59 protein-coding genes and 6 pseudogenes (2 of these 65 cut by a window edge) are annotated in these 54,826 nt (G+C 68.2%); 30 read left to right on the forward strand and 35 right to left on the reverse strand.

Annotated features, from left to right (window positions below; all coding sequences use genetic code 11):
* Positions 1-441, reverse strand: partial view of a sugar ABC transporter substrate-binding protein gene (locus ACGFNK_RS03185; RefSeq protein WP_393412142.1) — the 5' portion only. It extends 621 nt beyond the left edge of the window; only the first 441 of its 1,062 coding nucleotides appear in the window; its start codon is at positions 439-441; its stop codon lies beyond the left edge, outside the window.
* A 669-nt stretch (positions 442-1,110) separates the two neighbouring features.
* Here ACGFNK_RS03185 and ACGFNK_RS03190 point away from each other — a divergent pair.
* The 4 genes and pseudogenes from ACGFNK_RS03190 (at position 1,111) to ACGFNK_RS03205 (ending at position 3,912) form a co-directional block, all read left to right on the forward strand.
* On the forward strand, positions 1,111-1,476 hold the full coding sequence (locus ACGFNK_RS03190; RefSeq protein WP_393411374.1) for a zinc-binding dehydrogenase: 366 nt from the start codon (positions 1,111-1,113) through the stop codon (positions 1,474-1,476).
* A 218-nt stretch (positions 1,477-1,694) separates the two neighbouring features.
* Complete coding sequence (locus ACGFNK_RS03195) at positions 1,695-2,771, forward strand: substrate-binding domain-containing protein (RefSeq protein ID WP_393411376.1); 1,077 nt, start codon at positions 1,695-1,697, stop codon at positions 2,769-2,771.
* A gap of 206 nt (positions 2,772-2,977) precedes the next feature.
* A pseudogene (locus ACGFNK_RS03200) lies at positions 2,978-3,253 on the forward strand (transposase); the annotation flags it as partial.
* Positions 3,254-3,378: 125 nt separating this feature from the next.
* Entirely contained in the window at positions 3,379-3,912 is a 534-nt protein-coding gene (locus tag ACGFNK_RS03205) for a hypothetical protein (RefSeq protein ID WP_393411378.1), read from the forward strand.
* On the opposite strand, the gene ACGFNK_RS03210 is transcribed toward ACGFNK_RS03205, so the two are convergent.
* Complete coding sequence (locus ACGFNK_RS03210; RefSeq protein WP_393411380.1) at positions 3,860-4,654, reverse strand: IS5 family transposase; 795 nt, start codon at positions 4,652-4,654, stop codon at positions 3,860-3,862. The genes ACGFNK_RS03205 and ACGFNK_RS03210 overlap by 53 nt on opposite strands.
* A gap of 332 nt (positions 4,655-4,986) precedes the next feature.
* Positions 4,987-6,189 carry an FAD-dependent oxidoreductase gene (locus tag ACGFNK_RS03215; protein ID WP_393411382.1) on the reverse strand — a complete coding sequence of 401 codons (1,203 nt, stop codon included), beginning with the start codon at positions 6,187-6,189 and terminating at the stop codon, positions 4,987-4,989.
* Between the two features lie 123 nt (positions 6,190-6,312).
* Between ACGFNK_RS03215 and ACGFNK_RS03220 the strand changes: the two genes are divergently transcribed.
* A complete protein-coding gene (locus ACGFNK_RS03220) occupies positions 6,313-6,969 on the forward strand; it encodes a TetR/AcrR family transcriptional regulator (RefSeq protein ID WP_393411384.1) in 657 nt (218 codons plus the stop codon).
* Positions 6,970-7,189: 220 nt separating this feature from the next.
* Positions 7,190-7,537 carry a hypothetical protein gene (locus tag ACGFNK_RS03225; protein ID WP_393411386.1) on the forward strand — a complete coding sequence of 116 codons (348 nt, stop codon included), beginning with the start codon at positions 7,190-7,192 and terminating at the stop codon, positions 7,535-7,537.
* Positions 7,538-8,207: 670 nt separating this feature from the next.
* Here the strand turns inward: ACGFNK_RS03225 and ACGFNK_RS03230 are convergent.
* The 4 genes from ACGFNK_RS03230 to ACGFNK_RS03245 form a co-directional block, all read right to left on the reverse strand.
* Positions 8,208-8,510 carry a hypothetical protein gene (locus ACGFNK_RS03230; protein ID WP_393411388.1) on the reverse strand — a complete coding sequence of 101 codons (303 nt, stop codon included), beginning with the start codon at positions 8,508-8,510 and terminating at the stop codon, positions 8,208-8,210.
* Complete coding sequence (locus ACGFNK_RS03235) at positions 8,507-9,247, reverse strand: GntR family transcriptional regulator (protein ID WP_393411390.1); 741 nt, start codon at positions 9,245-9,247, stop codon at positions 8,507-8,509. The genes ACGFNK_RS03230 and ACGFNK_RS03235 overlap by 4 nt, the downstream gene beginning before the upstream one ends.
* The gene (locus tag ACGFNK_RS03240; RefSeq protein ID WP_393411392.1) at positions 9,247-9,471 is read right to left on the reverse strand and encodes a hypothetical protein; all 225 of its coding nucleotides are present in this window, start codon (positions 9,469-9,471) and stop codon (positions 9,247-9,249) included. The genes ACGFNK_RS03235 and ACGFNK_RS03240 overlap by 1 nt, the downstream gene beginning before the upstream one ends.
* Positions 9,472-9,987: 516 nt before the next feature.
* Complete coding sequence (locus ACGFNK_RS03245) at positions 9,988-10,266, reverse strand: hypothetical protein (RefSeq protein ID WP_386338816.1); 279 nt, start codon at positions 10,264-10,266, stop codon at positions 9,988-9,990.
* Positions 10,267-10,344: 78 nt separating this feature from the next.
* Between ACGFNK_RS03245 and ACGFNK_RS03250 the strand changes: the two genes are divergently transcribed.
* Positions 10,345-11,100 carry a GntR family transcriptional regulator gene (locus ACGFNK_RS03250; RefSeq protein WP_393411394.1) on the forward strand — a complete coding sequence of 252 codons (756 nt, stop codon included), beginning with the start codon at positions 10,345-10,347 and terminating at the stop codon, positions 11,098-11,100.
* 10 nt (positions 11,101-11,110) lie between these two features.
* Here ACGFNK_RS03250 and ACGFNK_RS03255 read toward each other — a convergent pair whose 3' ends face one another.
* On the reverse strand, positions 11,111-12,076 hold the full coding sequence (locus tag ACGFNK_RS03255; protein WP_393411396.1) for a helix-turn-helix transcriptional regulator: 966 nt from the start codon (positions 12,074-12,076) through the stop codon (positions 11,111-11,113).
* Positions 12,077-12,168: 92 nt separating this feature from the next.
* Between ACGFNK_RS03255 and ACGFNK_RS03260 the strand changes: the two genes are divergently transcribed.
* Together ACGFNK_RS03260 and ACGFNK_RS03265 are read left to right on the forward strand one after the other, a co-directional pair.
* The gene (locus ACGFNK_RS03260) at positions 12,169-12,537 is read left to right on the forward strand and encodes a VOC family protein (protein WP_393411398.1); all 369 of its coding nucleotides are present in this window, start codon (positions 12,169-12,171) and stop codon (positions 12,535-12,537) included.
* 140 nt (positions 12,538-12,677) lie between these two features.
* Positions 12,678-12,944, forward strand: a complete 267-nt coding sequence (locus ACGFNK_RS03265) for a hypothetical protein (protein ID WP_393411400.1) — start codon at positions 12,678-12,680, stop codon at positions 12,942-12,944.
* 264 nt (positions 12,945-13,208) lie between these two features.
* Here ACGFNK_RS03265 and ACGFNK_RS03270 read toward each other — a convergent pair whose 3' ends face one another.
* From ACGFNK_RS03270 to ACGFNK_RS03310, 9 genes and pseudogenes are all read right to left on the reverse strand, one after another.
* Positions 13,209-13,568: a tyrosine-type recombinase/integrase gene (locus ACGFNK_RS03270; protein ID WP_393412144.1), complete on the reverse strand. Its 360-nt coding sequence runs from the start codon at positions 13,566-13,568 to the stop codon at positions 13,209-13,211.
* A gap of 84 nt (positions 13,569-13,652) precedes the next feature.
* Positions 13,653-13,829 (reverse strand): annotated as a pseudogene (locus ACGFNK_RS03275) (helix-turn-helix domain-containing protein); the annotation flags it as partial.
* Positions 13,826-14,852, reverse strand: a pseudogene (locus ACGFNK_RS03280) (replication initiator); the annotation flags it as partial. The pseudogenes ACGFNK_RS03280 and ACGFNK_RS03275, both read right to left, overlap by 4 nt.
* Positions 14,853-15,373: 521 nt before the next feature.
* On the reverse strand, positions 15,374-15,625 hold the full coding sequence (locus ACGFNK_RS03285) for a hypothetical protein (protein WP_393411402.1): 252 nt from the start codon (positions 15,623-15,625) through the stop codon (positions 15,374-15,376).
* A gap of 27 nt (positions 15,626-15,652) precedes the next feature.
* Positions 15,653-16,708 (reverse strand): hypothetical protein, encoded by a 1,056-nt coding sequence (locus tag ACGFNK_RS03290; protein WP_393411404.1) that lies wholly within the window; start codon positions 16,706-16,708, stop codon positions 15,653-15,655.
* Between the two features lie 1,700 nt (positions 16,709-18,408).
* Positions 18,409-18,864, reverse strand: a complete 456-nt coding sequence (locus ACGFNK_RS03295; RefSeq protein ID WP_393411406.1) for a MarR family transcriptional regulator — start codon at positions 18,862-18,864, stop codon at positions 18,409-18,411.
* A 244-nt stretch (positions 18,865-19,108) separates the two neighbouring features.
* Entirely contained in the window at positions 19,109-19,756 is a 648-nt protein-coding gene (locus ACGFNK_RS03300) for a GNAT family N-acetyltransferase (protein WP_393411409.1), read from the reverse strand.
* 258 nt (positions 19,757-20,014) lie between these two features.
* Positions 20,015-20,425, reverse strand: coding sequence for a tyrosine-type recombinase/integrase (locus ACGFNK_RS03305; RefSeq protein ID WP_393412146.1), 411 nt, complete (start codon positions 20,423-20,425; stop codon positions 20,015-20,017).
* A 30-nt stretch (positions 20,426-20,455) separates the two neighbouring features.
* Positions 20,456-20,665 (reverse strand): annotated as a pseudogene (locus tag ACGFNK_RS03310) (ISKra4 family transposase); the annotation flags it as partial.
* Positions 20,666-21,103: 438 nt separating this feature from the next.
* On the opposite strand from ACGFNK_RS03310, the gene ACGFNK_RS03315 reads away from it, so the two are divergent.
* Positions 21,104-21,370 carry a hypothetical protein gene (locus ACGFNK_RS03315; RefSeq protein WP_393411411.1) on the forward strand — a complete coding sequence of 89 codons (267 nt, stop codon included), beginning with the start codon at positions 21,104-21,106 and terminating at the stop codon, positions 21,368-21,370.
* An 83-nt stretch (positions 21,371-21,453) separates the two neighbouring features.
* Here the strand turns inward: ACGFNK_RS03315 and ACGFNK_RS03320 are convergent, their stop codons facing one another.
* The gene (locus tag ACGFNK_RS03320) at positions 21,454-22,557 is read right to left on the reverse strand and encodes a trypsin-like serine peptidase (RefSeq protein ID WP_393411412.1); all 1,104 of its coding nucleotides are present in this window, start codon (positions 22,555-22,557) and stop codon (positions 21,454-21,456) included.
* Between the two features lie 59 nt (positions 22,558-22,616).
* On the reverse strand, positions 22,617-22,880 hold the full coding sequence (locus ACGFNK_RS03325) for a DUF397 domain-containing protein (RefSeq protein ID WP_393411413.1): 264 nt from the start codon (positions 22,878-22,880) through the stop codon (positions 22,617-22,619).
* 311 nt (positions 22,881-23,191) lie between these two features.
* Here ACGFNK_RS03325 and ACGFNK_RS03330 point away from each other — a divergent pair, with 311 nt between their 5' ends.
* Both ACGFNK_RS03330 and ACGFNK_RS03335 read left to right on the forward strand, forming a co-directional pair.
* A complete protein-coding gene (locus tag ACGFNK_RS03330; RefSeq protein WP_328360327.1) occupies positions 23,192-23,380 on the forward strand; it encodes a hypothetical protein in 189 nt (62 codons plus the stop codon).
* A 52-nt stretch (positions 23,381-23,432) separates the two neighbouring features.
* Positions 23,433-23,720, forward strand: a pseudogene (locus tag ACGFNK_RS03335) (UTRA domain-containing protein); the annotation flags it as partial.
* Positions 23,721-23,842: 122 nt separating this feature from the next.
* Here the strand turns inward: ACGFNK_RS03335 and ACGFNK_RS03340 are convergent.
* The 6 genes from ACGFNK_RS03340 to ACGFNK_RS03365 all read right to left on the reverse strand — a co-directional run bounded on the left by ACGFNK_RS03340 (position 23,843) and on the right by ACGFNK_RS03365 (position 28,462).
* On the reverse strand, positions 23,843-24,379 hold the full coding sequence (locus ACGFNK_RS03340; RefSeq protein WP_393411414.1) for a hypothetical protein: 537 nt from the start codon (positions 24,377-24,379) through the stop codon (positions 23,843-23,845).
* Between the two features lie 473 nt (positions 24,380-24,852).
* The gene (locus ACGFNK_RS03345; RefSeq protein ID WP_393411416.1) at positions 24,853-25,074 is read right to left on the reverse strand and encodes a hypothetical protein; all 222 of its coding nucleotides are present in this window, start codon (positions 25,072-25,074) and stop codon (positions 24,853-24,855) included.
* An 11-nt stretch (positions 25,075-25,085) separates the two neighbouring features.
* Entirely contained in the window at positions 25,086-25,856 is a 771-nt protein-coding gene (locus ACGFNK_RS03350; protein WP_393411418.1) for a hypothetical protein, read from the reverse strand.
* A 698-nt stretch (positions 25,857-26,554) separates the two neighbouring features.
* On the reverse strand, positions 26,555-26,929 hold the full coding sequence (locus tag ACGFNK_RS03355) for a hypothetical protein (protein ID WP_393411420.1): 375 nt from the start codon (positions 26,927-26,929) through the stop codon (positions 26,555-26,557).
* A gap of 142 nt (positions 26,930-27,071) precedes the next feature.
* The gene (locus ACGFNK_RS03360) at positions 27,072-28,115 is read right to left on the reverse strand and encodes a DUF6745 domain-containing protein (protein ID WP_393411422.1); all 1,044 of its coding nucleotides are present in this window, start codon (positions 28,113-28,115) and stop codon (positions 27,072-27,074) included.
* Between the two features lie 20 nt (positions 28,116-28,135).
* Positions 28,136-28,462, reverse strand: coding sequence for a hypothetical protein (locus tag ACGFNK_RS03365; RefSeq protein WP_386352806.1), 327 nt, complete (start codon positions 28,460-28,462; stop codon positions 28,136-28,138).
* A gap of 174 nt (positions 28,463-28,636) precedes the next feature.
* On the opposite strand from ACGFNK_RS03365, the gene ACGFNK_RS03370 reads away from it, so the two are divergent.
* The 7 genes from ACGFNK_RS03370 (at position 28,637) to ACGFNK_RS03400 (ending at position 35,395) form a co-directional block, all read left to right on the forward strand.
* Positions 28,637-29,593, forward strand: a complete 957-nt coding sequence (locus ACGFNK_RS03370) for an STM4015 family protein (RefSeq protein ID WP_393411424.1) — start codon at positions 28,637-28,639, stop codon at positions 29,591-29,593.
* A gap of 7 nt (positions 29,594-29,600) precedes the next feature.
* Complete coding sequence (locus tag ACGFNK_RS03375; RefSeq protein ID WP_393411426.1) at positions 29,601-30,575, forward strand: STM4015 family protein; 975 nt, start codon at positions 29,601-29,603, stop codon at positions 30,573-30,575.
* A complete protein-coding gene (locus ACGFNK_RS03380) occupies positions 30,556-31,728 on the forward strand; it encodes an STM4014 family protein (RefSeq protein WP_393411428.1) in 1,173 nt (390 codons plus the stop codon). The genes ACGFNK_RS03375 and ACGFNK_RS03380 overlap by 20 nt, the downstream gene beginning before the upstream one ends.
* Position 31,729: 1 nt before the next feature.
* Positions 31,730-32,548, forward strand: coding sequence for an STM4013/SEN3800 family hydrolase (locus ACGFNK_RS03385; protein WP_393412148.1), 819 nt, complete (start codon positions 31,730-31,732; stop codon positions 32,546-32,548).
* A complete protein-coding gene (locus ACGFNK_RS03390; RefSeq protein ID WP_393411430.1) occupies positions 32,545-33,903 on the forward strand; it encodes an STM4012 family radical SAM protein in 1,359 nt (452 codons plus the stop codon). Before ACGFNK_RS03385 ends, ACGFNK_RS03390 begins: the two co-directional genes overlap by 4 nt.
* Before the next feature lie 9 nt (positions 33,904-33,912).
* Entirely contained in the window at positions 33,913-34,776 is an 864-nt protein-coding gene (locus ACGFNK_RS03395; RefSeq protein ID WP_393411432.1) for an STM4011 family radical SAM protein, read from the forward strand.
* Positions 34,777-34,939: 163 nt separating this feature from the next.
* On the forward strand, positions 34,940-35,395 hold the full coding sequence (locus ACGFNK_RS03400) for a MarR family winged helix-turn-helix transcriptional regulator (RefSeq protein WP_393411435.1): 456 nt from the start codon (positions 34,940-34,942) through the stop codon (positions 35,393-35,395).
* A gap of 71 nt (positions 35,396-35,466) precedes the next feature.
* Here the strand turns inward: ACGFNK_RS03400 and ACGFNK_RS03405 are convergent, their stop codons facing one another.
* From ACGFNK_RS03405 to ACGFNK_RS03420, 4 genes are all read right to left on the reverse strand, one after another.
* A complete protein-coding gene (locus ACGFNK_RS03405) occupies positions 35,467-35,607 on the reverse strand; it encodes a hypothetical protein (RefSeq protein WP_393411437.1) in 141 nt (46 codons plus the stop codon).
* A gap of 195 nt (positions 35,608-35,802) precedes the next feature.
* Positions 35,803-36,171 carry a hypothetical protein gene (locus ACGFNK_RS03410; protein WP_393411439.1) on the reverse strand — a complete coding sequence of 123 codons (369 nt, stop codon included), beginning with the start codon at positions 36,169-36,171 and terminating at the stop codon, positions 35,803-35,805.
* Between the two features lie 501 nt (positions 36,172-36,672).
* The gene (locus ACGFNK_RS03415; protein ID WP_393411441.1) at positions 36,673-37,497 is read right to left on the reverse strand and encodes a glutaminyl-peptide cyclotransferase; all 825 of its coding nucleotides are present in this window, start codon (positions 37,495-37,497) and stop codon (positions 36,673-36,675) included.
* Entirely contained in the window at positions 37,479-39,044 is a 1,566-nt protein-coding gene (locus ACGFNK_RS03420) for a polysaccharide biosynthesis tyrosine autokinase (RefSeq protein WP_393411443.1), read from the reverse strand. The genes ACGFNK_RS03415 and ACGFNK_RS03420 overlap by 19 nt, the downstream gene beginning before the upstream one ends.
* Positions 39,045-39,310: 266 nt before the next feature.
* Here ACGFNK_RS03420 and ACGFNK_RS03425 point away from each other — a divergent pair, with 266 nt between their 5' ends.
* Positions 39,311-39,817, forward strand: coding sequence for an LPXTG cell wall anchor domain-containing protein (locus ACGFNK_RS03425; RefSeq protein ID WP_393411445.1), 507 nt, complete (start codon positions 39,311-39,313; stop codon positions 39,815-39,817).
* A gap of 217 nt (positions 39,818-40,034) precedes the next feature.
* Here the strand turns inward: ACGFNK_RS03425 and ACGFNK_RS03430 are convergent, their stop codons facing one another.
* The 3 genes from ACGFNK_RS03430 to ACGFNK_RS03440 all read right to left on the reverse strand — a co-directional run bounded on the left by ACGFNK_RS03430 (position 40,035) and on the right by ACGFNK_RS03440 (position 43,254).
* Positions 40,035-40,661, reverse strand: a complete 627-nt coding sequence (locus ACGFNK_RS03430) for a low molecular weight phosphatase family protein (RefSeq protein WP_393411448.1) — start codon at positions 40,659-40,661, stop codon at positions 40,035-40,037.
* Positions 40,662-40,668: 7 nt separating this feature from the next.
* Entirely contained in the window at positions 40,669-42,534 is a 1,866-nt protein-coding gene (locus ACGFNK_RS03435) for a DUF4012 domain-containing protein (RefSeq protein ID WP_393411451.1), read from the reverse strand.
* Positions 42,535-42,666: 132 nt separating this feature from the next.
* Positions 42,667-43,254 carry a sugar transferase gene (locus tag ACGFNK_RS03440; RefSeq protein ID WP_393411453.1) on the reverse strand — a complete coding sequence of 196 codons (588 nt, stop codon included), beginning with the start codon at positions 43,252-43,254 and terminating at the stop codon, positions 42,667-42,669.
* A 265-nt stretch (positions 43,255-43,519) separates the two neighbouring features.
* Here ACGFNK_RS03440 and ACGFNK_RS03445 point away from each other — a divergent pair, with 265 nt between their 5' ends.
* The 6 genes from ACGFNK_RS03445 (at position 43,520) to ACGFNK_RS03470 (ending at position 49,474) form a co-directional block, all read left to right on the forward strand.
* Complete coding sequence (locus tag ACGFNK_RS03445) at positions 43,520-44,521, forward strand: UDP-glucuronic acid decarboxylase family protein (protein WP_393411455.1); 1,002 nt, start codon at positions 43,520-43,522, stop codon at positions 44,519-44,521.
* Positions 44,518-45,453, forward strand: coding sequence for a WecB/TagA/CpsF family glycosyltransferase (locus ACGFNK_RS03450; protein WP_393411457.1), 936 nt, complete (start codon positions 44,518-44,520; stop codon positions 45,451-45,453). The genes ACGFNK_RS03445 and ACGFNK_RS03450 overlap by 4 nt, the downstream gene beginning before the upstream one ends.
* 61 nt (positions 45,454-45,514) lie before the next feature.
* Positions 45,515-46,327: a class I SAM-dependent methyltransferase gene (locus ACGFNK_RS03455; protein ID WP_393411459.1), complete on the forward strand. Its 813-nt coding sequence runs from the start codon at positions 45,515-45,517 to the stop codon at positions 46,325-46,327.
* Positions 46,328-46,332: 5 nt separating this feature from the next.
* A complete protein-coding gene (locus ACGFNK_RS03460; protein ID WP_393412150.1) occupies positions 46,333-47,007 on the forward strand; it encodes an FkbM family methyltransferase in 675 nt (224 codons plus the stop codon).
* Positions 47,007-48,266 (forward strand): glycosyltransferase family 4 protein, encoded by a 1,260-nt coding sequence (locus tag ACGFNK_RS03465; RefSeq protein WP_393411461.1) that lies wholly within the window; start codon positions 47,007-47,009, stop codon positions 48,264-48,266. The genes ACGFNK_RS03460 and ACGFNK_RS03465 overlap by 1 nt, the downstream gene beginning before the upstream one ends.
* Complete coding sequence (locus tag ACGFNK_RS03470) at positions 48,260-49,474, forward strand: glycosyltransferase family 4 protein (RefSeq protein WP_393411463.1); 1,215 nt, start codon at positions 48,260-48,262, stop codon at positions 49,472-49,474. The genes ACGFNK_RS03465 and ACGFNK_RS03470 overlap by 7 nt, the downstream gene beginning before the upstream one ends.
* A gap of 24 nt (positions 49,475-49,498) precedes the next feature.
* Here ACGFNK_RS03470 and ACGFNK_RS03475 read toward each other — a convergent pair.
* Both ACGFNK_RS03475 and ACGFNK_RS03480 read right to left on the reverse strand, forming a co-directional pair.
* Positions 49,499-50,000, reverse strand: a pseudogene (locus tag ACGFNK_RS03475) (transposase); the annotation flags it as partial.
* Positions 49,952-50,080 (reverse strand): hypothetical protein, encoded by a 129-nt coding sequence (locus ACGFNK_RS03480; RefSeq protein ID WP_393412180.1) that lies wholly within the window; start codon positions 50,078-50,080, stop codon positions 49,952-49,954. The pseudogene ACGFNK_RS03475 and the gene ACGFNK_RS03480, both read right to left, overlap by 49 nt.
* 424 nt (positions 50,081-50,504) lie before the next feature.
* Between ACGFNK_RS03480 and ACGFNK_RS03485 the strand changes: the two genes are divergently transcribed.
* From ACGFNK_RS03485 to ACGFNK_RS03500, 4 genes are all read left to right on the forward strand, one after another.
* On the forward strand, positions 50,505-51,146 hold the full coding sequence (locus ACGFNK_RS03485) for a class I SAM-dependent methyltransferase (RefSeq protein WP_393411465.1): 642 nt from the start codon (positions 50,505-50,507) through the stop codon (positions 51,144-51,146).
* Between the two features lie 408 nt (positions 51,147-51,554).
* On the forward strand, positions 51,555-52,346 hold the full coding sequence (locus ACGFNK_RS03490) for a class I SAM-dependent methyltransferase (protein WP_393411467.1): 792 nt from the start codon (positions 51,555-51,557) through the stop codon (positions 52,344-52,346).
* 89 nt (positions 52,347-52,435) lie between these two features.
* Positions 52,436-53,071: a hypothetical protein gene (locus tag ACGFNK_RS03495; RefSeq protein ID WP_393411469.1), complete on the forward strand. Its 636-nt coding sequence runs from the start codon at positions 52,436-52,438 to the stop codon at positions 53,069-53,071.
* 79 nt (positions 53,072-53,150) lie between these two features.
* Complete coding sequence (locus tag ACGFNK_RS03500; RefSeq protein ID WP_393411471.1) at positions 53,151-54,626, forward strand: oligosaccharide flippase family protein; 1,476 nt, start codon at positions 53,151-53,153, stop codon at positions 54,624-54,626.
* On the opposite strand, the gene ACGFNK_RS03505 is transcribed toward ACGFNK_RS03500, so the two are convergent.
* A protein-coding gene (locus ACGFNK_RS03505) for an FkbM family methyltransferase (RefSeq protein ID WP_393411473.1) crosses the window boundary here: on the reverse strand, positions 54,627-54,826 show its final stretch. It continues 577 nt past the right edge of the window; the window shows 200 of its 777 coding nt (coding positions 578-777); its start codon lies off the right edge, out of view — the gene reads right to left on this strand; the stop codon is at positions 54,627-54,629.

A 54,826-nucleotide genomic window follows, 5' to 3' on the forward strand; every position in this document is an offset into this window, starting at 1 on the left:
CCTCAGGAGCGCTTCGCCCTGAGCCCTGCCGACCTGCGCACCGTCGAAGGTGACGTAACCCGAGACCGGGCCTTCGGCGAGCCGGTCGTAGGCGACGACCGGGACGCCCTGCTCGTGCGCAGCCGCGACCGAGGAGCGCTGCGCCTTGGGGTCGACGGCCATGAGTATCAGTACATCGACCCCCTTGGTGAGCATGGAGTCGATCTGCTGCTGCTGGACCGTGACATCGTCCTTGGCGTCGGTGGACTGCACCCGGCAGTCCGGGCACAGCTCCTTCAGCTTCTTCTCGATCAAGGGCTTGTCGAACTGCCCGGTGCGAGAGGCCGCCCCAGCCGCCGGGAGCAGTACGCCGACAGTGACGCTGCCCCTCTCGGATCTGACGTCGCTGCCTCCGCAGCCACCCAGGGCCAATGCCAGCACCAAGCTCACGGCGATGGTCATGTTCCGCACACGGGTCTTCGCATCGCTCTTCACGTCACAGACCTCTCCCGGCCACCACGGGCTCGGCCGCAGAACGATCGGCTCGCGCGGTGGCACGACGATTGCGCTGCACACCTTCTCGCCGCCGCCGTCCGGCGCGATCCCGACGCCGCCGACATCGCCGCGATGAGAAGGACGCCCCGGCAGCCGTTACCTCGCAGACCACGATCTGCGGCTCGCCGATGCATAAGGTGGCCGACTGCTCACGCCTACCGCGAGCGGTCGGGTCAGGTAGAGGCGCAGGGGACTGCGGCTCCCACAGGCGATCACGCCGTCGGGGTGTGATCCCGTTCGTCCTCGGCCTTGACGACTGCTTCCTGGACATGTCCGGTGCTGCTCCATGACGCTGCGTTCAGCGGTCAGTCGCCCTTACCCGCGGCATGCGACGAGAGCGGCGAGTACCGCCAGGTTCGTACTGCATGCCTCTGGACTGCCTGACGGGCCTCCTCGCTGGTTAATGCCCATGCTCCACCCTCACCCGTGGAAGGGCGAGACAGACGGCACAGTGCTGCGCACTGGGGGATGGCTTACCTGGATCAGGATGCCTTCTTAGGGCGACGTCATGCGTTCCGCCTGGTGTGGACGTCAGGACTGGCAGGATGGGGGAGATTTCCGGTTGTCGGTTGTCGGGTGTCGGGTGGAGGGCTCTGGCTACGCGGAGATGCGGCGCGCCTGGGCCTGGCGCTCGAGCTGGGTGCCACGCGTGTCCTCAATCCCGCCGAGACCAAGGACGTCGTATGGGACGTCCTTGAACTCACCGCCGGGGGACTGCACTACACGGTCGACGCCGTCGGTCTGGGCAGTGTGATCGAGCAGGCGCTGGGGGTGCTGCGTTCGCCCGGTACCTGCGCGACCGTGGGTCTGCAGGGGCTGGAGAACGAGATCACCGTGGACCAGGGGCACCTTCTCCTTGGCCGGACGCTGAAGGGCGTCATCGAGCGAGACGCCGATCCGCACGTGTTCATCCCTGGGCCCGCTCCCGACTGCTCGGCATGAGGTGCGCGTACACCTTCAGAGTCAGGTAGTCCTGAGCTGCTGGTTCCGCGCTGTAGCGGTTCTGTATCTCGGCGCACTTGCGGCTCCGGAACGTCCGCCCCTTGCTGCAGTCTGGTCAGCCCTCCGCACCCTGTGCCTGCGCATAGAACCCTGTGCCTGCCCATACTGGGACGGGGATCTGATCGGCGTCCGGTCGACGGGTAAGGAGGTGCCCGCACGTGAAGCTCTACCTGCGCCGTGCCGCCGTCTCTGTGGCCGCGGTGTCCCTGGCCGTCGTCCTGGCCTCCTGCGGCAACGCCGGGAACACCTCCGGCGTGACGATCGGCTTGCTGCTACCGGGAGCCGGGACCCCTCGCGCCGAGCAGTTCGACAGGCCCCTGATCGAGAAGAAGATCAAGGACCTGTGCGGCGACTGCACGGTGGAGTACGCCAACGCCAAGGAGGATGTGGCCACCCAACACCAGCAGATTCACTCCATGGTCACCAAGGGGGTCGAGGTCCTGATCCTCGACCCGGTCGACGCCAAGGTGGCCCGATCCTCGGTCGAGACGGCCGATCGCGCGGGCATCCCGGTCGTCGCCTACGACCGCCTCGCCACGGGCCCGATCTCGGGCTACGTCTCCTTCGACGGCGAGAAGGTCGGCGAGATCCAGGGCCGGGCGCTCCTCAAGGCCATGGGCGACAAGGCGGACGGCGGGCAGATCGTCATGATGAATGGCTCCTCGGCCGACCCGAACTCGGCCGCCTTCAAGAGGGGCGCCCTGTCCGTCCTCCAGGGGAAGGTGAAGATCGGCAAGGCGTACGACACCGTCGAGTGGAATCCGGACAACGCCCACATCAACATGTCCGGCGCCATCTCCGCTCTGGGCGCCGACAACATCGACGGCGTCTACTCCGCCAACGACGGCCTCGCTGGCGGCGTCATCTCCGCCCTCAGGGCCGCCAAGGTCTCACCGCTCCCCCCGGTCACCGGCCAGGACGCCGACATCACGGCCGTACAGCGCATCGTGAGCGGCGAGCAGTACATGACCGTCTACAAGCCCTTCAAGCTTGAGGCCGAGGCCGCCGCCGAAATGGCCGTCGCCCTGGCCCAGGGTGAACAACTCGGCGACATCGCCACAGACATGGTCGACAGCCCCACCACCGACGACATCCCGGCCGTCCTGCTCACGCCGATCTCCCTGACCGCCGACAACATCAAGGACACGGTCGTCAAGGACGGCATGTACACGATCGATCAGATCTGCACGCCCAAGTACAAAGCCGCTTGTGAAAGGGCGGGACTCACCGCGTAAACGCGATCTACGCGTTCACCTCAAGACCTCTAGCGGTAGAGGGTCTGACCTCTAGCGCTAGAGGTCCCGACGCGCCCCAGGTTGGGGCCCTCTCTGGGACCTCCGTGGGACCTCCGACGACGACCGGCAACGACCGACGACGACCACCAACAACCGCTCAGCCGCAGGTCAGTTGGGCCTGCACCTTTCTGGCCAGGGCCGAACACCGACCCGACGCGCTCCTCGCCGACCGCGGCTACGACCACGACAAGTACCGCCGCCTGCTCCGGGCCCGTGGGATCCGTCCGGTCATCGCCGAGTGCGGCGAGGAACACGGCAGCGGCCTGGGCATCTTCCGTTATGTGGTCGAGCGCACGATCGCCTGGTTGCACGGCTTCCGCCGCCTGCGGATCCGCTGGGAACGACGCGACGACATCCACGAAGCCTTCCTCGGCCTCGCCACCTGCCTCATCACCCACCGACTCGTCCAGCGCCTTTGTTAGGACCTCTTAGAACCCGTGTCTCAACCGAACATGATCGCTTGATCTCTGCTGGTCAGGCATGGTTTCGCTCGTAGTGAGGGAGGCATGCGGCGTCTTGTTTCCGCTCCATGAGCAAGGGGTGCGCGATGGCGTCGGTGCTGGGAATGCTGGAGGGGCGGGAGACAGCGGCCCGTGTGCGGGTGGAAGGGCTACGGGAGGAAGTCGCCCGGTTGGCTGGGGTGTTGGAGGCCGCCGAGATCGAGCTGGACCGGCGGGTGATCGCGCGGGAAGAGCTGGTCGAGGCCCTGGCAGCCTCGGCTGCCGAGACCACCGCCGTGACCGAGGCCGAGGCGGAACAGGAAACCGTGCCCTCGCCCGCGCCGGTGCCGGGCTCGATCGTGCCACCTTGGCGCGAAGGATTGCTGGTGACGGTGCTGGCGCCGCACTACCAGCGGATCCTGGGCGTGCTCGACGAGCGGCAGCGGGCGGGCCAGGGACCGCTGAAGGCCAGGGAGATCACGGTGGAGCTGGGCCTTGGGACGACGTCGGCGAAGGTCGAGGGCGTGCGCTCGAAGGCCAGGCGGCTGGCGGAGCGCGGGTGGCTCGTGCAGGAGACGTCGGGGATGTTCAGCGCCGGCCGCCGGCCCGTGGCCTTGCCAGGCGCCGGCTCATCCGCGTGACCATCGACCACCGGATCATTGCCTCGCTGCTGGCCGGCAACGTCTCGTAGTCCCGGGCCAGCCGGCGCGAATGCATCAGCCACGCGAACGTGCGCTCTGCCACCCAGCGCCTGGGCAGCACCACGAACCCCTCCATGTCGTCCGTGCGCTTGACGACCTGAAGGGTGAGCGCGAGTTTCTGCCGGCACCAGTCGACCAGGCCGCCGGTGTAGCCGCCGTCGGCCCAGACGAGGGTGATGTCGCGGTGCAGGCGGCGCAGCCGGGTTAGCAGGCCCGTCGCGGCGTCGCGGTCGCCGATGTTCGCGGCGGTGACCGCGATGACAAGGAGCAGGCCGAGGCAGTCGGTCACGATGTGCCGCTTGCGGCCTCCCACTTTCTTCCCGCCGTCCCAGCCGCGTGAGACGGACGGCACCGAGGCCGCGGCCTTTACCGACTGTGCATCGATGATCCCGGCCGTCGGCTCGGCCTCACGGCCCTCCCGCTCACGCACCCGTCCGCGCAGCCGGTCGTGGAATTCTGTGAGCAGCCCGTGCTCGCGCCAGCGGCGGAAGAAGGCGTAGACCCGGCCCCAGTCGGGGAAGTCCGCGGGCATCGCCCGCCAGGAGATCCCGCCCGCGACCAGGTAGCGGATCGCGTCCAGCAGCTGGCGGTGGCAGTAGCCCTCGGGCTGCCCGCCTCTGCCCTGGAGCCAGGCCGGGACTGGCAGCAAAGGCCGGATGGCCGCCCATTCCGCGTCCGACATGTCGGAGGGATACCGGCGTTCCCGGTCTGGATGGTCGGCCGCGTTGCCGTACACGTGCGCGAGGCAATCACACGATGGAGCAGCCGAGTTGAACTGAACGGGCTCGGACGCGTACAACAACGACACCAGGGCCTCCCGGCACTGCTCGGTCAGATTCGCATCCCCGAGCTACCGAGAGGCCCTGTCTTCATGCGCGTACCGCCAGAAGATCACCCGACCAGGAACCCTGTTCGACCCGCACGTTCCATGATCCGTTGAGCGGCTTCTCAGTGAAGGCGACGTTGACCAGGACCCCTCGTCGTAGGATCGACCAGATCCCCTCCAGCGGTACGTCAGTCCTGGATGAGGGCCAGTTGCTTCTGGATTTCGCGGGGGTTGGTGTCGCCTGCGACCTTCTGCAGAAGCGGGGTGTGGTCGAGGATGAAGTCCCGGACCGGCCGCAGTAGTGCCGGCGCGTGGTGGAAGACCTTGCCGAGAATCCATGCTTGCTGGACCTGCCGGGCGGTGTGGGGCTTGCGCGGGTCCTCGTAGCTTTGCAATGCACGCTGTACGGCGGTGGGGTCGGTGAGGTCGACGCCGCGCAGGGCCCGGCCGAGGAAGTAGCCGTCCTCGATGGACATGCCCGCGCCGTAGGCGGCGTAGGGCGAGGTCGGGTGTGCGGCGTCGCCCACGAGGGTGGACCGTCCCTTGGACCACTGCTTCAGGCGGGGCCGGTCGCGCAGCACCCAGCGTTGCACGTTGTCCGGCTCTGTCTGGGCGATCAGCCCGGGCAGGGGCGCGGGGAACGCCGCGGCCAACGCGGTGGCCGCGGCCTTGAGGTCGGACGGTGCCGGGGCGTCGGGGTCGGTGGCGGTGAGTACCCACCACTGGAAGCCGTCGCGGCCCTTGTGCCGGATCGATGTCCAGCTTCCCTGCACTGTCCTGCTGTGCGTCAGGACGGACATGTTCGGTTCGCTGCCGGGGACGTTGGTGAAGGTGAATCCGCCGAAGATGTGCAGTCGGTGCTCGCGCTTGGGCGTATCCCCCCACAGCGTGCGCCGTACCAGCGAGTCGATGCCGTCGGCGCCGACCAGTACGTCGTGCTCCGCTGTGCTGCCGTCGGCGAAGTGCAGAGTGACCGCCTGTTCGTTCTGCTCGATCCGGGTCACCTGCTGGTTGAACCGGAGCGTGCCCGGCGGGATGGCGGCGAGCATCCGCTCGTACAGTTCGGGCCGTAGCAGTCCGATGAACCCGCCGCCGTATGCGCGCTTGGTCTCCGGGTCCTGCCTGACGTGCACGCGCACGTGGCCACGGAGGTTGCGGAACTCGGAATCCGTGGGGGAGCCGAGGTCTTCGGTGTCCACTCCGAGTACGCGGAGCGCCTTCAGGGGCGGCGGCCACAGGTTGAGGATGTTGCCGGCCGGCCGCGCCTCGCGGTAACGCTCGTAGACGGTGACCTCGTGACCGGCCTGGGCTATGGACAGTGCCGCAGCCATACCGGCCGGACCGGCGCCGAGGACGGCGACGCGGCCGCCGGGGTTGTTCGGAACAGGCATGGGGATACCTCGCGTCATCGAGAGGAAAACAGTAGCGAGCACTACTGTTAGCCGCAGACTGTAGTGTGAACTACGGTTCAGTCAAGACCTGTGCATGCACCTGGGGAATGAGAGGCTGAGGTCATGGGCGAGGCCCAAGCGGCGCAGACGGCCGACCTGGAGATCCGGCCGCCCAAGCAGCGCCGCAGTCGCGAAGCATGGAACCGGGTGCTCGATGCCGGGGTGTCCATCCTGGAGGACGGCGGGTACGAGGCGTTCACCATCGCCGCCGTATGCGAGCGGGCCGAAGTCGCGCCGCCGGCCATCTACGCCCGCACCACCAGCAAGGACGCTCTCTTCCTCGCCGTCTACGAACACGGCATCCAGCGCCTGCGCGCGGAGCAGCAGGTCTTCTCCGACAACAGCCGATGGGCAGACCTACCTCCGGCCGAACTCGTCCGCGCCGCAGTGGCCGAAACGGTCGGCATGTCCCTGCGCCACGAACGGTTCCTACGGGCCGTCGTCCTGACCTCCGCGTCGCATCCGGAAGTCCGGCGCCGAGGTTCCCGCTACGGCCAGGAGCTCGGCAACGGATTCGCCAAGGTGGTCCTTCGGGCGGCGGACGCCATCACGCTCCCCGACGTCGAGACCGCGGTCCACTCCTGCTTCAGCACCGTCTTCGCCGCGTCGGTCATCCGTATCGCCTACGGTCCGGGATTCGCCAGGCCAGCACCTGTCGAGGACGACGCGTTCATCGCCAATCTGGCACAGACAGCGGTGCGCTACCTGCTGTCTGCCTGACAGCGTTTGGCCCGAACCTCTGCCATCTACGGCACCGCTGTCCCCCAGCTTCACCACACAGTGGGGGGATCGCGCGCTCACACACCCGACCGAAGCACCCGGTTCAGCAACAGGCACTTAGCCTCCCAAGCTCAAGGCTCTGGCCCGAGGCAGCTTGGGCCAGCCATCTGAGCGCTGCTGAAACCGCAGCGCAGACCGCCTACGAGCGAGATGATGAGCCATGGTGACTCGCCGGCCATCAGCGGAACCCAGCCTGCTCGTTGCTGTGTGGTGGCTGTTCCTCGCCGTCTTGGCCTTCGTGATGTTCCTCGGCGGCATCTCGTTCGTCCTTGGCCTTCGGGACGGTGAGCCCCGTCCCACACCAACCGTCACGGTCACGGAGACACACATAGACCAGCCTGATGTCTCCAACACCGTCCCAGACAGCGTCATCGAGGACGGCCTGTCGAAACTGCCCACGCCAAGCGCCTGTATCGAAGCCGACGCCCGGGGCGTTAGCCCGCGGGACCACTGGACACCGTGTGGCCAAGTCCTTGGCTACTTCGACGACGCGACGCCAAGTCCGTGAGCAGGACCGCAGCGCGCCTGTCCGTCTCAGTTTCCGTCTCATTCAGCGCCGTTCACGGACGTTCAGACGGGACCGAAGGTTGAAGTCGATCCCAGGACTGGCCCCGCATGAACGCAGGTGAACGACTCTGCACGCAGCTCACCACCCCACCATCACAGTTGGAAAGCGTGGTGGTTGTGAGGTACTGCGCCAGCTGGGCAAGAGTGTGGGTCAATGCAGCCCTGGTGCAAGACGCCAAGGGGCAGAAAGGGGGGCTGTCCCTGACGGTTGGAGTGGCGGCTTCGATGCATCGGCCCTGAGCACGGGGGAACACCCAGGGCGTCGGTTGGGGGGACACTGGCGTCACCCCTCGAAGCGGCTACTGAACAGCTTCTCGACCAACGCCCAGAGAGCACGAGCCCCCAACGCGATCGTGAGCCGACCAGCAACCTCGCGAATCTTCCCCCTGGTCTCCGGGGAAGGGTTCGACTTTTCCATCACTCCACCTCATCTCTGGGGCTGCGTCTCGGCACCGTGCGCGACGAGGCGCCCCCCTCTCAGAGATAAGGCCCAGTAAGGCTAGCCCCGGCTTGCGATTGATCACCACCCCAGGCAACTCGCTGAAACCCAAGGTGAGTGCGCTACCGCGAAGCGAAGGTCGGCGCTACCAGCCGCGGCTTCTGATTACCCTTCAGGAGCGGTCAGGTTCACTCACCGCCAAGAGGTGCCCGCGGCTGGTCGCGACACGGAGCACGTCCTGCAAGGCTTCGGTCAGCTTCGTTGCCAGGGGGCGCAGTTCCCCCAGCTCCGCATCCTCGTCGCCGAGTACTTCTAGTGCTTGCTCCAGTAGTTCGGCCGCCATCCCGAGTTGGACCGCTTCAATGTTGTCCGCCAGGCGGGACATGTAGCCTTCGCGGTCGTCGGTGCTGAGATAGCAGGGCTTGCCTTCCGGCCCCGACCACGGGAGAAGCCTTAGCTCGTTTCGGGCTGTCATCCTTGTGTCTGCCTCTCCTCGATCACGTGGTGGGTGGTGAAGACCGCGTCGACGCGGTCCCCTGGGAACACCAGAAGCGCGGCCTCAACGACCCGCCCAGCGCTGTCGGCGGCGACGCGTGTGATCGCGAGAACCGCCACGGCGGAGCTGATCCGGAGGGTCGAGGCTTCGTCCGGTGTCGGGAGGCGGGCGCATACCGTCTCCCGGAATTCGGCCGGCGGGGGGCTCAGCATGGCGAACCTCGTGACTGTCCCCTCGTTTGCGGTTCCGTCGCCGAGTACTGAGGTCGGCGTCAGGTCACGCGGGACGTAGAGGCGGGCCAGGCTGTGCGGCGACTTTCCCTCGTGGCTGATGTAGAGGAACTCGGTCAGTGGCGTACCGTTCGGCACCCTCAACAGGGCTGTCAGATGCCCGCACGCCCGGACCGCGGTGCTGCGGACAGTGACGCGCAGAGCCGCGTCAGCAGCGGTCCACGGGTCCAACGTGCCCCATCCGCCGACGTATGTGATCTTGCGGAGGGGACGACGAACGAAGTTCCCCTTGCCGTGGATCTTCTCGACGAGGCCTTCCCCCTGAAGCACTGCGAGAGCATTCCGCAGCGTCGGCGTGCTGACCCTGTATTGACCTGCTAGCTGGGTCTCAGAGGGAAGGCGTTCGCCAGCCTTGATCCGGCCGGTCGTGATCTGGTGCCGGAGGTCATCGGCAATGCTGTGATGGCGAGAAGGCACGGACTCCATCACCGCCTTCTCAGCATCCGCACGGCGACGAGCCGGGTCCGCGTGTGCATGGTCAGCAACTCACCCGACTCGAACAGGAGTTGCTTGGCCCCGTGGGGCAATTGGAAGAGGTTGCTCACCCGGCACGCCCGGCCGCCGACCTGTATGACGTCGCCGCACTGCACGGTGGTCGAGGTGACCTCAACGGTGGATGCCAGCGCGCCGCTGGGTGCCCGTTCCCTCACCGCTTCACCTCCACAAGCGTGGACTGGTCGAATGCCGAGTGGCAGGGGCAGTCGCATGCCTCGTAGATCACCGGAATGTCCATCGGGGCCGCGGCCGGGGAGGACTCCGCACAGGCATGGTGCGTGCCGATCCGGCATGAGGACGATCGGTAGGAAGCGGCCTCAGCGTGCGTGATGCGAGGCCGCTGGCGAGGAGGCATCAGCGGACCCCCGCGAGGGCGGACCAGGCTTCAGCCGGCAGATGGCGAGCTACCACAATCGAGCGCTGCCGTACGCGCTTCTCCCAGGCCAGCATGTACGGACGGACGAGCGCAATGTCCTCACCCGCGAGCAAGTCCGCGCGGTCCGGGTGCCGTCCCTGGGCGGTCGTCGACCTGCCGGTGAGCGCAGGGTGTGCCAAGGCGGCTGTCGGCCCAGAGGATGTTAAGGGGCGGCGGTGCCTGCCCTTGGGGCGGTGCCGCTCCCTGGTGAGCGAGACGGCACGACGGATACGGTTGAGCAACGCTGCTCAGCTCCTTATCGCTGATGGCTCGGTCCCCCGACATCGCCCGTCGTGGGGACCGCTTTGCGTACGACCGCCCATAGGGTGCGGCCGTTCAAGCTGGTGGCGAGAAGCCCGAATTGATCGGCCTCGGCCACCGCTTCCAGGGCCTCCCGCCATGACTCGGCGGAGAGTGATTCCGGCACCTCCGCTTCGACCGTCGTGTGTCGGGCGTGCTCCTCCACGCGCGTGGGGAGCCCGACGGCCGATAACCGGGCGGCGATGGCCGCCGCGCTAACTCCCGAAGCGGGCACAGGGCAGCCTCCGTCACCGGCGATCACTTTGAGTGAAGCTAGTTAACTAGATTAGAGCTAGTGGACTAGATTTTCCATATGCCTGAGCAGCCGCCCTATCTCCGCATCGCCGACGAACTCCGGCGGCGGATCGCGGGGCACGTGTGGGAGCCGGGGGACCGTCTTCCCTCCCGTGCCCAGATCGGCCAGGAGTGCGGCGTGGGTGAGAACGTGGTGCGCCGGGCACAGGAGCTGCTGATCTCCCAGGGCGTGCTGGAGGGCCGCGCCGGTTCCGGTACGTATGTCGCCGAGCCCCGACAGCGGGTGCGAGTTGTCCGTTCAGCGGCGCGCGAGCAGCCCGACGGGTCCCCGTTCCGCGCGGACATGAAGGCTGTGGGCAGGCAGGGGGACTGGGAGAGCCGGACCGACGCCAAGGTCCCGGCGCCGACGGAGATCGCGGCGCGTCTCGGTATCGCCGAGGGTGACCCATGCGTCCGTACCGCGTACGAGTTCCTCGCCGACAGCAGGCCGGTGCAGTTGTCGACGAGTTGGGAGCCGTACGACCTCACCGCCGGCACCCTCGTCGTCCTGCCCGAGGGAGGGCCGCACGCCGGGGCGGGCGTCGTGAACCGCATGGCCGAGATCGGCATCACCGTCAGCCACGCCGTGGAGCAGCGCGAGCCACGGCAAGCGACCGCCGAGGAGGCGTCACTTCTCGGCATCCAGAAGGCCGCTCTGGTCACGCACATCCGCCGGACGTACTACAGCGACCAGGGGCGGCCCGTGGAGACGGCGGACATCGTGGTGCCCGCCGCTCACTGCGAGATCGTCTACGAGATCCCAATCAACCGTTAGATGTTGCGGGTCAGGACGTTGGTGACGGCGCATAGTGGTGGGCAAGATTGGTGGCGAGGTCGCGAAGGTGAGCCCTGGCTTCGGTGGGGCCGTGCACAGTGATGGCGCTCCCGAACGGCAGTAGTGCTCGCACGTCCTCCAGATGCAGGAAGCGGATTGTTACCTTGCGGCCGGTGGCGGATTCTTCATGGTCGTCCCAGACGAGTCGTAGGCCAAAGATCCGTTGCGCTCGCTCGATCTGGGTCTGGTCGATGGTGGCGCTGACATCTATCGCGTGGTTGTGTTCCCACTGAGCAATGAGCGCTGCAGCGACGGTGGCCAGGGTCTGGCTCTCGCGGATCCGTCGTGGCTGGTCGACTTCTTTCCACGTCGTGATCCGTTCGAGTCGGTACATCCGTGGCACTCGGGCACAGTCTGCGACGAGGTACCAGATGCCGGCCTTGGCGAACAGCCCGTAGGGATCCACGACCAGGTCGCGTGGGCATGACTCGCGTGGGCTGTCGTACTCGATCCGTAGCCGGCGACCTCGCCGCACTGCGCCGATCAGCGAAGCCGGAGTCGTGCCGAAAGCTCGTGCCTGACGCCAGGGACGGCTGTCCACGTGCACTACGTCGGTGAGCGGCAGGAGCTCATGAACTCGACGTGGCTGTGTAGCGGCGATCTTGGAGAGCGCGCGCTGGCTTTCGACCGATGCGTTGAGCTCCGCACGTTGCTTCTCATCCAGCCCAGTGAGCGACAGATGATCACGCTCGCCCGGTGTGAGTCGCGTGAGGTCGAGTCCGGATCCGGGCAGCATGGTCACGCCTCCGAGGCGGCCCCGGTGTGCGGTCACCGGCAGACCGGCGTCGCGGAGCCAGTTCAGATCTCGGGTGATGGTTCGAAGGGACACCCCGAGCGCTGAGGCGAGTTCCTGTGTGGTCACGGCATCCCTCGATTTGAGGAGCAGCATCAGGGTGAAGAAGCGGTCTGGGGTCACACACCAATTTTTTCAGGAATTGCGACACGATGCGGCGCATATCCCGGTCAGGCTGGTGGATGCGCACCTACCACCTGTGAGAAGGAACAACCATGACCACATCCGTCGTGTCCATCGTCTACGTGAACGACGCTCCCACCGCAGCTCGTTTCTACGGCGATCTCCTCGGCATGAGCCCCTCGTTCGAGACTCCGGGATACATCACCTTCGACCTCGGGCCAGGCGCTGACCTCGGTCTGTGGTCTGGCCAGTTCGAGGATCTGTCACCGGACGTCCCGCGCACCAGTGAGGTTTGCCTGGCCATTGACGGTGGACGACCCGACGAGCTCAACGCGATCTTTGAGCAGTGGAAGTCCAACGGGGTCACGATCCTGCGCGAGCCTCATGATGCGGGGTTCGGGCTGACCTTCCTCGCAGCCGATCCTGACGGGAACCGTATCCGCGTCGCACCGAAGGGCTGAAAGGCCGCAATGCGGCAGGCGCGCACGATAGGTGTCGCGCCTGCCGTCGTCTTTATGACGAGTGGGATCCGGAGCGGGACTACGGACCTCGGTGGCACCCGCAGTGGATTCCGATCGCGTGGAACGGATGCGGCGATTCGATGGTCATCGACCAACGTGACTGCACCAAGCAGGGGCGGATCGGCATCGCCTGGCACGACGACGTCAGCCACTTCGAGCCGGTGGCGAGGATGTCGTCTCTACCCGCCCTGCTGGCCTCCGTTGCGAACAGCCTGGAAGAGGGGGAATGCATCGGCAGCTACACACCACGCGTCACGGAGGAAGACGAACTGGAGTGGCGGCAACGGGATGAGGAGGAGATCGCGTCGAAGCGGTACGGCAAGTTCGGCAGACCGATCGACGAATAGTGCCGCCGACCTCAACCTCGTGACCCACCATCGTGGCGCCTGTCGAATACGTGTCGGCGTCGACCACCGAGGCGCCAGAGGTGACCGAAACTATGCAGGTCAGAACGCTGGTTACCCCAGAGCGCACCAGCCTCTTCTAAGCGCTTGGCCGCAGGTTCGAGTCCTGCCGGGGGCGCCCACTCCTACCAGCAAAAACGCCCCAGAGGGGTCATCCCCTCCAGGGCGTTCGCGTCTCTGACGGCAACCCTGACGGCAACGGTCACGTCATTCGACGGTCAGCAGCGTGCCCAGCTTGTCCAAAGCGGCCCGCTTCTCGGTCATGTCGGCGTGCGCGTATATGTCCATGGTCACGTCCTGCGCGCTGTGCCCGACGATGTCGCGGACGATGTGCGGCGGGATGCCGAGGCCGAGCAGCAGGGTGACGCAGGTGTGCCGGAGGTCGTGGAAGCGGACCTCGAGGCCCAGCCGTTCGCGGATCGGGTAGAAGTGCCGGTTCGGGTTCCGGGGCTCGATCGGAGTCCCCCGCCTGGTGGTGAAGACCAGGCCGGTTTCCTGCCAGTGCTCCCCGCCGCCTCTCGCTCCTCGGCCTGGCACTCGCGGTGCCGGCGGAGAGCGTCCACGCACACGGCCGGGAGCGGTACGGGCCGCTCCGAGCGACGCGTCTTGGGTGCGGTCAGCGTCAGCTCCCCATTGAGGCGCTGGAGGGCCGTCGATCTCGCGGGCGATGAAGTCGCGCAGGGCGTCGGCGGGAATGCGGCGAGAACGGCCGACGGTGATGGAGGTCAGTCGGCGGGAGCGGATCAGGTCATACACCGTGGAGCGGCCGAGCCTGAGCCGCGCCATGACTTCGGGCACGGTCAGCAGCTCGGGGGTGGCGGTGGTCATGCTGCGGCTCCTTCCTGGGCGAGTTGGTCGCGTAGGGCTTCGCGGGCGGTTTCGCGGTTGAGCTGTAGGTCGCGGGCGATGGTGGCGGCGAGGGCGGATTCGCCGGGGGTGTGGCCGTGTCCGGCGTACTGCCAGTCGGCGAGGACGAGGACGGTGTCCGGCTCGCGGTCGTCCAGGCCGAGGGCTTCGCGCTCTTGCGCGGCGCGGAAGTCGGCGCGGGCCTGGCGCAGTTCGCCGAGTGTGGTCGAGTAGCGGCGGGACTTGGAGGAGAAGTGGCCGCGGAAGCCGAGCATGTGAGCCCAGGCCCACAGGCGCCGATTCGGGTAGAGCGGGTCGAGTTCCTTGCAGGCCTTGATGAGTCGTCGGGTGTGGTCGGGGACCTGGTGGCGGTCGAGTTCGGAGAGTTCGCCGATGCGGCGGTCGAGGGTGCCGGTGTTCTCAGCGGTTTTGGTGGCGTACTTGGCGACGTAGGAGGCCACGGCCTGTTCGGTGATGTCGGAGCCGTCACCGAAGGCCTTGACCGGGCGGACGTCGAGCTGTGTGCCCCAGCGGAAGGTTCGGGCGGGCTGGTCACCAGCGGCGGGCACAGAGACCGAGGGTCTCAGGTCCCTCGGGGCCGTCGATGCGGATCACGGCGTGGAAGTGCACAGCGCCGCGCTTTTGGAACTCGGCGACCTTGCCGTACGACAGCCGGGCGGACTCCTTCAACTCCCGCTGGGTCAGGCCCGCACGGGCGGCGATCTCGCGGCGGAGCCGGTTGGTGAAGCGTTGCCACAACTGCCCGGCGTGGTTGTTGAACAGGACGGCGCCCGCGTAGTCGTACGTGGCTGGTTCGAGTGCGGTGCCGAGGGCCGGGTCATCCGGGGCGTGGCGGGTGCCGCAGCGGCAGGTGCCACGGTCGGGCCGGTTGTGGACGGGGCCGAAGGACGGGGCGGTGAGGGTGGCGAAGACGCGGGGGTGGTCGCGGACCGTGGCGGGGATGTCGCGGCGGTCGTCTCCGGCCAGGCCTGCGCGGATGAGGTGAACCCCCAGGTCGAGCACCCGGGGGTTCTTTGTTGTCTAGACCGGTGCGAAGGGCGCGCACAACCGCACCATTAGCTCTCGTCAGCCTCCTCGTGTTGGGCGCGGGTCGGCGTGGAGGGTCGTCGTTGTGGTGCTTCGCACGCTGCGCGCGCAAGGTCGTCGAGACCGGCGGCGACCTCCCGTTGCCGTTCGTCGTCGGAGTGCTGATAGATCAGCGCGGACTTCTCGCACCGACGAGAGCGAGGCCGCCGGCTGATCCCCGGCCAGCTCTTGCGGCCCTCGGTCCACACCATCCGGCACTGTTTGGCCGCCACTCGCCTCAATGCCCGCCGCCGTGTGGAGAACCGTCCTGATCTACGAGTTATGGCGTCGGCTCTACCAGACCCGCGCCCTGGCCAGTCATCACCGACGCCGCGGAGACCCGCTCCCGGACCTCCTCCGACTCTGGTCCCACCACTGGCCGGTCCCGCCCGAAGCGGAAATCACCATGTTGCCGACTCCGTGACCGTTGGCACTGCGAATCACCCGTCCATGTCGTCGTCACCGCTCCGCCCGGCCTCCGGTTCCCTGGTGAGCCGGGTCGCAAGGTGGTAGGCGACGGTGACGTCCTGGTATTCCTGACCGGGGATGACCGGGTCCGGTAGGTGGGTCCGGTCGCTGTGGCTCGTCGACTCTCGCTTCCCGGTGCCGGGGAAGCGAACGACTGTCTGGGGTTCCTGCGTGAAGCGGAGCCGTTCGGCGTGGACCGTCGACCGGAACAAGATGTCCCCCACCGGGCTCCCGGCTCCCGCCCCTCGCGTTCAGGGCGGCTCCTCCGGCTCCCTGGCGGTACGTGGGCGACTGGATCGTGGCGGCAGCTTCCCGTCCTCTCCGCGCACCCGGCGCGTGCGGGTGCCGCCTTGACTCCGGCCGGCCCGGCCCCGCTCTCCCTCCGCGCCCTTGCGCGCCGCACGCGGCTCGGCCGGCTCGGTCCGTTCAGCGGTGGCGTTCGCCGTCTCAGCAGCGTCCGCAACGGCGTGGCCGCCGCCCTGTACCGTGTCGCCTGCCGCTTCCGTCACACCTGCGGCCTGTCCGGCCACGCTCCCGGCGGTGCTGCCCACCGCCTCGCCGGCGCTTCCGACGGTCCGGCTCGTCTCATGGCCGACATCCTGCACCGCGCGCCCGGCACCACCGCCCACGTCCTGAACGGCCCTCCCGGCTCCCTGACCGACATCCTGCGCCACGGAGCCGACGCCCCGGCCCACGTCCTGGACAGCAGCCCTGGCGCCCTGCCCCACGTCCTGAACGGCCCTCCCGGCTCCCTGACCGACATCCTGTACGGCCCTTCCGGCACCCGTACCCAGCTCTCCCACGGCCTGACGGGCTCCGCCGCCGACATCTTGTACGGCGGACCCGATTCCACGCGCCAGCTCGTGCAGGATCTCCGGGTTGCGGTCGAGAGTGGTGAGCACTCTGTCGATGATCTTCGCGACGTGGTGGAGACGCACCTTGAGCTGGGCCTGTGCCTCGACACCCGAGATGCCCAGGTGCACCCGGCCGAGCGTGACGTCGGCGCCCACATTCAGTTTGAGCAGATCCAGCACCTCGGCCTGCAGCGAGACATGCGCCCGCAGATCCTCGACGTCCAGGTCGATCTCGTCGACCTTCAGGATCGGAACGTCGAGGAAGACGTCAGGGCTCGCACCGGCTGCGTCCTCCTCGTCGTAGGACGCCGGCTCCTCTTCGAACGATGCCGACTCCTCGTCGTAAGCCTCGGGATTGGCGTACTCGTCACTGTCCTCAGCGTCGAGTTCGTCACCGTGTTCGTCGTCGTAGTCCTCGACGGAGCCCTCGTCGTTCTCGGCGTTGCCGCGCATCGCCACGCCTCCGCGGTTTTGGCATATGTTTCGACCATTTTCATCCATTGTGGTCATTGATGCGCGGTAGGTACCGTCCGCCCAAGCGAGGGCGATGGCCGCCAGGCGTGCTTGGATGGGTTCGTCGGACTCAGCAGAGTTGGGCTGACGCGCAGGTCAGATGGGTTAAAGGACTGGGCTGGCAGGCACGCGGAGCGGCAAACGGGCGCTCCGAACGGGACGTGATGATTTCGCCGGACAGCTGACCGGACAGGACGCGGAGTCCCGGCTGCGCAGGCGCACCACATCGCCACGTTGAGCGTCGGCACGAAGGTCCTCGCCAACCGGTGTCCGGCGAACCCTCCCTCGACTGGAACATCCTTACCGTCGGCACTGAGGCTGTGGGGACAGACCGCGTGCCAGATCGCGCGGGGAACCGCGGGAAGCGCAGTCAGAGGGTGTGCTGTACAGCGCCTTCCACGCGCCCGACCATGGCCGAGGCAACTCACGAGCCCAGGGAGGAGAGAGCACGGCGGAAAGGGAGGCGGCAATCCGCGCTGTGGCGCGCCGCGCTGTCCACGTGCACTGGGTACGGGAGCGGCCTGACAAGCCGACCTGGCGGGACCGGCTTCACTCCCAGGTCCGTGACCAGGGAACCCGTGATGGCCGCCCGTCTCAGTTTCCGTCTCATTCAGCGCCGTTCGCGGCCGTTTCAGACGAGACCGGAGGCTCCAGCCGTTCAGACGACCGGCCGCCCGTGAACGCAGGTGAACGGTCCCGTCCGAAGCCCTCGGGGCTACCACCACAGTTGGAAAGCGTGCGTCTTGGATGGCATCTGCGACACGCCGAAACTCTCCAAAGCTGCTCGTTCTTCGCTGCCGAGCCCAAATCGCGTTGAGTCCAGATCATGCCTGACCTGCACTTTGCTCATCGGGCAGCAGGTGGAGCAGTTAGCGGCGATGCTCCGTCGAGGACGTCAGGAGCCAGCCTGATCTGCTGTTTCGTCGCTGTAGGGCACCTGGGAGGGCAATTCCATCGGTTTGGGCGGCGTTGGCTGACGGCTTGAGTATGTTGCGCAGGCAAGAGGCCTGCCGCAGCGACCCGTTGGGCTGCAAACCATGAGCGTTGCGGCAGGCCTGGACACCCCAGTGGAGAGGTATCCGTATGAGTGTCGCACTCTGCCGTTGCTTCGGCTCAGACCCGAGACCCCTGAGTTCCCGACCGTGGAACGTTACCGTGATCGTCGTCGTCGTTCTCCTGTCAGCGCAGTGTGGGGAAGTCGTCGGTGCGTTCGCCGATGCCGCTGCCTTCCTCACCTTGCTGGTCAGTAGCGGTACAGCAACGGAGTACCGCAACCCCAGCAACCTGCTACGCCCTGTAGCGTCCTCGTAGGGCCATAGCGCAACCGCCATGACCGCCACCGGCCGATCCACATAGAGCTACGGATCAGAAGGTCGGCACGCAGCACGATGCCGGTCAGGCCCGTGCCACAGCCGTGCCAGATGCAGGGGTCAGCCGCGGTGAACAAGGGTGGCTGGCGGGCGCATTCGTGCCCGCCAGCTCGACCAACAAAGCCGCAGGTCACTGGCAAGGCACCCCAGCCTCGCTCCTAAAGCGGGTGTCGCAGGTTCGAATCCTGCCGGAGGCACCAGGCAAAAGGCCACCTACGGATCTCCGTAGGTGGGGTTGCGCAGCTACGGATGGGCACAACCGATCAGCAGCTACGGAAGCTCGCTATTGCCTCCGAGGTTGGCGATCATCCGCCGGAGCACGTTCAGGGTGGTGACATAGTCGGCGGTCTCCACGCCGTTGTGCATCTGCTCGTGGACCTTGAGGGTGCGGGCCCTCGCGCGCTGACGTCCCTCTTCGCCAGCGTCGGTGAGTGTGAGGCGGCCGTTGAGCTCCGAAGTCCAGCCCCGGGAGGCGAGGTCGGCGTAGACGGCCTCGAAGTCGGTGTCTTGGCGGTCAAAGGGGGAGAGCTTGGCAGTGAGGGAGACGCGGGTCCACTGCTCGGGGGCGCCGGCGACGTGGTTGAGGATCCACCAGTGCGGCTGTGTGAGCCCTTCCTCCGCGAGGGCGGCACGGATGCTGCCAACTACGATCTCGTTTGCGACCCCGCTCCAGTAGCCGAGGGGCTGGGCGGCAAGCTGGTCCCGCGAGTACTCCGTGATCGTCATGCCTGGACCGTAAAACGTGAAGCGCAGTTGAGGTCAATAGGTGACATCCATGACCGAGACGTGGAGGACACCTCCCCCTGGTCGACGGGGCCGTTGCTCGGAGAGACAAGCGGACCCCATTTACTTCCCGATGCGGTGGAGCATGGCTGAGGAGGCCTCCACCCATGCGGCGGCCCTCGCAGACTCCATGGGGCTGGTCTGCTTCCACCCTCAACAGAACCGGCTCAGGCCTTGCACTTGTGGTTTATCGTCCGGCGTCGGATGACGTGAGGAAGACGCTGGTGACTGGCGCGTGCATGGTCCAGCCAAGCGACGCGTAAAGGCCCTGCCCCTCAATCGTTGCGGCGAGCACCCCAGCCCGGGCGCCCGCCGCGATCGCTGCGTTGGCCAAGGTGTGCATGACCGCCCGTCCCAGGCCTTGGCGACGGTGATCAGGTGCGGTCTCTATCTGGTCAAACACGACTGAGCTGGTGCGGGAAGAGCTGGCGACCTGGCCGTGAGCGGCAAAGGCGCCGTCCATGTCGCGGATGAGGGCGCGGGTGACATCGCCTCGGCTCCACGTGCGCAGTTGGTAGCCGACAGGGAGGTCCGTCGCGGACGGGTGCAGGGTTGTCGACATCAGGAAGCCGGGGGCGTCAAAAGTCCATGCTGGTGTGAGCCAGGGGGAAATGGTCTTCGAGGTCGTGAGTACCTTGAGCCAGGTGCCAGGCGCTGTGGTCGTCTTCACGAGCCTGCGGATGAGCGTCTCGTCGGCGTTGGGTAAGACGTGTCGGGTTACCTGCTTGGGTAGTCCGACGTCGACTGTGAATCCCCAGGGCTCTTCCACTGGAGGGGCGGCCCCGCGCGAGGTGGCCCAGCCTTCGACCCAGGCCCGCACGATCTCGGTATCCATACGCCCTCCACATGTAATAGGTGCTAATAGTTAAGGCACATTACGTGCTAGGAGATGCCAGCCGATCGTGGGGCTACTTGAGCTCGCGCTGTCGCACCAGTCGACGGCAGCAGCCAGAGCGGACTCGGATCGAACTCCTGAAGGCGGGTGTCGCAGGTTCGAATCCTGCCGGGGGCACAGCAACAAGGGCCAGCTCAGGAGGGGTTTCCTCCCAATCTGGCCGTTCGTCGTGTTCGACGCCGTGCCACACGCGTGCCACTACGTCCCGTCGGCGCCCTCTCCGGAGGAGCCGGAGGCCCCTCCCCCACCGCCACGGATCAATGCGCCGAGCCGGTCGGCGATGGCCTGGTCACGGTCGCTGGTCATGTGCTGATAGATCGGGGCCGCGCGCGAGCTGCTGTGACCCATGCGGGTCATCAGCTCACGGGTGCTGGCCCCAGCCGTGGCGGCCAGCGTGTTGCCCGTATGCCGAAGGTCGTGGAAGTGCAGCTCGGCCGTGACACCAGCAGCGTTTCGAGCCTTGACCCAGTCGTCCCGGAAGTTGCTCCGCCGGAGCTGTCCGCCCTGCGGCCTGACGAAGACGTGACCGTCACGACCAGGAGCGGCGAACTGCTCCAGGTGGTGCGTGACCTCGTCGAGCAGCTCGGCCGGGAAGGAGACAGTGCGCACTCCAGCAGCAGACTTCGGCGCCTTGTCGGTGCGCTGGTGCTCTCGGGTGTGGTGGTAGGCCAGGTAGGCGTCGAGGTCGTCGCCGGCGTGGACGGCGCGGAGTTCGAGGACGGCTTCGGCGCTGTCGAGGCCCCAGCGGGCGCCGGTGATGTCCCTGCGGTTGCCCACGAGGTGTCGGCAGGTGACGCCCTCGGGCGAGCCGGTCGCGATCGGCCACCCCTGCTGCACCGGGGTGTCGTAGCGGACCTGGTGAACGCTCACTGCGGCTCGCTCGCCGCAGCCGCAAGCGATACTCGCGCTACGAGTTCATGGTGATCTGCCACACCCGCGACCAGCCAGCCATCCGCATCTGCCAACTCGACCTCGGTTCAGGCAGGTCGAAGGAGCAGGCGAATGAGTACCACTACCAGGATGTAGTGGCCGTCCGCACGTCTACCGTGCCTCTGAACATTTGGAGGCGCCACTCTCAACCCGCGCCCCTCCCGGCACGCGTACTCCACCCGCCTCGACACAGCCCGCCACATGCAGATCAGAGGAGGAGACACGGAGGTTGATCGCGGTGCGGTCGCCGCTGGAGCCACGTTGTCCACGCTTGGGCTCAGTGGATTCGGAGGGGGTTGCGTGGGAGGGTGGAGAAGGCGGACCGTCCGGGTCCGGTCAGGTCGATAGCCTGCCCGAGTGACGAAGAAGACCCTGATGACAGGCGTGCTGCTGGCCGCCGTGTGCGCGGGAGCCGGCGCCGCCGCGTACGCCGCCTTCGCCGAGGACACGTCCGTTTCCGTGCACACGCAACAGCCGAAGAGCCGTGCGGACTACATCGAGATGTGGAAGGCGGACCTGGCGAAGTCCGGCAAGCAACTGCCCGAGGACGTGGACTCGATGACGACGCAGGAGATCCTTGACGAGTGGGGCAAGGAGCTGGGCAAGCACGCCGAGCCGGAGTGACATGACAAAGGGCCCGCACCGACGCGGGCCCCTCCGCCCGTCCCGGGTCAGCTGGTTCTACTGACTCGGCGGGTCCAGTTGGTTCAGCTGATGCCGTTCGCGGTGCTCATCGTGTTGCCGGCCTTCGAGTCGTGCTCCGAGGAATACTGGTTGTCGTTGAGGCGGTTGCCGGAGCCGTCGGCTTCGTGGTGGCTGATGGCGCCGATGATGCGCGGGTCGCTGGTGTTCTTGTTCTCGACCCACGGGCCGCCGGACGACCCCTCACCCATGTCGCAGTCCATCTCCATGCGGTCGTCGAACGGGTCCCAGGGACTGCCGTCCACGGTGTTGCCGACGCAGTACATCATCCGCTCGCCGGTGAGGTCGGTGCGGTTGTAGCCCTTGCCGGGGTAGCCCGCCGCGTACACCTCGGCGTGGTCGGTGAGGTTCTCGGTGAAGGTGTAGCCGAAGGCGCCCACGTTGTCCTGGAGCTTGCCCCAGGTGGGGTGGTCGTTGAGGACCAAGGCGGCGTAGTCGGCGTCCTCGAGGTCGCCGCTGTCCATCCACTCGTCGTTGACGACCTTGGACTTGATGGTCCAGGCCCCGTAGGGGCCGCTGCCGTCGCGGTAGCCGGGGATGAACGCCGTCATGTCGTTGAACCCGGCGGTGCCGGTGCCGTCGCCCATGTGGACGCAGTGGCCTGCCGTCCACAGCGTGTTCCGGTTGTTGGAGACGATGACCGCTGCCGAGCAGGAGTGGGCTGAGCCGTCGGGCTGGTTGAAGAACAGTCGGCCCACCAGGGAGTACTGGGGCGCCGTGGTGTACGGGACCTCCTGCGAGACGGCTATCTCGGTGGCCGCCGTGGTGGAGGTGCTGCTGGTGGCGAACGTGCCGTTCACCGGCTTGACCGCGGGGGCAGAGAGGCCGGCCGAGTCCGCCACGGGCCTGGTGTCCTCGGCCGTGGTGTCCGCGGCGGCGGGGGGCCGCTTCTTCAAGTCGGGCAACTTCACCGGGTTGGCCGCGGCGGCCCGCAGGCGCTCCGGGGTCCAGTAGGCGCGGATCTCCCGGTCGGTGTGCTTCTCGGCGGCCACGGTGACTCCCGCCGGGACGTCCTGGCCGGCCGCGGGCGCGGCCTGGGCCGTGAGGGGGGTAAGGGAGAGCGCGGCCGTGACGGCGGCGAAGGGGACGGCGATGCGGTGCAGACGCACGAAGGCCTCGTTTCAGAAGCTCGATGATCTTGGACCAGCATGCAATCACCTCGTTGGGGTCATGACACGGTCACGCCGTGAACCGTCTGTGCAGAGAGGGCGATGGTTACGGGGAGGCGGCCGACCCGCCTTTCAGGTGCGGCGCAGGGAGTTGGCAAAGTGGGTCCAGCTGGCCGGGGAAAGGCGGAGTATGGGGCCGTGGCCCGGGTCGGGGCGGTCTCGGAGTCGCGGACGGCGACAACTCCCCTGATGTTGCGGGCGACCTCGACACACTCACCGCTGCCGGTACTGCAACTGGACTTCACGAAGTCGAAGCCGTTCATAACACCATGTCCCCTCGCTGCAGCTCCTGGGTGGTCGACTCACTCACTCCCTGGTGATCGGTTGGCCCGAGTCGGTGGGATTCCCAGGACGACCCAGCTCGGATCACCGCGCTAATGAAGCGCTACCGAGCGCAGAAGCTCTACGAGTTGAGCCCTGACGACCTCTTGGCCGAGCTCAATAGTCAGGCGGAGCTGGAAAGCGTGCTGGCCGACTGTCGCATATTGCCTCGCCGGACGGCCCCCGCCTCCGTATGGTCTGCGCTGGGGACGAGGTTGAACAACGGCGCGAGCTGTGCGGGGAGCAGGGGATGGTGAGCAGGAGACGCTATGTGGCCAGAGGGGTGCCGGGCGGCTACCGCATCTGGGACAACCGAGGCCGTCGATGGTGGGGCGATCTCTACGAGTTGTGCCCTGACGATCTCTTGGCCGAGCTCAATGGTCAGGCGGACCCAGCTCGGATCACCGCGCTAATGAAGCGCTACCGAGCGCAGAAGCGATAGGCACCACCGAGTAATGGACGACGACGGCGCGCACCACAAGCGCACCAGATCGACCGCCGGCACCCTCGTCGTCCTGCCCGAAGGAGCGCCGCACGCCGGAGCGGGCGTCGTGAACCGGATGGCCGCAATCGGCATCACCGTCAGCCACGCCGTGGAGCAGCCCGAGCCACGGCAAGCGACCGCCGAGGAGGCGTCACTTCTCGGCATCCAGAAGGCCGCTCTGGTCACGCACATCCGCCGGACGTACTACAGCGACCAGGGACGGCCCGTGGAGACGGCGGACATCGTGGTGCCCGCCGCTCACTGCGAGATCGTCTACGAGATCCCAATCAACCGTTAGAGGTCATTTCATTGGTGAGGCTGGGTGACTGATGAGCATGACGGCGAGGCCGGCCGAGCCACGTGATACTCAGGCTCGAATCCCTGAGCGCGACAGCTCCAGACCGTCATATCAGTCCCTGATCAGGGATTCTGCGTCGGCGCGAGCCGCCATTGCCCGGAATGGCCGGGTGGGAGCGCCAGGTCGCGCCGGACGGCCGCGTAATACCCTTCACGCGCGGCGCGCTGGCGCTCAAGCATGGCTGACCACGTTTCTGGGCTATGGGTCCCGTCGCGCAGGAATCCCTCCATGTCCATGACCGTGACAACCCATTCGCGGGCTTTCTCCACCACGTCCGGACTGCCGAGCATCAACAGTGCTTCCCCTGCCGGATCCCGGTCATCAGTGGCATCGGCCAAATGAGGCGCTGCCTCCTCAGGTGACAAGGGGTGCGGGTGAGGGTCGTTGCCGAGGTGCGCCGCGATCCGGTAGGTCAGAGTGACAGTCTTCTTCAGCGACCGGGCGTAGTTGGCGTAGGCCGTCAGCCGCCTTTCCTCCCATCGGGCCGCCTGCTCGCGACGGAAGCGGGCTTGATCACCGCGCATAACCACCAAGTACGATCCGAGGGCGCCGATTACCACGCCCATCAAGGCGGGGAGCTGTTGTATGAACGCGGACATAGCCACACGCTATAGCGAGGAGACAGAAGCCACTTGACGTCAGAGGGCTTGACCCGCGGGCCGCGGACGTACAGCCGACGGCAGCGCTGACGGCAACGAGCACGGACGACGACGGCATTCGGCAGCCTGTCGCGGAAGTGGCACGGCCCGCCGGGCCAGGCTGCGGGGGTGTGCCCGCATCTTCTAAGCGCTTGGCCGCAGGTTCGAGTCCTGCCGGGGGCGCTCACATCACTTGACCAGCGGAAACGCTGGTCTCTTTCTTTTCCCGACCTATGCACATCGCTATCAGGCCAAGCGCCTTGACTGTCCACGAGCGTGGACACACACCCCGACATCGGAGTTGCGGTTCGAGCCGACGGATGCCTGACTATCGCTCCTCGTCCAGCACCTGGGCAGCCGTGCGTGGGTCCATGAGGTTGGACCACTCCTGTTCGGGCCGGGAGCAGGTCCCGCTCAGCCAGGGCGTACTCCGGCTACCAGCCCTCAGTCTCGCAGCCGGGGACGTTGCGCAGGATCAGCACGGTCAGGTTCGGCGGTACGGAGCCGGTGATCCGGACGGCGAGGTAGGTCTCGTGACCGTCGTCCGCCCACACCTGCAGACCAAGGGTGAAGGTGTCGAACTCGCGTGTGTGCTCACGGCCGTCGCGCGGCGTGGCGTGCGCCAGGTCCAGCAGAGTCGCCCTCAGGCGGCGCACGGCCGCGTGTCTCAGCCGCGCAGCGTCACACCGTAGCGGTGGCGCAGGCGCCGGATCTCCCACCATGCCACCGCCGTCACCGAGGCCGGGCCGCCGAGCACGGCGCCGAACTGGACCGTCGGCGGACCGGGCGGCAGCCCTCCCGCGGCCACGCTGATGACCGCGAACTCCCACACAAGGACGCCGGTGAGCAGCGCGGGGAGCGCCGCATGCACGTCCGCCGTGTTGAAGGCGCTGCGAACGGCGGGGCCGGTGGCGAACACCACGAAGAACAGCAGCCAGAGCGCCGGCAGGAGCAGCCCGAACTGGACCCAGGCCAGCGCGGGAGGCTGTACGACGTCCTCGGCGAAGTTGAAGGCCAGGAAGAACAGTGGCAGCGCCGAGAAGGCACCGAAATACATCAGGGCCGACCGCCCGGCAGTACGCACGTAGGGCCGCATGGTTCGTCTCCTGTCCGCCGACGCCCAGCAGTAGAGCAGCCAGACGACCAGGGGCGCACTGAGGAGCAGCAGCCAGGGGGTGAACGCCAGGCGCATGATGAACAGCTCCTGCGCCTGATCCATGTCCCCGGGCTTGCCGTACACGACGAGGATCCCAGCGGAGATGGCAGTCGCGATCCAGGCCCGCGTCTTCTGCACGCGCAGCACGCCGGGGTCCGGGATCCGGCGGTGACCCTGCGAAGGGAAGACCGTGCGCGCCCTCTTGCGGGCCCAGCGGGCCAGCGGATAGCACACCATGAACCCCACCGTCATGGGCCACAGGCAGAACAGGAGCAGTCCCAAGCAGCCGCCCCTCCGCCGTCGCATCACCTCCCTCAGGGTCGGCCATTCGTCGTCATGCAGCTGTCGCCACAGGGAGGGGGGCAGATGAGGGCAGCCGGGCGGATGAGGACTGTTGGGCGGATGAGAGCAATTGGGCTGATGCGACCGCTGGTGCGGATTCTGTCCCCCGTAACTCAAGCTGCTGGCCTTTCTGTTGTTCGTGACGCTGCGACCGGTGCCCTTGGCGGTATCCGTGCTTCCACATAAAAGAGCGGAGCGATTCACTCAGGTCAACCCGCAAAGCCCCATCAGGACTTGACGCTGACTCACAAAGCCCGGTAAGCGCCCCGGAAACGCTTCGTCCGCCCCCGTCTGCCCCCTTCCGCCCAGCAAAGAATCCCCTCATGTGGACCATCAGCGTGTTCCAACCCGCTTGGGTTGAGAAAGGTTGGTGGGGAGACCAAGCGTGAAGCTCCTGCGGCTTTCGCGCCCACCTGCTTCGCCCCGCGCCCGCGCGCACCCTCGTCGAACGTGCCGACCAGCAAGGCCACCCGTTGGCGCGGCAGTCGCCGCCGGGGCTTCGACCGGCAGATCGACCGACCCCACAACTACATCCCGCGGCTTCCAACGGGCTGAAGAACTACCGGCGGTATCACGGCCCGCTACAGCAAGACGGGCCACCTCCTACGAGGCGACCCGGGGGCGTGACGTCACTCTGATCAGTTGGCGTGCAACCTCCGCCAGAACGCACCGAACTCGGGACCACCCTCTGTGACCAGGTGCCGGAACCGCTTGAGGAACCGCAGTTCCGCCTCGGTCTGGCCGAGGCGGTACTCGTGCTCGATGAGCCACAGCGGGTCGATGTCCGTCTTCGAGAGGCGGCCTTGCAACTCCACGACCTGCTTCTCCAGGTCCCCCCGACGTTGGTCGAGCAGGGCGGTGACCTCGTCCGGTGGCAGCACCGCGATGAGCGCGAGCGCCGCCGCGAAGCGGGGGTACTCCTTGGCGGGGACGGCCACCAACTCCCGCATCCGCTCTCGGTCAGCGCTCCGCCCGCTCCAGTGATCGACCCCGCCGGTGCGGGTGACGCCCATGCACGTCTCGGCCTCGCCGACTGCGCCTGCCTCGGCGCCGCCCCGATGCCACCCCGGCGCCGCCCCGATGCCGCCCGGGTGCCCGCGCCTGCACAGCCGAGGGCGGCCGCGCTCTCATCGACGCGGGCACGCTGGACTCGGCTCAGGTCTCCCTTTCCGGTGTGTAGTCGGCCTCATCCAGTCCGAAGGTCCAGGCGACACCCTCCCGGGCGGTCCTGGTCCGTGGCGGCACTCGTAGCCAGTACGTGCGGTGGGTGCCGTCGGGCTCCGGGGTGGAGTTGAGCACTTCGACCATCACCAGTGGCTCGTCCCCCGCCAGTGCGATACGCCACAGCACACCTGCGTCGTCCCGCTGCACGGGCTCGGCTCCGGACTCCTCCAGGTAGCACTCGTAGCCGTAGTGCTCCAGCATGACGCGGCGCAGCTCGGCGTTCTCCTCCTCACGGATCCGCTGCGGGGTCAGCCCCGCGAGTCCGTCGAGGAATTCGGCGGGGACCGGCATGCCGCGCCAGGCGTGCATCGCGAATCCGTCGGGGAAGGCGAGCGCCGGTCCGTCCCCGCGGTCGAGCCGGCCCGCCTCGTCCCGGTGCAGCTCCACGGGGCGTTCGCAGACGACCGCGGTCTTCTCGTACGGCCACCACCAGCCTGCGGCGCGGGCGACCGTGGCGATGCCGTCGAGCTCCTCCCCGCCGTCCTGGCCGTCGAAGGCTGCCAGCCACGCCGCGTCATGCTGCCCCAGGACCGCGTCGAGCAGCACCAGCCGGACAGCCTGCTCATCTCCCGGCACACCGGCCAAGGCCTCGACCACGCCGGTCCGTATGCGCTCGGTCAGCATGACCGTGCTGTCCCACAGCTGAGCGCCCGTCAGGGCCCAGCGCTCGGCCCAGCCGATCGGCCCGAGCCGGTCGAGGACGCGCTCCCGCGCGGCGGCCCACGGCCGGGTGCGCACCGCGTCGCGGACGCTTCGGCCGGCCGTGCCCTCCGCCGAGAGCCGTACGGCCAGTGCCGCGCCCTCGCGGGGCGAGCCCGCCCAGACGATGCGCTCCGGCTCGGGCAGGCCCGCCAGCCGGTAGGCCAGGCGCACGCCGCCCTCGGCAGCCGCGCGGTCCGCCGGGCCGGTCGCCGCAACCACCCCGCGCCACAGCACCATCGTGTCCACCTGCGCCGGCTGCATCTGCGTCGTCATCGTGCCGCTCCCCCGTTTCCTCAGTCCGCCACGACGCGCACCGCGCCAGGCACGTACTCACGCTGCCGCACCACCCGGTACCAGCCCTTGGCCAGCGGTATCGCCGCGTGCTCCTCGTGCACCACCCGCCCACCGTCCGGGAGATGGAGGTAGGAGGCGCCGAACGGCCCGGACTCCCGGACCAAAGTCCCTGGCCCGACCACCGCGTGGGCGTGCCCGGTGACCTCACCCAGCGCCAGCACGAGCCTCCCCCGCGCGTCCCGCGGCTGTCGCGGCAGCCGGTCCGTGCCCGGCGGCACGGCCCCCTCCGCGATGGGCACGATCAGGACATCCCCCTGCCGGTACATGCATGTCTCCCTCCGCCGTCGGCGCCTCGCCGACCGATGACCACGACGCTACGCCGGGGGTCTGACAACGCCCCTCGGACCGGGGCCCGCACGGCCCGTCGACGGTGTTGTCAGAGCGACTTGGTAGAACTCTCCGCACGAGCAGCGCCCGTCCACCTCAGGAGACCCGCGACCATGTCCCACGTCGAGCATCTGCAGGAACTTCACGGCCTCCCGGCCTTCGACTTCCCCGAGCCCGGCGCGGGCCGGGAGCTGCCGGAGGCGGGCGCCGTGGCCTGGCGGCTGGCCGTCGAACCGTACGGGGACTCCTCGGAGGAGGGGTTCGGTGACCTGTGGGACCGCTTTCTCGACTCCGTGGACCCCACGGGTGTCCGCGCGATCGTCGTGGGTCAATGGGGCGAGCCGTACGACAACGACTCCAGCGGCATCGTGCAGCGCCTCGTGGACGCGCGGGACCGGCTGACCGCACTTCGGGCCGTGTTCATCGGGGACCTGGAGATGGAAGAGGCGGAGATCTCCTGGATCGAGCAGTCCGATGTCACGCCGGTTCTCGATGCCTATCCGCTGCTGGAGGAGTTCGGGATCCGTGGCGGCACCGGACTGCGCTTCCCGGCGGTCCGGCACAAGCACCTGCGCACGCTCTGCTTCGAGGCCGGCGGCCTGCCCGGCGAAGTCGTGCGCGGTGTCGCCGCCAGCGAGCTCCCCGCGCTTGAGTACCTCGAAATGTGGCTCGGTGTCGAGGAGTACGGCGGCGACACGACGGTCGCCGACCTCGCGCCGCTCCTGGCCGGCGGACGCTTCCCGGCGCTGCGCCATCTCGGCCTGCGCAACAGCGAGATCCAGGACGAGATAGCCGCCGCCGTCGCCGGGGCCCCGGTCGTCGCCCAGCTGAAGTCGCTCGACCTGTCCCTCGGCGTGCTCACCGACGAAGGCGTGACGGCGCTGCTCGGCGGCCAGCCGCTCACCCACCTGACCTGGCTGGACCTCCACCACAACTTCGTCACCGAGCCCGTGACCCAGCAGGTCCGGGCGGCACTGGAACCGTCCGGCGTCGAGGTCGACCTGTCCGAGCCCGGCGACACCTGGGAGGACGACGGCGTCGTCCACCGCTTCACCGCCGTCGCGGAATGAGGCCGTCATGACCTTCGCCGATCACTTCGAGACCTTCCACGCGCTGCCCGTCTTCACCCTGCCCGAAATGCGCGAACCAGGTGAGGAGAAGCTTCCGGACGCGGACGCCGTGGCCTGGCGACTGGACTGCTACGAGGCCGGGGAGCTGCCGTTCGACGAGCTGTGGCGGAGCTTCACCGACCGGGTGCCGAGCACCGACGTGCGAGCCCTGGTCATCGGACCCTGGTGGGACGACGAGTACAGCGACCTGCGTCCGGCACTGGAGCTGATGGTGGCCGACGCGGAGCGCTTCCCCGCGCTGCGCGCGCTGTTCCTCGCCGACGTCACCGGCGAGGAGTGCGAGATCTCCTGGCTGCAGCTCACTGATGTCACCCCCGTCCTGGAGGCCTTCCCACAACTGGAGGAGTTCGGCGTCCGCGGCGGCGACTCACAGGGGCTGGGCGAGGAGCCCCTGTCGCTGCGCCCGGTGCGCCACGAGGCGCTGCGTGTGCTGCGGTTCGAGTCGGGTGGCCTGCCCGGGCAGGTGGTGCGGGCGGTCGGCGCGTGCGAACTGCCCGCGCTGGAGCATCTGGAGCTGTGGCTCGGAGTGTCGCAGTACGGCGGAGACACGACGGTCGCCGACCTCGCGCCGCTCCTGGCCGGCGGACGCTTCCCGGCGCTGCGCCATCTCGGCCTGCAGGACAGCGAGTTGCAGGACGAGATCGCGGCGGCTGTTGCCTCGGCACCGGTCGTGGCACAGCTGGAATCCCTGAGTCTGTCCATGGGCGCCCTCACCGACACCGGCGCCGAGGCCCTGCTCGAGGGCCAGCCCTTGACCCATCTCAAGCGGCTGGACCTGCACCACCACTTCCTGAGCGAGGCCGTGGCCGACCGGGTCCATGCGGCCTTCGACTCCGCCGGGACCGAGGTGGACCTGTCGGAACATCAGACACCGCACCGCTGGCGGGACGAGGAGTGGCGCTATGTCGCTGTCTCCGAGTAGTTCCCGGGTGCGGCGCTCCGTCCCCGGTACCGGCCTTCGGTTCGCCGTCGTCGGCAATCCCGAGAACCGGCGGACGACGATGTTCGCAGACGCCGTCCGCGCGGCGGGCCACACGGCACCACGCGTGCTCGCGTGGCGGGACGTACTGCGCGGGCGGTACGCGTTCACGCCGGGCGAGTTCGTACGGATCGACTCCCCCGGCGAGAACGCCGAGGTCGACCGGCTGCTGCGGGGCACCGACGATCCCGCCCGGGTCGAAGGAACGGCTCTGTGGCACCGCCGGTTCACCGCTGCGGTCCGGGAGGTGACGGGCGCGGCGCACCATGCGGGCGCGGTGCCTTCCGCCGACCCGGAAGATGTCGCGGTGATGTTCGACAAGCGGCGCTGCCATGCCCGGCTCGCCGCCGCGGGCGTCCGGGTGCCCCCGGCCCTGACGGGTCCGGTCGGCGGCTGGGAGGAGCTCAGGGAGCAGCTGAAGGCCGCCCGTATCTCGCGGGCGTTCGTGAAGCCGGCACACGGTTCGTCGGCCTCCGGTGTCGTGGCACTCGCCATGGCGGGCCCCGGCCGGGTGAAGGCGACGACCTCCGTGGAGACCGCTCCCGACGGCCGCCTGTACAACTCGCTCCGGGTGCGTCACTACACCTCGGAGCCCGAGGTCGCGGCCCTCGTCGACGCGCTGGTCCCCGACGGGATCCACGTCGAGCGGTGGCTGCCCAAGGCATCGCAGGGCGGCCGGGCCGCCGATCTGCGGGTGGTCGTGGTCGCCGGACGCGCCACGCACGCCGTCGTACGGACCAGTCGGCACCCCATGACGAATCTGCACCTCGGCGGCACCCGAGGTGACCTCGACACGGCACGCGAGGCAATCCGGACGGCGGGTGGCAGCTTCGACGACGCGCTGGAGGTGGCCGAGCGGTCGGCCGCGTGCTTCCCGGGCACGCTGTGTGTCGGCGTGGACATCCTGCCGGCCACCGGGTGGCGCCGCTTCACCGTCGGCGAGGTGAACGCGTTCGGGGATCTGCTGCCCCGGCTCACCGGCCTGCCCGGCAGCGGCGCCGAGGGCCTGGACACCTACGCCGCGCAGGTGGCCGCCGTACCGGCCGCCGTACGGCGCACAGAACGCGAGGAACACGACCATGACGCCACCGCTTGACATGAACGAGGTCGTGGGCAGCCACGACCTCCTGCTGGTCACCCTCGACACGCTCCGCTACGACGTGGCTCAGGAACTGGCGGCGGCCGGCCGTATCCCGAACCTGGCCCTGCATCTGCCCGGCGGCGTCTGGGAGCGCCGGCACGCCCCCGGCAGCTTCACCTACGCCTCCCACCAGGCGATGTTCGCGGGCTTCCTGCCGACACCGGCCACACCCGGTCCGCATCCGCGGCTCTTCGCCGCCCAGTTCGCGGGCAGCGAGACCACCGCGAACGGCACCTTCGTCTACGACACTCCCGATCTGGTGTCGGGTCTGGCCGACGTCGGCTACCGCACCGTCTGTATCGGCGGCGTGGGCTTCTTCAACCAGCGGGGGCCGCTGGGCTGCGTCCTGCCCGCCATGTTCCAGGAAAGCCACTGGGAGCCGGAGTTCGGGGTCCCCTCCCCGACGTCCTTCGAGGCACAGGTTGCCTGCGCCGAGAAGGTGATCGCCGGACTCCCCCAGGAGCAGCGTCTGTTCCTCTTCGTGAACGTGTCGGCCCTGCACCAGCCCAACTGGTTCCATCTGCCCGGTGCCACCCGCGAGGCGGGCGACAGCCGGGCCACCCACGCCGCAGCCCTTGAGTACGTGGACCGGCACATGGGACGACTCTTCGCGGCCGCCTGCAGCCGTCGTCCGTGCTTCGCCATCGTCTGCTCCGATCACGGCACCGCCTACGGCGAGGACGGCTACACCGGCCACCGCATCGGCCATGACGTCGTCTGGACCGTGCCCTACGCCCACTTCTTCCTGGACTTCCCCGACAAGGCTGCCCGATGACCCTCACCGAAATGGCGGCCCCGCCCGCCGTCCGCCCGTACCAGCACTACGTCTACGCGTATCCGCACAAGACGGCGTACCGCCCGCTGAGCCGGGAGCATGCGTCCTTGCGTGAGCTGTGGGCGGACGAGCCGAAGGACGCCCTGTCGCTCTACTTCCACATCCCCTTCTGCGAGGTGCGCTGCGGCTTCTGCAACCTCTTCACCCGGATCGGGGCGCCCGACGGCCTGACCGCTGCCTACCTGGACGCGCTGGAACGTCAGGCGGCCGCGGTGCGCGAGGCGCTGGGCGACGGGGCGCGGTTCGCCAACGCGGCCTTCGGCGGCGGCACTCCGACGTTCCTCGAGGCCGCGGAGCTGGAGCGGCTGTGCGATCTCGCCGAGCGTGGCCTCGGCGCCGATCTGACCGCGATCCCGCTGTCCGTGGAGGCCTCGCCGGCCACGGCGACCGCCGACCGGCTCGCCGTGCTGGCCGAGCGAGGCACCACGCGGCTGAGCCTGGGCGTGCAGAGCTTCGTCGACGCCGAGGCGCGAACCGCCGTACGCCCTCAGCGCCGGGCGGACGTCGAGGCGGCCCTCACCCGGATCCGCGACGCCGGCATCCCCGTCCTCAACATCGACCTGATCTACGGCATCGCAGGCCAGACCAAGGAGTCCTGGCGCCACTCCCTGGACGCCGCCCTCGCCTGGCAGCCGGAAGAGCTGTATCTCTACCCCCTCTACGTGCGCCCGCTCACTGGTCTTGGCCGGCATCACGGCCCGGCGCTCGGCGACGCGGAGTGGGACCAGCAGCGGCTGGGGCTGTACCGCCACGGCCGCGACCATCTGCTCGCGCGGGGCTACGAGCAGGTGTCGATGCGCATGTTCCGCCGCGCGAACGCCCCCAACACCGGCGGGGAGGACTACGCGTGCCAGACCGACGGCATGGTCGGCCTCGGCTGCGGCGCCCGTTCGTACACCTCCACGCTGCACTACTCCTTCGACTACGCCGTGGACATGCACCGCATTCGCGGGATCATCGACGACTACACCGGCCGCGCGACCGACGACTTCCGCCACGCAGACTTCGGCTGGCAGATGGGCGCGGAGGAGGCCCGGCGCCGCCATCTGCTGCAGTCACTGCTGCAGGCCGAGGGCATGCCCGTCGCGGACTACCGGACCCGCTTCGGCACCGCGCCCGGTGACGACTTCGCCGTCGAGCTGGCCCGGTTCCGAGACCGGGACTGGCTGGACGACTCGGCCGGTCCGGACCTCTTGCGGCTCTCCTCCGAGGGCCTGGCCCACTCCGACGCGCTGGGCCCCGAGTTGTTCTCCGCCGCCGTGCGGAAGCGCATGGCCACGTACGAAGCGAAGTGACGCAGCCGCATGGACCTCACGATCCTCTACCGTGGCCCGCTGGCGTCGTGCGACTACGACTGCCCGTACTGCCCCTTCGCCAAGCGCCGGGACACCCGCGCCCAACTGGCAGCGGACCGAGCCGCTCTTGAGCGCTTCGCCACCTGGGCGGCCGCACAGCGGGAGGACCGGCTCTCCCTGCTGTTCACGCCGTGGGGTGAGGGCCTGGTGCGCTCCTGGTACCGGCGTACGCTCGCGGAGCTGAGCCGACTGCCGCACATCAGCCGAGTGGCGATCCAGACCAATCTCAGCTGCCGCACGGACTGGCTGGACACCGCCGACCTGGACACCCTCGCCCTGTGGTGCACCTTCCACCCCGCCCAGACGCCGTACGACCGCTTCCTGGCCAAATGCCACGACCTGGCCACCCGCGGCGTCCGCCACAGCGTCGGCGTCGTCGGCCTTCCCGAGCACCTGGAGCAGGCACGTCGCCTCCGCGCCGACCTTCCCGTCCACGTATACCTGTGGGTCAACGCCGCCGAGGGTCACACGTACACGGACGCCGAGGCCGAGCAGTGGTCCGCCCTCGACCCGCTCTTCCCGTACAGCCGCCACCCGCACCGCAGCGCGGGCCTGCCCTGCCGGACGGGCGAGTCCGTCATATCCGTGAACGGCGAGGGCACGGTGCACCGCTGCCACTTCGTCCGGTCGGAGCTGGGCAACCTGTACGACGGCTCCTACCGGCGTGCACTGCGTCCCCGCGCCTGCCCACTGGCCGCCTGCGACTGCCACATCGGCTACGTCCACCTGGAAACCCTGCCGCTGTACGACGTGTTCGCGGGCGGCGTCCTGGAGCGAATCCCGGCAACGCTTCCTGAGCAATTCCCGGCGTAGGGCCCGCGCCTCCCCCCAGCGGAGAAATGCTGCCGAGAGTTGGGGAGGGCGATGAGGGCGAGGCGGAGGTGCGCCGGCTCCAGGCCGACCTGGTCATGGGTACTCAAACGCTTGTCTAGAATCAAGCAAATTGACACTAGCCCACATGTCGTATTCTCGCGGCGTGAGAGTGGATGGCGAGGAACCGGTCGCTGCCGACGCACTGGACCGGGTGACGTGGGCGCTGCGGCGGGCGGAATGGGCCGTGCAGGCTCGCAAAGACCAGCGACTACGTCCGCTGGGCATGGCAGCCGCGCAGTACTCCCTGCTGATCTGCATCCATACCGATCCCGGCCTGACCGGCGCGGAGCTGGCCCGCCGCCTGAACGTCACTCCACAGGCAGTGGCCTCCCAGGTGGCTCGCATGGAGGAGCGGGGCCACCTGGAACGCCGGCCGCACCCGCGCCACCGCCACGTGCAGGAACTCCATCTCACCGACGCCGGCCGCGACGCCCTGCGCCAGTCCGATGCCGTGATCGTTGAGATCGAGCAGCAGATCGCCGAGAAACTGGGTCCCGAGAAAGCCGCACAGTTGAGGGCACTGCTCGATCAGGTGGCTGACGTCGTCCGGGAGGCATGACCGGTCCCGCCCGCCTTCGGCCTGACTCCGGGCGGTGGACTGCCTGAAACATCGCCGACCTTCTCGACGGTCTAATTCCGTGTGGACCGCTCATCGTGGCCGGGGGGATGTCGACGGGGCTTGGCAGGGCGGAACAGGAAGTCCTCGAAGGCCTCCAGCGCGAGCATCAACAGCATCATGAAGACCGGTAGGAGCAGGGCTATCAAGATCACGGAGCCTCCCGAGGGAAGTGTGATCGGGCTCTGCGGCTGGTTGGTTCTCGCTCGATGTGCTCGCGAGAACGCCGCCCCTCAAGCCGCGCGTCTGAGGGTCACCGCACAGTCACCTCCTGTGTGAAACAGCCGGGTCCCCCTCAGTGTGGGGCTGAACGGAGTAACACGCATGCCGAGGTCCCGTGTAGAGAGCACTCATCCCGGGTGACCTCGGGGGACATGGGGCTGCAGGGCGCGGAGGACACCCTCGGGATCGGGGACCGAGAGGGCCAAGCGGCGAAACGGCGCACTGCGGCTCAGTTCGACGCAGAGCACCGCTCCCCCCTCTCGGACCAGCGCGAAGTCCTTGCCGTGCGGCAACTGCCGGACCCCCGCGTACAGCTTTTCGGGAATCCAGACACCGCTGCCGTGTACGCCGCGAAGAGCGCGCCACCAGTCGGCCTCGACATACACGCCACGCAGCGCGGCAACGGGTACGCGAAGACCCCGGCGGCGTGCTGCCAGCTTCTCCCACCAGGCGAGGCGTACGACGATGTCGGTGCCCTCGACCACTACGCGGGCCATAGCCTTCCTCCGGCCATCCGAGCTCACCGTCCCGAGCATGGCCGTATGGCCACAGCGTCGACGGTCCGGCCTGCGACGCTGGTCCGCTCTCGCTCGGGCTGTCCACGTTGCCCGAGGTCAGCCGGTGATCTCGAAGCGGCGTCGCTTCGACTTGGGGAGGTATGCGGGCGCCAACGTGCAGGGCAGGCTCGTTCCCCCCGTGACAGGTCTGCCCTGCCCGCGCAGGAACGCGGCCTGGCCACCCCACCGTGGTACGGCGCCCGGGCTGCGTTCACGAGCGCACGCTTCCGGGTCCCTCTGTGGGCCGCCTGACCCCTCATCTCTCGTCCAAAGCGCCGCCCGCAGCGTCGAGCGGCCTCCGGGTCAACTCTCGGCCCATCGGACTGTGCCGTGGTCCACATCGCGGTCAGGATCACGCCCACCACCACACCGACCCTCACCGCTTGCGCCAATGGGCCAACGAATACCCGGCCTTTGTCCTCTGTCATCCGGCAATGAATGTCATCCAGCGACGAATACGACGCGGAACATCTTGGGCCACCACTTGCCGGTGAGCAGGAACTGGTCGGTGCCGGACACGGCGGCGATCCCGTTGAGCACGTGTGCGTGACGCTCCTCCTCCTCACTCAGCAAGGGCGGCACCGAGATCTCGCCGGTCACCCTGCCGGTGTCGGCGTCGATGCGTACGATCCGGTGAGACGGCCACACATTCGCGTACACGGTGTCGCCGACGCACTCCAACTCGTTCAGCCGTGGCACGGCGCGCCCGTGGGAGGTGACGGCCACCTCACCCGTTTTGGTCAGCGTCTTCGGATCCCGGAAGGCGAGCCGGGAGGAGCCGTCGCTCGTCACCAGCCTCCCGCGGTCCCGCTGGTGGCACACCCCCCAGCCCTCGCCTTCGTAGCGGACGCGGCGCACCTCGGCCAGCGTCCGGGCATCCCGTTCGATCGCGATGCCGTTCCGCCACGTGAGCTGCCACAGCTTCCGGCCCACGACGGTGACGCCCTCCCCGAACAACGGGGCCGGCAACTCGACGCGGACGGCAGGGGCCTTGCCGAGCGGCCCAGCGCGGAGGGACGACTGTCCCGGCAAGCCCGTGCTCTCGTAGAGCATGCCGTCGGCAGTCTCCAAGCCCTGAGTGAAGGCCTTGGGGTCGTGAGGGAGGGTTTCGAGGACCTGCGCCCGCAACCGCTCGGGTCCTCCCGCAGCCTGCCGGCGCCCGTCCACGACGGGGAGCACCGCCCCACTCCTCGCCTGCCAGAAGTGGGCCAGCACGCTGCCGGCCAGCAAGACGGCTGCAACAGAGATCACGAGCCGGAGTCGCATGCCCTGGACCCTGAGCGTGGGTGTTCGTCCTGCAGTGTCGCCGGACCGGGCCGGCCGTTGGATGCGCCGGCCACGGTGACCGGACGCGCGTGGACAGGGGGTGCTGCCGGCCTGGACGGTCCGGGCAAGCCACCGATCGGCGCAGGCCGATAGCGGTCCCAGAACCGGCCCCAACGTCGTGAGGCGTTCGCTGGGCGGTACGAGTACTCGTACGAGTAGTGCTCCTTGTCACCCTTCGTGGAGGCCATGTTGAGGATGCCGCCGAGCATGGTGGCACCGACTCGGTGCAGGGTGCGAACCGCGTCGGCAACCTGACTGCGGCTGGTCTTCGCGAATCGCGCCACCAACAGGTAGCCGTCCACCGCCGCGGCCATCGCGGTCGTGTCCGCCACGGGCAGCACCGGCGCGGTGTCGACGACGACATGGTCGAACTTGTCCGCGAGCGAGCGAAGCACCTCCCGGAACTGCTCCGAGCCGAGCATCTCCACGGGGTTGGGAGGAAGGGCTCCGCTGGTCAGTACCGAGAAGGCGCCCGTCGACTGCATCACCTGCTCGGGCGCCGCCTGGCCGATCATGACGGTGGTGAGCCCCGCGTCCTGGACCAGGCTCAGGGTGCGCGCCACGTTGGGGCGCCGCAGGTCGGCGTCCACCAGGCACACCGAGGAACCGGCGTCGGCGAGCATGGCGGCCAGGTTCACCGAAATGCTGGTCTTGCCTTCACCGGGCAGGGCACTGGTGACCCCGATGATCTTGGGCGGGTGATCGATGTCCACGAACTGGAGACTGGTGCGCAGCCGTCGGAAGTCCTCCGCGCGCCGCCCGAAGGCATCGTCGTCGGTGGCCACCGGGCACTGGGAGGCGCGCGCGTCGTACGCAACGCTTCCCAGCAGGGCAGGCCCACCAGCCTGGGCAAGGCACTGCGTCAGGTCGTCGCGGCCGCGCACCGAAGTGTCAAGCGCCTCCCGTGCGAACGCCAGGCCGGTGCCCAGTACCAGTCCTGCCGCCAGTCCCAGCGCGACATTGACCGGGAGGTTCGGGGAGGAGGGCGCGGACGGCTTGACTGCCGGCTTGGTAATACTCAACCGCACTGGTGACGACGCAGCCTTGTCGGGCCGTTCGATGTCAGCGATGACGTGGGCGAAGCGGTCGGCGAGCGCGTTGCTGAGACGAGCGGCCTGAGACGGCTTGGTATCCGTGACGGTGATTTTGAGCAGGACGGTCTCGAGGGGGATTTCGGTGGTGATTTTCTCGGCGAGTTGAGAGGGCGTCATCTTCAGGCGCAGGCCCCGCACGACCGGCTCGGTCACCTTGGGGCTCACCACCACTTCCGCGTAGGAGCGAACGCGTGCCTGGGCGAAGCTGTTGCCTTGGTTGAGTTGGACCGTGTCGCTCCAGTCCTGCAGCGACACGAAGAGGGTTGAAGTGGCCCGGTACTGCGGAGTGGCGGCGAGGGCGGCAAGCACTCCGATCACCGTTCCCAGCAGCCCCAACACCACGACGGCGCGCCAGCGGCGGGCGAGGACGCGAAGGTAGTCGGGCAGGTCCAAGTTATCCGTCCCAGTTGAGGCATTCAGTCGGAGATGCGGCAGTTCACGAAGGCAAAGGGAGCGTACAGTCCCAAACCCGTTAATTCGCGCATCCTGACCCTGCCCCCGGGCCACCTGACACCGGTCCGGTGACCGGCATGCGCCATATGGCGCCTTATCAGGTCGCAAGGGTTACCAGACCCTATTTAGCGTCATAGATGCACATACCGTACTCGCGGGTCGCACCATGCCGTCGGCCTGATCTCATCTTGAGGAGCGTGAATGCGATGACGGCGTCATCGAAATGGCGTGCCGCCCTCGTGGCCACGGCAGCCTCTGCTGCCCTGGCTGCTGTACCAGTCGTGGGTGCACAGCCCGCCCATGCCCAGCCCTATCCGCCACCAGCCCCGGGCCTGACCCTCACTTCCGCCGTCGCCGCTCCAGGAGACCCGCTCGGCTTCACAGGAACAGGATTCGAAGAAGGTCAGGACGTAGAAGCGGCACTCTTCTCCAGCAAGGTCGTCCTGGGCCACTTCACGGCCGACGAGGCCGGCATTGTGGAGGGGACCGTCACCATCCCTGAGGACACCGAGCCGGGCAAGCACCTCTTCCGGCTCAAGGCCGAGGATCCGGACCGTGTTCTCAAGGCCGAGATCAAGGTGCTCCCGGACAAGCCCCACCTCGCCCGCACCGGTGAGGACAACAACTCCTCCGTCCTGCTGGGCGGGGCGGCCGGACTTGTTCTGTTGGGAGGCGGGGCGGTCATCGCTGCCCGGCGGCTGAAGCGTCACTGACTGCCGTTCCCGTCCGGCCCTCGTCACAGGCTGCTCGCCCGCACCGAACTACCGGACGTCCCATAGGAGTTGGAAGCACTCCGTCAATCCACCACGGGCCCGCCGGGTCCTGCCGCTCGGCGGGCCCCGGCTACTTCCGGACCTGCAACTGCCCGCAGCGCGCCCCGTGGAGCCCTCCCCCACCTCCGCCGGATACCGCGGCTGACCGAGACGTGCCTCACCCGGTCCGTACGACTGCGGTGATCCGCTCCACCAACTCCTCGATCCGCACAAGGCATTCCTGCATCTCCAGCGGATCCGCACCGAGAGGGTCGTTGACGTCGTCATCCCCCGGGTGCGCCCGCGCGGCGCCACGGCGAGCCGCCGCGCCCTGGACGAGAGCCGCAAACCGCGCGGCCGGATCCGCCACGCCCGCGGCGTCGTCGTCCCGCACCAGCCGGGCGAACTCGCGCAGGGTGAAAGCGCGGGACAACGCCCATACGGGAGACAGCCGCACGGCGGCCTCGCGATGCTCCGTCGCGGCCCCCAGCACCAGATCCGCGCTTTCGACCATCTCGGTGGTCAGTCGGCGGGAGACCGTCCCGGAGAGATCCACGCCACGCCGGAAGAGGAAGGACGCGACTGTGTCCGCCACCGGCATACCCGGGACGGCTTCGGTACCCGCACTGGTCAGCCGGATCGCCCACCGAGCCTCGGGCAGTTGTTGCCGGAGAAGGCACTCTGCAAGAGGTGAGCGGCAGAGGTTCGCGGTGCATACGACGAGTACGCCAAACCCGCGCACGCGCATGCCGGATACCGGGGAGGGAAACGATCCGCAACTATGGGACATGGCGCCAGCATTCATCTCACACTCAGGCGTCACACACACCGTACGGCAGCACCGTGGCTCGCAGTGGACGTACCAGCGGCTGGCGCAGCACGGTCGGGGCGCGGTCAGTGGGCCGCTCCAACAAGTGCAGTACCAGAGTGCGCGTGGTGCGCGCGGGCAGCTCCAGATCGAGGGTGTACACCGGATGGCCGCGCTCGGCGGCCTGATTCAACTGCGTCGGGCGACCGTCCAGGGCGGCCTTGGTCAGTGAGGTCCCCTCACTTGCGAAGTATGAGACCAGCAGCCGGTTGTCGCCGGGCTGGGTGCGGTAGGGCGGCTTGTCCACCCGCTGGGTGACATAGGAGGGAAGCCCGGAGTCCGGTGCTCGGTTGGTCAGGCGTACGGTCACGGCGACCTCCCGGCCGGCATCCGTGCACCGGCCCGGTGACCAGACCAGGCGACGGTCGAGGTAGTAGTCCAGCTTGGTGCCCGCCGCGTTGTTCACCACCAGCCCGGCCAACGGTGCGGGTCCTTCCGGCAGCGCGCCACCGAACGGATGCTTCCGCAGTTCACGCTGCTCGCCGGGGTGGGCGCTCCACACCTTGACCCGCCCTTCCTTCAACTGCCGCTGCAACGCCGCGAACAGCGCCTGGCGGCGCTCCGGGCGGTCCGCGGCATCCAGGAGCCGCTCAGCGACAGCACGTGCTACGTCGAGGAAGAACGCCTTGCGCTGCGGGACGTCCTCGTAGGTCGCATAACTGGCGCGCTGGGTGAGATCCACGACGTTGGCCGCAGTGACGGCGGTCCCGTCGGCCAGCCGGGCGGAACCGGACGCGGCTAGCAGCCCGGACAGCGCGCCGGGATCGAGCGAGAACACGCCGTCCACTTCCTCACCGGTGTGCCCGTGCCAGGCGGCGGACCAGATACGGCCCGCGTACGGGAAGTGCGGGCTGAGGTTGGTGTTGACCCAGGTACTGGTCGGGGCGCTGGGGCCGTAGAGCGCCTCGTACTCGGCTCCCAGGTCGACCTCCCCATTGATGTCGGACAGTTCCGTGTCATTGCCGAAATCCTCGAAGTGCAGTCGGCCCCGCTCCGCCGTGACCACCGCGAACGCCCCGGGCAGCCCGCCGGTCCCGCGCGCCTCGGCGGTGTTCTCGAACACGGCCAGATACCGCCTCGGCCCCTCCGCTCCAAGCATCGGCGGCAGTACGCGGGCCGCCATGGCTGCATCGTCCGCGACACCGCCGATCTCGCCGAGTTGTTCGGCGAGCCGGGCCCGTGCCTGATCCGCGGCAGGCAGCCATGTACCGCGCGGCAGTTCGTCAACTTCCGTACGTACTCCCGAGGCGCTGTGCGCGGCCCGCTCCAGCTGGGGAGCCACGCGGCGCAGCGCAGCGAGGTCGAGGTGCCCGCCGTCGTCTCCCGCGGCGGCACCCAGGCCGGCGGCGGTGCGCGCCAGCGGGGCCACCACATCGCGGGTCAGCCGGTCGGAGGCTTCCGCGATGCCGCGCACGGTGCGGAGCGGCCCTCCGAGAAGAGGTAGGTGCGCCGCCGTGTACCAGGCCGGACCGGTGGTGAGGTGGTGGGCTCGGGCCGCGTGCGCCGCGGCACTGCGCACAGCGGCCTCAGCGGTCCGCTTTTGCGCGGCGGCGCCCGCGGCGGGGCGTGCGGCCGTCTGTCCCCTCAACGTCTCCAGACTCTGCTGGGCGGCCAGCAGTTCATTGCGTGCGAGCACACAGGTGACGGCGATCCAGCCGGCGCCGGCCAACAGCAGGCCGGCCACGGCACAGACCGCCAGCAGAGAGCGGCGATCGTGCAACGGGCGGGGGAGGCCGAGCCGGCGTAGCTGACCCGGCAGCCGACCGGCGATGCGCGGGGCGAAGTTCCTCCGCAGGCGCGGCCTTCTCATACGCCGGCCCCGGTCAGCCCTGTGGTGTGGCAGCTGCGTACGCGGCGCACCACGGGCGAATACTCGGGCATCTGGTGTTTCTCTCCCTGGTTGATCTGGTTTTCGCCGGGGCATTGGCATAGGCCGGGGCAATCAGTAGGCACCGTCACCGCGCAGCACGGCAGGCAGGGTCCGGAAGAGGATCGCCAGGTCCCGTCCGACCGACCAGGTGTCGACGTATTCCAGGTCAAGGCGCAAGGCGTCCTCCCAGGCCAGGTTGGACCGGCCGCTGATCTGCCAGAGTCCGGTGAGGCCGGGGCGAACCTGCAGGCGACGGCGGGCCTCCCCGGTGAACGCCGAGTCCTTGACCGGCAGCGGCCGCGGACCGACCAGAGACATCTGCCCCTTCAGCACATTCACCAGTTGCGGCAGCTCATCGAGGGAGTAGCGGCGCAACCACCGCCCTGCCGCGGTCACACGGGGGTCTTCACGGATCTTGAACAGGTGCCCGTCCGCCTCGTTGCGGGCGGTCATGGCCGCCCGCAACTGCTCGGCTCCGACCCGCATGGTGCGCAATTTGAGGACATGGAACTCCTTGCCCCGCCAGCCGGTGCGGCGCTGGCGAAAGAGCAGGGGACCCGGAGTGTCGACCTTCACGGCGACGGCGGCCGCCAGGAGCACCGGCGCCAACAGCAGGAGCAGGACAGCGGCGCCCAGCACATCGATGGCCCGTTTGGCCATCCTGCCTCCCCAGCGCGCCCGCCGGTACGGGGCCGGTGGGCGGTGGAACGTCTCTGCAGCAGATACCGGCATGCAGCACCCCTTCTCCTCACTGCGGCAGAACGGGTGAAACGTGCCCTATCCAGGGGCATTTCTGCCCATCTGCGGCTCAAATCCACCCATATACGACTAATGAATAGAAACATGACATCAGTCTGAGTTTCGGCAGTGACACTGCAACTTGCCGCCGCCCAGCAGCCTGGGCGGGACGGCCGAGAGGATCTGCATGCGTGCGGTAGTGACGGGTGGGGCCGGATTCATCGGCTCACATCTGTGCGAGCGGCTGCTCCAGGAGGGGCACGACGTAGTCTGCGTCGACAGCTTCCTGACTTCCAGCCCTGACAACGTCGAACACCTCACGGACAACCGGCACTTCCAGTTCCGGCACGAGGACATCACCCAGGGCCTGGACGTGCAGGGACCGGTGGACGCCGTGCTTCACCTGGCCTCACCCGCTTCGCCCGCGGACTACCTGAGGCTGCCTCTGGAGACACTCCGGGTCGGCTCAGCCGGCACCTGGCACGCCCTTGACCTGGCCGCGGGGAAGGGCGCCCGCTTCCTGCTGACCTCCACCTCCGAGTCGTACGGCGACCCTCTGATTCACCCTCAGCCGGAGAGCTACTGGGGCCATGTGAACCCGGTGGGCCCGCGTTCGGTGTACGACGAGGGGAAACGCTTCGGCGAAGCGTTGACGACGGCGTACCGCAGGAGCCACGGCGTGGACGCCAAGATCGTGCGTATCTTCAACACTTTCGGACCACGGATGCGCCCGGACGACGGGAGGGCCATCCCCACCTTCATCCACCAAGCGCTGCGCGGGGAACCGATCACAGTCACCGGTGACGGCAGCCAGACCAGGTCCCTGTGCTACGTCGACGACGTGGTCGAAGGACTGCTGCTCATGCTGGCGAGCGACCACCACGGACCCGTCAACCTGGGCACCCCCCATGAGGTCTCCATGCTGGAACTGGCGCAGTGGATCAGCAAGCTTGCCCAGTCCCGCTCCGACATCACGCTGGTCCCCCGCCCGCAGGACGACCCGGAGCGGCGGCGTCCGGACATCACCCTGGCCCGCGAGCTACTGGGCTGGGAGCCCACGACTCCGGTGGAGCGCGGCCTGCGCGACACCATCGCGGATTTCCGCCGACGCCTGGCCTCCGCCGAGTTCACGGGGAGCGGCGCCCGGCCCGCCGGATCCCCGCTGGCCACCGAAGCAGACCGCTCATGACCGCCCCACCGAGCACACGAACGACATCGGTGACGCCGGCGGCGCCGGTGGCACCCTTGGTGCCCGCGACGCCGACGGCGCCCGTGGTCGAGTGCCTCGGCGTGCCCATCACCGCGCACACCCGTGAGAGCGCTGCCCGCCACGTCGTGCACCTGGCAGATCGGATGCGCGAGGCGCGCGAGGGGCACACCGGTGGACGGGACGCCTCCGGCGTCCTGCGCGGCAGCAACGTACACCTGTCCAACGCCTATACGCTCGCCCTCGCCGACCGGGACCCCGAGTTGCACGGCATCCTCCGCTCGGCCTCCCTCAACCTCCCCGACGGGCAGCCGGTCGTCTGGGCCAATCAACTGCTCCACCGCGGTACCGCACTGCCGAGCACCCGTGTGTACGGCCCCGACCTGCTCCTGGACGTCTTCGCCCTGAGCCGGCACACGGAACTGACCCACTATCTCCTCGGGTCCACGCCCCAGGTTCTGGACGCGCTGCACCGCGAACTGCGACGGCGCTACCCCGAGGCGCGGATCACCGGCACCTGCTCACCGCCCTTCCGCCCGCTGACCCGCCAGGAACTGCGGCAACAGGCGGAGGAGATCCGTTCCGTCGCGGCGGACATCGTCTGGGTCGGACTCGGCACCCCCAAGCAGGACCGATGGGCAGCCCAACTGTGCGAGGCACTGCCCGTGGTGGCCGTGGCCGTAGGCGCGGCCTTCGACTTCATCGCCGGTACAAAGCCGCAGGCGCCGGCCTGGATGCAGCACAACGGTCTGGAATGGCTGTTCCGTCTCGGCTGCGAGCCCCGCCGCCTGTGGCGCCGCTATCTGTTCGGCAACGCGCGTTTCGTAGGCGGGGTGGTGCGCCAGGCGACACACCCCGTACGGGTACGGGCAGACAGCGGGGCGGCGCATACGGGACGGCAGCCGATCGCCTGAATTCACGTCGACTCGTCGGCGTGGTCCCGGCGATTCCCGACGGGATTCCTAAGGTATGGCCATGACGATCAGCCCGGAGAAACCCTCGATGGGGGAGTTGCAAGAGCGCGATCACGGAATCGGGCACGACTACGCAAAGGGCTCCCCGCACATTCGCCACCACACGATTCGCGACCGGTTGATCGGAGACCTTCACGTCCTGGTGCAAGAGGTCATCTCCCGGACCGGGCAATGCCACGTGCTCGAACTGGGCGCCGGACACGGCACCTTCACCGACCATCTCCTGGCCGCAGGCGCCCGGGTCACGGTGACGGAGATGAGCGAGCCGAGCGTGCGCTTCCTCCAGAGCCGCTTCCACCACAACCCGAACGTCACCGTGCTCCACGACAAGGACGGCACCGCTGCCTGCCAAGCCGGGCCGCTCGACGCCGTGGTGTGCGTTTCCGTCCTGCACCACATCCCCGACTACCTGGGCACCGTGAAGCAGCTCGTGGAGCGCATCGTTTCCGGCGGTGCGTTTCTCAGCGCTCAGGACCCCCTGTGGTACCCGCGCCGGTCCCGGCTGTCCATGAGCCTGGACCGCAACGCGTACTTTCTCTGGCGACTCGGCCAAGGCCAACTCGGCCGTGGCCTCGCCACCCGCCTGCGTCGGCTACGCGGCGTCTACGACGACGCCAAGGAGGCCGACATGGTCGAGTACCACGTCGTCCGCGACGGCGTCGACGAGGAAGCCCTGCGGGACCTACTCGCACCGGCCTTCGCAACGGTGGAGGTCCGGCCTTACTGGTCCACCCAGTCGGGGTTGCTTCAGGCCGTCGGAGAGCGCCTTTTCCCGCCGACGACCTTCGGCCTCGTCGCCACGGAACGCGTGTGACGCACATGGCGGCGACACACCTCACCCGGCGGATCAAGCTGAAGACCGCGGAGGCCGTCGTGCCCTGGCTGACCCGGATTCTCCCGGGTCACGGTCTGGAGCGTTTCGGCAGCGCATACGGAGGGTGGTGGGTTCCCACCGACCTGACCGGCGAGGATTCCGTCGTCTACGCGGCAGGTGTCGGCGAGGACGTCAGTTTCGACCTCGCCCTCATCCGGCGCTTCGGGTGTGAGGTCTGGGCCATGGACCCCACACCCCGCTCGGTCGCGTTCGCCGGAGGAGTCACCGAACCGCGATGGCATTTCCTCCCCTTCGGGTTGTGGAAGGAGGACGCGGTGCTGCACTTCCATCCACCCGCCGATCCCGCGCACGTGTCCCACTCCGCGACCGAGGTCCGTGGCCAGGGGCCTGGATTCGACGCCCAGTGCCACACATTGACCACCTTCATGAGGAAGCTGGGACACCAGCGGGTCGACCTGCTGAAGATGGACATCGAAGGAGCCGAGGAACCAGTGCTTGACCGGATTCTGGCCGAGGGCACACTGCCGCGAGTTCTCTGCATCGAATTCGACACTCCGCAAAGCCCCTGGGCCCTGCGCCGACGGCTCCGCCGACTGGAGGCAGCTGGCTACGTGGTGCGCCACGCGGAGGCCCGCAACTACACCCTCACGCAGGGCTGATGGCTCCCGCCACGGCTTTGCCGCACGGCTCCTCACCTCTGCGCGTCGCCGTGGTGCACAGCTTCTACAGCTCGGCCACTCCCAGCGGCGAGAACCAGGCCGTGGCCGATCAGCTGGCAGCCCTCGCCAGGGCGGGTCACGAGGCGCACCTCGTGGCCGCGCACACGGACGAACTCAGCCGCTCCCCGTTCTACCCGTTGCGGGCCGCTGTCACCGTGAGCAGCGGGCGAGGCCGTTCCCCCCTGGCCGACCTGCGGGGGCTGCGTCCGGACGTGGTCCATGTGCACAACCTCTTCCCCAACTTCGGGAACTCCTGGCTGCGGCGCTGGCACGGCCCGATCGTCACCACGATGCACAACTACCGGCCGCTGTGCGCCGCCGCCACGCTGTACCGGCACGGTGCGATGTGCACCCGGTGCCCCGACGGCGACCGGTGGGCCGGACTGCGGAACGGCTGCTACCGCGGCTCGTCCGTGGCCACCGCGCCACTGGCGTGGGCCGGGCGCCGCGGAGCCGCCGCCCATCCACTGCTGCGTCGCGCAGACCGTGTCGTGGTGCTGTCCGCGACCAGCCGCCGGATGTACATCCGCGCCGGGATCGAACCGGAACGGCTGGACCTCGTGCCGAACTCCACAACCGACGCCGCACTCCCGGCCCTTGCGGAGACGTTCCGGCGCCCTACGGGCACGAACGAAGGCGCCTGGGTCTTCGCCGGGCGTCTGAGCCCGGAGAAGGGCCTGTTGGAGCTGCTGGCCCGCTGGCCGGCCGGAGAACGGCTGGACGTGGTGGGCGATGGCCCCCTGAACGACGACTGCCGCCGGGCCGCACCGCGGGCGGTCCGCTTCCTCGGAGCGCTCGAACACGCCGAACTCCGGCAGCGCATGTCCTCCTGGCGGGGTCTGGTCTTCCCCAGCCGCTGGTTGGAAGGCGCACCCCTGATCTATCCCGAGGCACTGGCCGCCGGACTACCGGTACTGGCGTTCGTCGGTTCAGCCGTCGCGGACTCGGTGCGGGAACAGGGCACAGGCACGGTGGTGCACTGGAACGAACCGCTGGAAGCAGCTCTCCGCCGCGCCGCCGAGTGCTTCCCTTCGCTGCGCCCCCACTGCCGGGACGTGTTCCTGCGTCACTACACGGAACAGGTCTGGGCGGAGGGCATTGAGGCCGTGTACGCCGCCGCTCTCGCGCACCGTGCCGCCCCCCGGCACGCCCCGGCCGTCGTCGGCCGAGCGAGCACAGCGAGGAACACGACGTGCTGAAGGTCGGCCACCACCCGAGGATCGTGATCGTCCAGCCCTACATCCCCAGCTACCGGACCGCATTCTTCGAACGTCTCAGGAGTGATCTCCAGGCCGAGGGGTGCGCCCTGGACGTGATGCACGGTCCTCCGCCACCCTCCCATGTGGCACGGCAGGACGCTTCGCACTGCTCGGGCGCGATCCAGGTCCCGGTTCGTCGTCTCGGCGTACCCGGGGGCCGTTCCCTCGTCTGGCAGCAGGTGCACCGACGAGTGGCCTCCGCCGATGTCGTCGTACTGGAACAGGCGTTGCGCAATCTCGAAGCGTATCCGCTCCTTCTCCGGCAACAGTCGGCACGCGTGACCGGTGGTCTCACTCCGCGTGTTGCGCTGTGGGGCCACGGCCGTACGTACACCAAGCCGGTGAGCCGCCTGGAGACCGCCGCCAAGGACGCCCTCACCCGGCGTGCCTCCTGGTTCTTCGCCTACACCGAGGGCGGAGCCGACCACCTCGCCTCCAGCGGCTTTCCGCGACAGCGCATCACCGTTGTGCGCAACTGCGTGGACACCGTGGCGCTCGCCGAGGTCCGCGAGCGCGCGGGAACGCCCGGAACCCAGGAGTTCGTAGAAGCGGCGGCGCTGCGGGGGCGCCACAGGTTGCTGCCCGGACGGACGGCCCTGTTTGTGGGCGGGCTGGACGCTCCCAAGCGCATCCCCCTGCTGCTGGAGTCGGCTGGGCGCATCGCCCGCGCGCTCCCGGGATTCCGGCTGCTCGTGGCGGGGGACGGTGCCGACCGGCCCTTGGTGGAGGCCATGGCCTCCACCGGCAAGAGTTCGGTGGTATCCCTGGGGCACATGACCGGAAGGCAGGTTGCGCTGCTCGGAGCGGTGTCGGACATCATGCTGATGCCGGGCAGAGTGGGGCTGTGCGCGGTGGACTCGTTCGTTCTGCGGACGCCTGTCGTCACCACGGACTGGCCCTGGCACGCACCCGAGTTCGAATACCTGCGGAACGGGCGCAACGCCGTCATCACGTCCGACAATCCGGCGGTGTACGCGGCGGCGGTGCAGGCACTGCTGACCGATCCGGCCCGTCTGGCCTCCCTCCGAGTGCGCTGCCGGGAGGACGCCGCCGCCTACACGACCGACGCCATGGCAACGCGTTTCTGTGAAGGGCTGCTCCGGCTGCTCAGCGAGACGCGAAAACACGCGGCGGACAAGCTGTGGTGAGGCGGTGATTCCTAATGCTGTTTGTCAAGCTGCCAGAGCGATCGGTGGCGCGGGCTCGTAGCAGCGCCCGTCGCGTAGGAGTGCCCAGAGGACGTTGACGCGGCGTCGGGCAAGAGCGAGAACCGCCTGTGTGTGACGCTTGCCCTCGGCACGCGGCGCCTAGAGTCCTGGCAGTACCGGGTGCTGAACAACGCCGAGGTGTAGAAGACGCGTTGGAGGCGGCGGTTGTATCGCTGAGGGCGCTTCAGGTAGCCGCTGATCCTGCCAGAGTCGCGGGGCACTGGGGTGACTCCGCCGAAGCCGGCAAGGCGGTCCGGTGTGCCGAAGACGGTCTGTCGCCGCCGATGGCGGCCAGGAACTCGGCACCGAGGATGAGGCCCAGGCCTGGCATGCTGGTGATCACGTCGAAGGCGTGGTGGTCGCGAAACCGGGCCTCGATGTCCTTGTCGAGATCGGCAATCGGCTGGTTGAGGGCCATCACTTCCTTCGCCAGCGTTTGCACCAGCCCGGCGGCCAGTTTCTCTCCGGCCGGTGGCCGCTCTTGTCGATCGCGACGCAGTGGTGGTGGGTCTTGCCGGCATCGATGCCGGCCCAGATTGCGGCCATGTGCTGCCTCCGCGCGGTCTGCTGCTGGTGCTTCGGACGACCTCGTTGTCGATTCCCTACGAGCGATCATTCGCAATTCCTAATTGACAGCCGAGTCGTCGTGGGGGCACCGGGCGGCCAATCACCGAGAGCCACAAGCGGGAGAGCCTTTTCAACCACACCCGCGCCCCTGGGTGGGTGAGCCATACGAAGGGCTCACCATCTCCCGCAGAACAACGTAGGGAGCCCTTTCAGCGTTGCCGCTCCAGGGCCACACAGTGACCGTGACCCATTCGACCAGGGCATGGGGCAGCCCGAATTTGCGAGGATAGGCGACCAATGGGGCTCCAACAGGCTGTGTGCGGGACGACCGGGCGGGTGGTGCATGCCGCATGCTGGGTGTGGCACCAAAGCCGGTCCGAGGCAGCGCTGTAGCGTCGCTCGCGTGTCCGTTGCGAAAAGCGTTGCAAGGTCGGTCATCGGCGCCGTCAACCGCCCCATCGCCAAGGCCCGGTTCGCACATGCGGCCAGGTCAGGGCCCCTCCTCAAGATCGAAGTGGGGAGCTTCCGGAGCCGTCGGCCCGGCTGGATCTGCACCGATGTCTGCTGGCACACGCGGTCTTATCTGGATGCCACCAGGACGTGGCCCGTCCGCTCCGGCTCGGCGAGTCACATCTACTCCGACAACATGATTGAGCACATCCGCCTCGAGCCCGCCCGCCGCATGTTCCGTGAAGCCCGGCGCGTTCTGGCACCTGGTGGGCGCATCCGGCTGTCGACACCCGATGTCGAGCACGCTGTGCGGCTGTACCTGGCACGTGACGACGAGACGCGAGGGGAGATGGAGGAGTGCCGGCGGAGGGGGTACCAGGCCGAGCATCCCGTTGATCTGCTGCGCATGACCTTCCAGGACTGCGGCCATCACGCCGGATTCCTGTGGGACTTCGAGGCGGTGGAGGCGGAGCTCCGGTCAGCTGGTTTCTCCGCCGTCCGCCGTTACGCACCCGGCCAGAGCGATGACCCTGAACTCCGGAACCTGGAGTCCCGACCCCAATTCGCCTTGATCGTCGAGGCGGCTGTTGCCTGATCCCCGTCTCGCGATGTTCTCTGACGAATGCCTGCGACAATCGGCACAGCAGATGTGAACCCCGAGCACCACCGAAGTCCCCGACGTCTCACTGCCAACCATGCACGAGCTTGTCAGAGGGCGTCTGAAAAGCCAGCCAGCGGGCAAGTCGCCTGGTAGCGGGGCGGTGACGCGCTTTCGGGGGCTAGCCTCGATCTTGCATGAGGGTCCGTCAGCAAGCTGACGGACCCTCATGCAAGATCGAGGCTAACAGACCGCATTAGGAATCACTGAGCCACATTCCGACAGCGCAACGACGCCGGGGAATCCGCCACCCAACGGAAACTCAGCGCGTGCGGCAGGATCATTCCATACGACCGTGACAGACTAACCGGGGCTTGGGATTTCATACGCCCCGGAGGAGGAGCTGTGAAAAGCGGAGTTGATTTGCAGCGCGCCGCGATGGCCGAAATCTGCAGCACCCGGGGCGACTGGTCCTTTCACGTGACCAGCGATCCGCTGACCCGTTTTCTGCGCGACCGGCGGCTGCAAACCGCGCTGCGCATGCTGCGCGTTCGAGGACTGCTCGATCCAGCGAAACAGAGCGTGCTGATCGTCTGCGGCGGTGTGGGCGGAGAGGGCATCTTCCTGAGGCGTTACGGCTTCACAGACATCACGGTCAGTGATCTGTCCGAAGAGGCACTCACCGTGTGCCGCAGCCTAGAACCGAGACTTCGAACCATGTCTCTGAACGCGGAGAACATGGCCGAGATTCCGGATTCCAGTTACGACCTGGTCCTTGTCCAGGACGGCCTGCACCACTTGCCGCGACCGGTTCTGGGTTTCACCGAGATGCTCCGGGTGGCCCGGAGGGCCGTCATCGTGATTGAGCCGCACGATGGTCTGGTGGGAAGGCTCATCGGCACCGAGTGGGAACGGCATGGAGACGTCGTCAACTATGTCTTCCGATGGAATCGCTCGATCCTGGACCAGGCCACCCGCAGCTTTCTGTTGTGCAAGAAGGCGATCGTGCTGCCGGGCAGGATGTGGGACCACAACGTGGTGGTCGGAAAGCTGGCATGCCGCTTCCCAGAGCGTTGGCGCCTGCCGGTGGCGAAAGCCGTCTACCAAGTACTGCGGCCGGTGAACCGGCTCGGCAACATGATGGTCGCGGTGGTGGTGAAGCCGGGCGGCAACCCGGCACATCGGAGCGGACGGTGAACTTTTCACAGCGGGCCTACGTCAGGGTCAGCGCCGCCTTGCCTGCCGCGATCTCCTTCCGGACGGATCTGCTGTTTCCACGCCTGAGCATGCTCGAACTGGGGCCGTTCAACGGGCAGCTCAGGCGACAGGAGATCATCCGCGAACTGCTGGCGGCGATCAGCTTCGACGAGATCGTCGAGACTGGTTCCTTTCGCGGCACTACGACGAGGTTCCTGAGTGATGTCTCAGGCCTGCCCGTCCACTCCGCCGAGATCGAAGAGAGGTTCTACAGATACGCTGCGGTGAAATGCCGCGGCCTTCCGGGGATCCGCCTGTACCACGCAGACTCACGGAAGATGCTGAAAATCCTCTCGAAGCGGCCAGGAAACCCCGCGCTGCTCTTCTATCTCGACGCTCACTGGCAGGAGGACGTACCTCGCTACCAGGAACTGGAGATCATCGAGGCGCTCTGGACCAGAGCCGTCGTGATGATCGACGACTTCCGCGTACCGGGTGACCCCGGTTATCAGTTCACCTCGTACCACGGAATCCCGTTGGACGTGAACTACCTCCCCGGACTCCCTGGCTGGAAGGCTTTCTACCCGAAGAGCGATTCGGCCGACGAGACCGGCGCGAAGCGGGGATGCATCGTCCTGGCGAGCCCTGAGATGGCTCCGGCCGCAGACGCCCTCTCCAGCCTACGCGCGGGCGAACTCACCCGGCAGAGCATCGCGAACGGCTGAAGTCTCGGACATGTCAGCGGCTCACCGTGCGACCGCCTCCGCCCGGCATCGATCTTCGGAAACCGCATCCCGGTCAGCCGTGATCAGCCTGCGCTGGAACATCGCCGGCTCCGTGGTGGTCGTGCTGCTCCAACTCGGATACACGGCCTACTCCGCCCGCGCCGTGGATGCCCATGCCTACGGCGCCTACGCCATCACGCTGACGGTAGTGCCGTTCTTCGGCTACTTCGCCAACGCCGGACTGTCGGCCTGCGTGCTCCGGTCAGAGCGCCTGACGCTGCCCTTCGTGCGCGCCGCCCGGCGTCTCGGCATGGTCTCCGGCGCCGTGTGTTTCCTTCTGGTGGAAGCGGTGGCCCCGGTCTTCGGCTCCGTCTTCCACATGCCGGACCTCACCGTCATGGCGCGCCTGCTGGCATGCGTGTTCCTCGTGCAGCCGAGCGCCAATGTGACCGTCACGGCCATGCGTCGCGCGGGTGCGGCCCCTATGGCGGTGCTGGCCGAGTCGCTGGGCCAGGCGGTGGGGGTGGCAACGGCGGCAGGTCTTCTCGTATGCGGCTGGAACCCATTCGCACTGGCCGTCGCACAGCCGGTCGCGGCGGCCGTGGCCCTGTCCGTGGGCACGGTCTGGGTCGCTCGCCGACCGCTGCCTCCCGGGCCTCCGGTCAGGGCTCGCGATCTCCTCGCCCCTTCGGGATTCATGACGAGCCACAGCCTGGGGCAGTTCATCACCAACAACATCCCGCTGTGGGCTTCGGGCCGACTGTTCGGTCCGGGCGCTACGGGATCGTACTCCCGAGCGTCCCTGTTCACCGGACTGCTTCTGACATTCCTATATCAAGGGATCAACTGGGCCGTGACTCCGCTGCTCGCCGAGCGGCGCGCCGAAGGGCTCAGTTTCGGCCAGGACGTGCAGCGAACGCTGTGTGCGGCGTCGGCCGTGGCGTTCATCGGCTTCGGCATCACGGCAGGCATCGGGCCGACGGTCCTCCGCCTGCTGCTGGGGCCGGGCTGGGAGCCGGCCGTGGCACTGGTCCCTGTCCTGTCCGCGGCGGCGGCCATGACCTTGCTGTGCTACTGCGGAGGGTTGATCGACCAGGTACGGAACGCGCCACGGGCCCTGCTAGGCACGCTGACGGTCACGGTCGTGGCGACCGTGGCGGGGGTTGCCGCGGCCGCGTTCGCGCAGGCCCTTCTGCTGGTCGCGGCCGCGGCCGCTGCGGGTCAAGGGGTGGGCCATCTCGTGCAGTTGGCGGCCTGGCACCGGTCCGGCCTGATGCGTGCCGGCGCCGCCCTGCGTATGCATGGGGTGCACCTCGCCGTTGGGGCGGCATTGGGCGGCGCTGCCGCGCTCGGCGCCGCGGACCGTTCCGCGGCAGCGGCCTTGGGGTATGGCCTGGTCGCGATACTGCCGGTCGTGCTCGTGTGCGTGTTTCTGCGCGGCTGGATCCCCGTGTTCACGGTTGCTGTCGCCATGGGCCTGCTGCGGAGCCGGAGATCGCTCACTTCCCCTCTCCCGTCGTCTGCGGCCACGGATCCGTCCGACCCACCGTGTTGATCACGGGCGGCCGAGTGCCCCGTCATCCGTGCTGCCGCGTCGTACCGCCCGCGTGCCTTCACGAAGGAACACCGCGTCGCACTGCAACATCTGCCCGGTCCGGCTGTCGCTGAAGCCGGGCACCAGTGTCGCCAGAGTCATCCCGTACCGGCGCTGCGCGATTCCCAGCGCGTCTTCCAGGAGCAGACTTCCCTCGTACA

Source organism: Streptomyces sp. NPDC048825, assembly GCF_043198355.1.
Taxonomy (GTDB): domain Bacteria; phylum Actinomycetota; class Actinomycetes; order Streptomycetales; family Streptomycetaceae; genus Streptomyces; species Streptomyces xiangluensis.

Coding starts and splice junctions, on each gene's coding strand:
- ACGFNK_RS03290 (WP_393411404.1), bottom strand. CDS start 16,708: ATGCGCGGCAACGCCGAGAACGACGAGGGCTCCGTCGAGGACTACGAC.
- ACGFNK_RS03455 (WP_393411459.1), top strand. CDS start 45,515: ATGACGATCAGCCCGGAGAAACCCTCGATGGGGGAGTTGCAAGAGCGC.
- ACGFNK_RS03210 (WP_393411380.1), bottom strand. CDS start 4,654: ATGTCGGACGCGGAATGGGCGGCCATCCGGCCTTTGCTGCCAGTCCCG.
- ACGFNK_RS03250 (WP_393411394.1), top strand. CDS start 10,345: ATGCCTGAGCAGCCGCCCTATCTCCGCATCGCCGACGAACTCCGGCGG.
- ACGFNK_RS03220 (WP_393411384.1), top strand. CDS start 6,313: ATGGGCGAGGCCCAAGCGGCGCAGACGGCCGACCTGGAGATCCGGCCG.
- ACGFNK_RS03415 (WP_393411441.1), bottom strand. CDS start 37,497: ATGCGACTCCGGCTCGTGATCTCTGTTGCAGCCGTCTTGCTGGCCGGC.
- ACGFNK_RS03295 (WP_393411406.1), bottom strand. CDS start 18,864: ATGACGATCACGGAGTACTCGCGGGACCAGCTTGCCGCCCAGCCCCTC.
- ACGFNK_RS03215 (WP_393411382.1), bottom strand. CDS start 6,189: ATGCCTGTTCCGAACAACCCCGGCGGCCGCGTCGCCGTCCTCGGCGCC.
- ACGFNK_RS03460 (WP_393412150.1), top strand. CDS start 46,333: ATGGCGGCGACACACCTCACCCGGCGGATCAAGCTGAAGACCGCGGAG.
- ACGFNK_RS03205 (WP_393411378.1), top strand. CDS start 3,379: ATGGCGTCGGTGCTGGGAATGCTGGAGGGGCGGGAGACAGCGGCCCGT.
- ACGFNK_RS03230 (WP_393411388.1), bottom strand. CDS start 8,510: ATGACAGCCCGAAACGAGCTAAGGCTTCTCCCGTGGTCGGGGCCGGAA.
- ACGFNK_RS03440 (WP_393411453.1), bottom strand. CDS start 43,254: ATGGCCAAACGGGCCATCGATGTGCTGGGCGCCGCTGTCCTGCTCCTG.
- ACGFNK_RS03235 (WP_393411390.1), bottom strand. CDS start 9,247: ATGGAGTCCGTGCCTTCTCGCCATCACAGCATTGCCGATGACCTCCGG.
- ACGFNK_RS03380 (WP_393411428.1), top strand. CDS start 30,556: ATGTCGCTGTCTCCGAGTAGTTCCCGGGTGCGGCGCTCCGTCCCCGGT.
- ACGFNK_RS03260 (WP_393411398.1), top strand. CDS start 12,169: ATGACCACATCCGTCGTGTCCATCGTCTACGTGAACGACGCTCCCACC.
- ACGFNK_RS03300 (WP_393411409.1), bottom strand. CDS start 19,756: ATGGATACCGAGATCGTGCGGGCCTGGGTCGAAGGCTGGGCCACCTCG.
- ACGFNK_RS03435 (WP_393411451.1), bottom strand. CDS start 42,534: ATGAGAAGGCCGCGCCTGCGGAGGAACTTCGCCCCGCGCATCGCCGGT.
- ACGFNK_RS03225 (WP_393411386.1), top strand. CDS start 7,190: ATGGTGACTCGCCGGCCATCAGCGGAACCCAGCCTGCTCGTTGCTGTG.
- ACGFNK_RS03395 (WP_393411432.1), top strand. CDS start 33,913: ATGGACCTCACGATCCTCTACCGTGGCCCGCTGGCGTCGTGCGACTAC.
- ACGFNK_RS03450 (WP_393411457.1), top strand. CDS start 44,518: ATGACCGCCCCACCGAGCACACGAACGACATCGGTGACGCCGGCGGCG.
- ACGFNK_RS03425 (WP_393411445.1), top strand. CDS start 39,311: ATGACGGCGTCATCGAAATGGCGTGCCGCCCTCGTGGCCACGGCAGCC.
- ACGFNK_RS03375 (WP_393411426.1), top strand. CDS start 29,601: ATGACCTTCGCCGATCACTTCGAGACCTTCCACGCGCTGCCCGTCTTC.
- ACGFNK_RS03445 (WP_393411455.1), top strand. CDS start 43,520: ATGCGTGCGGTAGTGACGGGTGGGGCCGGATTCATCGGCTCACATCTG.
- ACGFNK_RS03430 (WP_393411448.1), bottom strand. CDS start 40,661: ATGAATGCTGGCGCCATGTCCCATAGTTGCGGATCGTTTCCCTCCCCG.
- ACGFNK_RS03480 (WP_393412180.1), bottom strand. CDS start 50,080: ATGGCCGCAATCTGGGCCGGCATCGATGCCGGCAAGACCCACCACCAC.
- ACGFNK_RS03265 (WP_393411400.1), top strand. CDS start 12,678: ATGGTCATCGACCAACGTGACTGCACCAAGCAGGGGCGGATCGGCATC.
- ACGFNK_RS03370 (WP_393411424.1), top strand. CDS start 28,637: ATGTCCCACGTCGAGCATCTGCAGGAACTTCACGGCCTCCCGGCCTTC.
- ACGFNK_RS03385 (WP_393412148.1), top strand. CDS start 31,730: ATGAACGAGGTCGTGGGCAGCCACGACCTCCTGCTGGTCACCCTCGAC.
- ACGFNK_RS03465 (WP_393411461.1), top strand. CDS start 47,007: ATGGCTCCCGCCACGGCTTTGCCGCACGGCTCCTCACCTCTGCGCGTC.
- ACGFNK_RS03340 (WP_393411414.1), bottom strand. CDS start 24,379: ATGTCCGCGTTCATACAACAGCTCCCCGCCTTGATGGGCGTGGTAATC.
- ACGFNK_RS03365 (WP_386352806.1), bottom strand. CDS start 28,462: ATGTACCGGCAGGGGGATGTCCTGATCGTGCCCATCGCGGAGGGGGCC.
- ACGFNK_RS03325 (WP_393411413.1), bottom strand. CDS start 22,880: ATGAACGGCTTCGACTTCGTGAAGTCCAGTTGCAGTACCGGCAGCGGT.
- ACGFNK_RS03390 (WP_393411430.1), top strand. CDS start 32,545: ATGACCCTCACCGAAATGGCGGCCCCGCCCGCCGTCCGCCCGTACCAG.
- ACGFNK_RS03355 (WP_393411420.1), bottom strand. CDS start 26,929: ATGGGCGTCACCCGCACCGGCGGGGTCGATCACTGGAGCGGGCGGAGC.
- ACGFNK_RS03410 (WP_393411439.1), bottom strand. CDS start 36,171: ATGGCCCGCGTAGTGGTCGAGGGCACCGACATCGTCGTACGCCTCGCC.
- ACGFNK_RS03360 (WP_393411422.1), bottom strand. CDS start 28,115: ATGACGACGCAGATGCAGCCGGCGCAGGTGGACACGATGGTGCTGTGG.
- ACGFNK_RS03495 (WP_393411469.1), top strand. CDS start 52,436: ATGCTCGAACTGGGGCCGTTCAACGGGCAGCTCAGGCGACAGGAGATC.